The 46,774-nt window shown below is 69.7% G+C and carries 42 protein-coding genes; 10 read left to right on the forward strand and 32 right to left on the reverse strand.

Features of this window, described 5'->3' with window-relative positions:
* A partial coding sequence (locus tag MHY20_RS08015; protein WP_239376095.1) for a fused MFS/spermidine synthase occupies positions 1 to 859 on the forward strand: 859 nt, incomplete at its 5' end.
* Here MHY20_RS08015 and MHY20_RS08020 read toward each other — a convergent pair.
* Both MHY20_RS08020 and MHY20_RS08025 read right to left on the reverse strand, forming a co-directional pair.
* Complete coding sequence (locus MHY20_RS08020; protein ID WP_239376096.1) at positions 804 to 1,013, reverse strand: cold-shock protein; 210 nt, start codon at positions 1,011 to 1,013, stop codon at positions 804 to 806. The two genes, MHY20_RS08015 and MHY20_RS08020, sit on opposite strands and share 56 nt — an antisense overlap.
* A 14-nt stretch (positions 1,014 to 1,027) precedes the next feature.
* Positions 1,028 to 2,095: a PAC2 family protein gene (locus MHY20_RS08025; protein WP_239376097.1), complete on the reverse strand. Its 1,068-nt coding sequence runs from the start codon at positions 2,093 to 2,095 to the stop codon at positions 1,028 to 1,030.
* Positions 2,096 to 2,349: 254 nt separating this feature from the next.
* Here MHY20_RS08025 and MHY20_RS08030 point away from each other — a divergent pair, with 254 nt between their 5' ends.
* A complete protein-coding gene (locus MHY20_RS08030; RefSeq protein WP_343217741.1) occupies positions 2,350 to 4,638 on the forward strand; it encodes a DNA helicase in 2,289 nt (762 codons plus the stop codon).
* 219 nt (positions 4,639 to 4,857) lie between these two features.
* A complete protein-coding gene (locus tag MHY20_RS08035) occupies positions 4,858 to 6,891 on the forward strand; it encodes an oligopeptide transporter, OPT family (RefSeq protein ID WP_239376098.1) in 2,034 nt (677 codons plus the stop codon).
* 226 nt (positions 6,892 to 7,117) lie between these two features.
* On the opposite strand, the gene nrdR is transcribed toward MHY20_RS08035, so the two are convergent.
* Positions 7,118 to 7,570 carry a transcriptional regulator NrdR gene (gene nrdR / locus MHY20_RS08040; protein WP_183373499.1) on the reverse strand — a complete coding sequence of 151 codons (453 nt, stop codon included), beginning with the start codon at positions 7,568 to 7,570 and terminating at the stop codon, positions 7,118 to 7,120.
* 127 nt (positions 7,571 to 7,697) lie between these two features.
* Positions 7,698 to 8,045 (reverse strand): LysM peptidoglycan-binding domain-containing protein, encoded by a 348-nt coding sequence (locus MHY20_RS08045; RefSeq protein ID WP_183373498.1) that lies wholly within the window; start codon positions 8,043 to 8,045, stop codon positions 7,698 to 7,700.
* Between the two features lie 179 nt (positions 8,046 to 8,224).
* Between MHY20_RS08045 and lexA the strand changes: the two genes are divergently transcribed.
* Positions 8,225 to 8,899: a transcriptional repressor LexA gene (lexA, locus tag MHY20_RS08050; protein WP_183373497.1), complete on the forward strand. Its 675-nt coding sequence runs from the start codon at positions 8,225 to 8,227 to the stop codon at positions 8,897 to 8,899.
* Between the two features lie 114 nt (positions 8,900 to 9,013).
* Here lexA and MHY20_RS08055 read toward each other — a convergent pair whose 3' ends face one another.
* Together MHY20_RS08055 and hflX are read right to left on the reverse strand one after the other, a co-directional pair.
* Positions 9,014 to 11,041 carry an ATP-dependent DNA helicase gene (locus MHY20_RS08055; protein ID WP_343217742.1) on the reverse strand — a complete coding sequence of 676 codons (2,028 nt, stop codon included), beginning with the start codon at positions 11,039 to 11,041 and terminating at the stop codon, positions 9,014 to 9,016.
* 30 nt (positions 11,042 to 11,071) lie between these two features.
* Positions 11,072 to 12,505: a GTPase HflX gene (gene hflX, locus MHY20_RS08060; protein ID WP_239376119.1), complete on the reverse strand. Its 1,434-nt coding sequence runs from the start codon at positions 12,503 to 12,505 to the stop codon at positions 11,072 to 11,074.
* A gap of 231 nt (positions 12,506 to 12,736) precedes the next feature.
* Here hflX and MHY20_RS08065 point away from each other — a divergent pair, with 231 nt between their 5' ends.
* Positions 12,737 to 13,378, forward strand: coding sequence for a methyltransferase (locus MHY20_RS08065; protein ID WP_239376100.1), 642 nt, complete (start codon positions 12,737 to 12,739; stop codon positions 13,376 to 13,378).
* Here MHY20_RS08065 and dapF read toward each other — a convergent pair.
* Positions 13,362 to 14,228 carry a diaminopimelate epimerase gene (gene dapF / locus MHY20_RS08070; RefSeq protein WP_183373494.1) on the reverse strand — a complete coding sequence of 289 codons (867 nt, stop codon included), beginning with the start codon at positions 14,226 to 14,228 and terminating at the stop codon, positions 13,362 to 13,364. The genes MHY20_RS08065 and dapF overlap by 17 nt on opposite strands.
* Before the next feature lie 10 nt (positions 14,229 to 14,238).
* Positions 14,239 to 15,156: a tRNA (adenosine(37)-N6)-dimethylallyltransferase MiaA gene (gene miaA, locus MHY20_RS08075; RefSeq protein ID WP_183373493.1), complete on the reverse strand. Its 918-nt coding sequence runs from the start codon at positions 15,154 to 15,156 to the stop codon at positions 14,239 to 14,241.
* 121 nt (positions 15,157 to 15,277) lie between these two features.
* Here miaA and MHY20_RS08080 point away from each other — a divergent pair, with 121 nt between their 5' ends.
* Positions 15,278 to 15,757 (forward strand): YbjN domain-containing protein, encoded by a 480-nt coding sequence (locus MHY20_RS08080; RefSeq protein ID WP_183373492.1) that lies wholly within the window; start codon positions 15,278 to 15,280, stop codon positions 15,755 to 15,757.
* 9 nt (positions 15,758 to 15,766) lie between these two features.
* Here MHY20_RS08080 and miaB read toward each other — a convergent pair whose 3' ends face one another.
* The 11 genes from miaB to thyX form a co-directional block, all read right to left on the reverse strand.
* Positions 15,767 to 17,386, reverse strand: a complete 1,620-nt coding sequence (gene miaB, locus MHY20_RS08085; RefSeq protein ID WP_183373491.1) for a tRNA (N6-isopentenyl adenosine(37)-C2)-methylthiotransferase MiaB — start codon at positions 17,384 to 17,386, stop codon at positions 15,767 to 15,769.
* A gap of 73 nt (positions 17,387 to 17,459) precedes the next feature.
* Positions 17,460 to 18,110, reverse strand: coding sequence for a regulatory protein RecX (locus MHY20_RS08090; RefSeq protein WP_239376102.1), 651 nt, complete (start codon positions 18,108 to 18,110; stop codon positions 17,460 to 17,462).
* A gap of 56 nt (positions 18,111 to 18,166) precedes the next feature.
* Positions 18,167 to 19,249, reverse strand: coding sequence for a recombinase RecA (gene recA, locus MHY20_RS08095; RefSeq protein WP_183373489.1), 1,083 nt, complete (start codon positions 19,247 to 19,249; stop codon positions 18,167 to 18,169).
* Between the two features lie 225 nt (positions 19,250 to 19,474).
* The gene (locus MHY20_RS08100; RefSeq protein ID WP_183373488.1) at positions 19,475 to 19,702 is read right to left on the reverse strand and encodes a DUF3046 domain-containing protein; all 228 of its coding nucleotides are present in this window, start codon (positions 19,700 to 19,702) and stop codon (positions 19,475 to 19,477) included.
* A 3-nt stretch (positions 19,703 to 19,705) separates the two neighbouring features.
* Positions 19,706 to 20,026 (reverse strand): helix-turn-helix transcriptional regulator, encoded by a 321-nt coding sequence (locus tag MHY20_RS08105; RefSeq protein ID WP_183373487.1) that lies wholly within the window; start codon positions 20,024 to 20,026, stop codon positions 19,706 to 19,708.
* Between the two features lie 262 nt (positions 20,027 to 20,288).
* Positions 20,289 to 20,801, reverse strand: coding sequence for a CinA family protein (locus tag MHY20_RS08110; protein ID WP_239376104.1), 513 nt, complete (start codon positions 20,799 to 20,801; stop codon positions 20,289 to 20,291).
* A gap of 4 nt (positions 20,802 to 20,805) precedes the next feature.
* Positions 20,806 to 21,438: a CDP-diacylglycerol--glycerol-3-phosphate 3-phosphatidyltransferase gene (gene pgsA / locus MHY20_RS08115; protein ID WP_343217743.1), complete on the reverse strand. Its 633-nt coding sequence runs from the start codon at positions 21,436 to 21,438 to the stop codon at positions 20,806 to 20,808.
* Positions 21,439 to 21,447: 9 nt separating this feature from the next.
* Positions 21,448 to 24,321, reverse strand: a complete 2,874-nt coding sequence (locus tag MHY20_RS08120) for a DNA translocase FtsK (protein ID WP_239376105.1) — start codon at positions 24,319 to 24,321, stop codon at positions 21,448 to 21,450.
* 81 nt (positions 24,322 to 24,402) lie between these two features.
* Positions 24,403 to 26,097: a ribonuclease J gene (locus MHY20_RS08125; protein WP_239376106.1), complete on the reverse strand. Its 1,695-nt coding sequence runs from the start codon at positions 26,095 to 26,097 to the stop codon at positions 24,403 to 24,405.
* Positions 26,094 to 27,032, reverse strand: coding sequence for a 4-hydroxy-tetrahydrodipicolinate synthase (dapA, locus tag MHY20_RS08130; protein WP_239376107.1), 939 nt, complete (start codon positions 27,030 to 27,032; stop codon positions 26,094 to 26,096). The genes MHY20_RS08125 and dapA overlap by 4 nt, the downstream gene beginning before the upstream one ends.
* Before the next feature lie 100 nt (positions 27,033 to 27,132).
* A complete protein-coding gene (gene thyX, locus MHY20_RS08135; protein ID WP_183373482.1) occupies positions 27,133 to 27,852 on the reverse strand; it encodes an FAD-dependent thymidylate synthase in 720 nt (239 codons plus the stop codon).
* Positions 27,853 to 27,997: 145 nt separating this feature from the next.
* Here thyX and MHY20_RS08140 point away from each other — a divergent pair, with 145 nt between their 5' ends.
* Together MHY20_RS08140 and MHY20_RS08145 are read left to right on the forward strand one after the other, a co-directional pair.
* A complete protein-coding gene (locus MHY20_RS08140) occupies positions 27,998 to 28,735 on the forward strand; it encodes an AzlC family ABC transporter permease (protein ID WP_239376108.1) in 738 nt (245 codons plus the stop codon).
* Entirely contained in the window at positions 28,732 to 29,052 is a 321-nt protein-coding gene (locus MHY20_RS08145; protein ID WP_239376109.1) for an AzlD domain-containing protein, read from the forward strand. Before MHY20_RS08140 ends, MHY20_RS08145 begins: the two co-directional genes overlap by 4 nt.
* 56 nt (positions 29,053 to 29,108) lie before the next feature.
* On the opposite strand, the gene MHY20_RS08150 is transcribed toward MHY20_RS08145, so the two are convergent.
* The 6 genes from MHY20_RS08150 to MHY20_RS08175 form a co-directional block, all read right to left on the reverse strand.
* Entirely contained in the window at positions 29,109 to 29,513 is a 405-nt protein-coding gene (locus tag MHY20_RS08150) for a hypothetical protein (RefSeq protein ID WP_183373479.1), read from the reverse strand.
* A gap of 8 nt (positions 29,514 to 29,521) precedes the next feature.
* Positions 29,522 to 30,286, reverse strand: coding sequence for a 4-hydroxy-tetrahydrodipicolinate reductase (gene dapB / locus MHY20_RS08155; RefSeq protein ID WP_183373478.1), 765 nt, complete (start codon positions 30,284 to 30,286; stop codon positions 29,522 to 29,524).
* Positions 30,283 to 31,650, reverse strand: a complete 1,368-nt coding sequence (locus MHY20_RS08160; RefSeq protein WP_239376110.1) for a pitrilysin family protein — start codon at positions 31,648 to 31,650, stop codon at positions 30,283 to 30,285. The genes dapB and MHY20_RS08160 overlap by 4 nt, the downstream gene beginning before the upstream one ends.
* 140 nt (positions 31,651 to 31,790) lie before the next feature.
* The gene (locus MHY20_RS08165; RefSeq protein ID WP_183373476.1) at positions 31,791 to 34,022 is read right to left on the reverse strand and encodes a polyribonucleotide nucleotidyltransferase; all 2,232 of its coding nucleotides are present in this window, start codon (positions 34,020 to 34,022) and stop codon (positions 31,791 to 31,793) included.
* A gap of 200 nt (positions 34,023 to 34,222) precedes the next feature.
* The gene (rpsO, locus tag MHY20_RS08170; protein ID WP_183373475.1) at positions 34,223 to 34,492 is read right to left on the reverse strand and encodes a 30S ribosomal protein S15; all 270 of its coding nucleotides are present in this window, start codon (positions 34,490 to 34,492) and stop codon (positions 34,223 to 34,225) included.
* Between the two features lie 107 nt (positions 34,493 to 34,599).
* The gene (locus MHY20_RS08175) at positions 34,600 to 35,595 is read right to left on the reverse strand and encodes a bifunctional riboflavin kinase/FAD synthetase (protein WP_275436735.1); all 996 of its coding nucleotides are present in this window, start codon (positions 35,593 to 35,595) and stop codon (positions 34,600 to 34,602) included.
* Positions 35,596 to 35,808: 213 nt separating this feature from the next.
* Between MHY20_RS08175 and MHY20_RS08180 the strand changes: the two genes are divergently transcribed.
* The gene (locus MHY20_RS08180; RefSeq protein WP_183373473.1) at positions 35,809 to 37,407 is read left to right on the forward strand and encodes a L,D-transpeptidase family protein; all 1,599 of its coding nucleotides are present in this window, start codon (positions 35,809 to 35,811) and stop codon (positions 37,405 to 37,407) included.
* A gap of 97 nt (positions 37,408 to 37,504) precedes the next feature.
* Here MHY20_RS08180 and truB read toward each other — a convergent pair whose 3' ends face one another.
* From truB to MHY20_RS08215, 7 genes are all read right to left on the reverse strand, one after another.
* Positions 37,505 to 38,437: a tRNA pseudouridine(55) synthase TruB gene (gene truB, locus MHY20_RS08185; RefSeq protein WP_239376112.1), complete on the reverse strand. Its 933-nt coding sequence runs from the start codon at positions 38,435 to 38,437 to the stop codon at positions 37,505 to 37,507.
* On the reverse strand, positions 38,434 to 38,904 hold the full coding sequence (gene rbfA / locus MHY20_RS08190) for a 30S ribosome-binding factor RbfA (protein ID WP_239376114.1): 471 nt from the start codon (positions 38,902 to 38,904) through the stop codon (positions 38,434 to 38,436). Before rbfA ends, truB begins: the two co-directional genes overlap by 4 nt.
* Positions 38,901 to 40,190, reverse strand: a complete 1,290-nt coding sequence (locus tag MHY20_RS08195; protein WP_239376115.1) for a hypothetical protein — start codon at positions 40,188 to 40,190, stop codon at positions 38,901 to 38,903. Before MHY20_RS08195 ends, rbfA begins: the two co-directional genes overlap by 4 nt.
* 92 nt (positions 40,191 to 40,282) lie before the next feature.
* Positions 40,283 to 43,210, reverse strand: coding sequence for a translation initiation factor IF-2 (infB, locus tag MHY20_RS08200; RefSeq protein ID WP_239376116.1), 2,928 nt, complete (start codon positions 43,208 to 43,210; stop codon positions 40,283 to 40,285).
* 79 nt (positions 43,211 to 43,289) lie between these two features.
* Positions 43,290 to 43,631: a YlxR family protein gene (locus MHY20_RS08205; RefSeq protein ID WP_239376117.1), complete on the reverse strand. Its 342-nt coding sequence runs from the start codon at positions 43,629 to 43,631 to the stop codon at positions 43,290 to 43,292.
* A 133-nt stretch (positions 43,632 to 43,764) separates the two neighbouring features.
* Entirely contained in the window at positions 43,765 to 44,838 is a 1,074-nt protein-coding gene (gene nusA / locus MHY20_RS08210; RefSeq protein ID WP_183373468.1) for a transcription termination factor NusA, read from the reverse strand.
* A gap of 42 nt (positions 44,839 to 44,880) precedes the next feature.
* Positions 44,881 to 45,423, reverse strand: a complete 543-nt coding sequence (locus tag MHY20_RS08215; RefSeq protein WP_183373467.1) for a ribosome assembly cofactor RimP — start codon at positions 45,421 to 45,423, stop codon at positions 44,881 to 44,883.
* Positions 45,424 to 45,580: 157 nt separating this feature from the next.
* Between MHY20_RS08215 and MHY20_RS08220 the strand changes: the two genes are divergently transcribed.
* Entirely contained in the window at positions 45,581 to 46,630 is a 1,050-nt protein-coding gene (locus MHY20_RS08220; protein WP_183373466.1) for a DUF4439 domain-containing protein, read from the forward strand.
* Positions 46,631 to 46,774: the final 144 nt, after the last annotated feature.

Raw genomic sequence — 46,774 nt, forward strand, 5'->3', positions numbered from 1 at the left:
CCCCCCATCCCTCCCCCTCGGGCGGGAGATCCCCACCGACACCGGCACGGTGCGGCTCGACCAGGAGACCGACGGGTCCGTGCTGGTGACCCTCAACGGGATGCCGTCCTCGATGATCCACCCGGATGCGCAGGTGCTGTCCTTCGAGTACATGCGCTGGATCCTCAGCGCGATCCGCGCCCTCCACCCGCAGAGCAGCGCCGAGGCGGGACGGCTCGCGATCGCCCACCTCGGCGGCGGCGCGGCGGCGCTCCCCCGCGCACTCGCCGATGCGTACCCGCAGTCCACCAACAGCGTGGTGGAGATCGACGGAGCCCTCCTGGACCTGGTGCGCACCTGGTTCGACCTGCCGCGCTCCCCGCGGATATCCCTGCGCGCCGACGACGCCCTCGTCGCACTCGACGGCTGGCGGGAGGACCGGTTCGACCTCGTCATCCGGGATGTGTTCGCCGGCGGCACGATCCCCCGCGCCCTCCAGGACCTCACGGCGGCAACCTCTGTCCGACGGGTGCTGCGCCCCGGCGGGTTCTACTTCGCGAACTCCGTGATGCGCCCTGCCAGCTCCGTCATCTCCGACGAGCTCGCCACGCTCTCGCGCGTCTTCGAGCACGTGTCACTGATCGCGGAGCCGTCGGCGCTGAAGAAGAGGAGGACCGCCAACTGCATCCTGATCGGCAGTGATGATGAGCTGCCGCCGGAGGTGGAGCGGGCGATCCGCTCCGATGCGGTCAGCGTCCGCCTGATGCCGAACGCGGAGGTGCAGCGGATGATCCGGCACGGCCATGTGCTGCGCCGCGAAGCCGTCAGTTCGGCAGCGGACGAACCCGCTGAGCGCTCGGGCCCTTTTCGCTTCGGATGAGCTCGAACTCCACGCGCTGGCCTTCGGCGAGGGTGCGGAAGCCGTCCATGTCGATCTGGGAGTGGTGCACGAACACGTCCGCGCCGCCGCCGTCGAGGTCGATGAATCCGAAGCCCTTCTCGGCGTTGAACCACTTCACTTCGCCCAGTGCCACGGCGCTCCTCCCTGTCAGCTGCTGATGGGGCCGCTCGGCGGACCGCTGGTGCCGTCGTCGTCGGTGTTCTCGGCGAGGAACCGTTCGAAGCGGTCACCGAGCTCATCCGCGGTCGGCATGTCCGGCACGTATCCGGTGCCGTCGTTGTCCCGAGCCATCTGATCGTAGCCGCCCTCGAGGGTCTTCACCATCGCCTGCAGCTCCGGCGAGTCCTCCACCTCGTCCTCCAGCATCCGCTGGCTCGCCTCGACGATGTCCCCCAGCTCCATCAGCGGGATCTCCAGGGCAGCCGTCTCACTGACGCGGCGCAGCAGCGCGAGCGTGCCCGCCGGGTAGGGCGAACGGGTCAGATAGTGAGGGATCTGCGCAACGAAGCCCTGGCAGCGGATGCCGCCGCGCTGCAGCTCCTTCTCCAGCACGGGGATGAAGCTGCCGGGCATCTCGAACACCTGCTCGGGGCCCGCCCCGGTGGCGGCGATGCCCTCCTGTGCGTCCGCGCTGTCGCCGCTGGCGGGATGCTCACTGGTGTCGCACTGCTCGCCCGGCCCATCGGTGTCTGCACCGGTGGTGTCGGCGGATCCGTCGGCTGGGGGCTCCTCCCCCAGCGCCAGCTGGTTGGCGTGGGTGAGCATGGTGATGGTGCGGGTGTGCGGGGTCTCCGACGGGATCGCGCGCAGCGTCACCACCTGGTCGATGCCGAACGTGTCCGCGAGCGCGACCACCGCGCCCGCCAGCAGGTTCCAGCGCAGGTCCGGCTCGGGGCCCTCGAGGAGGAGGAAGGGGCGGGAGCCGTCGTCGTAGACGAGGTGCAGAGCGATCTCCGGCATCTCCACGGTGCGGTAGCGGCGGCCGTCGTACACGACGCGGGGCCGGGAGGAGCGGTAGTCCAGCAGCTCATCGGAGTCGAACCGGGCGATGCGGATGCTGCGAAGGTTCTCCTGGAAGTAGGTGGCGGCGGTCCGGCAGGTCTGGCCGGCATCGATCATGCCGGGGATGCACACCACCAGCGGGAGGGGCCCGGAGGGGACGGCGGCGATGACCTCGTGGTCCTCCAGCTGGTACAGCTCGCGGGGGTCGCGCATCGTCTCTCCTCGTGTGCTCTGCAGTTCTCGTCGGGCCCCTGGCGGGACCGGCAGCGGGGCGGCCGACGGGTGCCGCCGCCTGAGTCGGTCCTGAGCGCGGCCCGCTGCGCATCGACCATAATGGTATGTCGCCTGCGCGGCATTGAGGCTTGGAGCTGAGACGCCGCCGGCGCGCCGAGGGGCCGCGCACCGGCCGTGTCGGCGCAGCACTGTGGTCAACCGGTCGAAGAGCCGGCAACGCTGAAAGGCACGTCGTGGGACGAACCAGCACGCAGCTCGAACTCGAACAGGCAGCGGTGGACACCATGTACCGCCGGATCGATGAGCTGATCGAGCATCTGACGGACCAGATGGAGAGGACGGCCGGCTCGCAGAGCGCCTCCACCCACCAGAACCGCAGCGAACGCGACGCCTTCACTGCGTTCTACGAGGACCGCATCTCCCTGCTGCGCACCGTCAGCCACTCCGCCGTGTTCGGCCGACTCGACATGGTCGACGGCGCCCGCCGCTACATCGGCCGCATCGGCCTGTTCACCGCGAACCGCGACCAGCTGCTGATGGACTGGCGCGCCCCTGCAGCCGCCGCGTTCTACCAGGCGACCGCGCACAGCCCCCAGGGGGTGCGTCTGCGCCGCCACCTCATCACCAACGGCCGCACCGTCACCGGTGTGGACGACGACGTCCTGGACCGCGACCTGCTGCACGAGGCCTCCGACGACTCCTCCGACCTGCAGGGCGAAGGCGCGCTCCTCGCCGCTGTCAGTGCGAGCCGAACTGGCCGGATGGGGGACATCGTCGCCACTATCCAGGGCGAACAGGACCGCATCATCCGCTCCGAGAACCGCGGCGTGCTCGTGGTGCAGGGCGGCCCCGGCACCGGCAAGACCGCGGTCGCGCTGCACCGCGCCGCCTACCAGCTGTACACGCACCGCGCCCGGCTGGAGCAGGCGGGCGTGCTGATCGTGGCCCCCACCCGCGGTTTCCTCACCTACATCGAACGCGTGCTGCCGAGCCTTGGCGAATCCGGCGCCGTCATGGCGACCCCGGGCGAACTGTTCCCCGGCGTCACCGCCACCGAGACGGACCAGGCGCGCATCGCAGAGATCAAGGGCCGCCCGGTGATGGCGAACCTGCTGAAGCGCGCCCTGCGCCACCGCCAGCTCGTGCCCGCCGCCGACATCCACCTGCGGATCGACGGCGTTCCCCTGACGATCACACCGGCGGACATCAAAGCCGCCCGCTCCGAGGCCCGCTCCTCCGGCCGCCCGCACAACCGCGCCCGCACCACGTTCGTGCGCGCCGCGCTGGATCGCCTGGTGGACAGGTACGCCGACGAGATCCGCCGACAGGGCCGCACCATCACCGAGGAGGACCACCCGGACCTCATCAACGATCTGCGCACCGACGACGGGGTGAAGGTCGCCCTCAACCGCGCCTGGCTGCCGTACACGCCCGAATCGTTCCTCCGCTCCTTCTTCGCCTCCGAGCAGCGGGTGCGCCGCGCTGCGCACGGCCTCATGCCGATGAAGGACGCCGCCGCCCTCGTGCGGTCCAAGGACTCCGCGTGGACCATCGACGATGTGCCCCTGCTGGATGAGATCGCCGAACTGCTCGGGGAGGACGACGCCGCGGCTCGTCAGGAGGAGAAGCGGCAGAAGGCCGCGCAGCAGGACCAGATCGGCTATGCCGAGAAGGTGCTGGAGATGATGGACTCCGACGGCATGATCAGCGCGCAGGACCTCGCCGCGCAGGTGTCGCACATGCATGCCCGCCGCACCGTGGCGGAGCGCGCCGCCGGTGACCGCACCTGGACGTACGGCCATGTGGTGGTCGATGAGGCGCAGGAGCTGTCGGCGATGATGTGGCGTCTGCTCATGCGCCGCAACCCCACGAAGTCGTTCACGGTGGTGGGCGACGTCGCACAGACGTCCTCCCCTGCCGGCACCACGTCCTGGACCGCCGTGCTCGAGCCGTTCGTGGAGGACCGCGCCCAGATCGAAGAGCTCACCGTCAACTACCGCACCCCCGCCCGCATCATGGCGGCGGCGAACCGCGTGGCGCGCGCCCACGACCTCCTCGCCACCGAGGTGCAGTCCGTCCGCGAGGGCGAGCACGACATGCACCTCGCCCTCCTGCCCGGTCAGGCGGGCAGCGTGGGCGAGGGGGCCCCGTCCGCTGAGCAGATGGACGCGATCGCCGCCGAGGTCCGACGGGTGCGCGCCCTGATCGGCGACGGCCGGCTCGCCGTGGTCGCACCCGACGCGGCTGTTGCACCCCTGGTCGAAGCGCTCGGCGCGCAGTTCGATCCGGGAGAGGTCGGCGCCGGATCCGCCGGCATCGACTCCCCCGTCTCCGTGATGAACGCCCGCGACTCCAAGGGCCTGGAGTTCGACGCCGTGGTCCTCACCGACCCCGCCACCATCTGCGAGGCGCACGCCCGCGGCGCGAACGACGTGTTCGTGGCGATGACGCGCCCCACCCAGGTGCTGTCGGTGCTGCACCACGGAAACCTGCCCGACGGGTTCGAGGACCCGTCGGCATGAGGCCCCCGCGGCACACCCCGCACCCGGTCGACCAGCGCTCCCCTCTCCCGCGGCAGCGCTGACCTCCGCGGACCCTCGGTGTGTTGCCGATCAGCGGCCGGTCGGGCGTAGCATGATCTGCGTCGTCCGCACGGACGATGGGCGCACTCGCGCTCCCTGACCCCCAGCGGCCGCCGCCCGATCGCTCATCCTGACGCGGCGGCCCCGACAAGGAGAGGTATGTCCTCCACCCCAACAACGGCCGCTTCCGGGCGCCGACAGGCCAGCGTGCGCGAGCTGACGCTGCGAGGCGTCGTCCTCGGCGGTCTCATCACGCTGATCTTCACCGCCGCCAACGTCTACCTCGGTCTCAAGGTCGGCCTGACGTTCGCCACTTCGATCCCCGCTGCCGTGATCTCCATGGCGGTGCTGCGCTTCTTCAGCCACACCATCCAGGAGAACAACATCGTCCAGACGATCGCCTCAGCAGCCGGCACGCTGTCCGCGATCATCTTCGTGCTGCCCGGCCTGGTCATCGTCGGCTGGTGGGCGGGCTTCCCGTACTGGACCACCGCACTGGTGTGCGCCGTCGGCGGCATCCTCGGCGTCACCTACTCCATCCCGCTGCGCCGCACCCTCGTCACCGGCAGCGACCTGCCGTACCCCGAGGGTGTGGCCGCCGCTGAGGTGCTGAAGGTCGGCGACAGCGCCGGCTCCTCCGAGGAGAACAAGCGCGGACTGCACGTCATCATCGCCGGCGCCCTCGGCGCCGCCGCCTTCTCCCTGTTCGCCAACCTCAAGGTCTTCGCCAGCTCCGTGGGCACCGCCCTGCGCCTCGGCTCCGGCGGCACCATGGTGGGCGGCAGCCTCTCCCTCGCCCTCATCGGCGTGGGCCACCTGGTCGGCATCACGGTCGGCATCGCCATGATCATCGGCATGATCATCTCCTACGGCATCCTCCTGCCGACCCTCACCCAGGGGCAGATTCCGGCCGACGCCGACCTGATGGAGACCGTCGGCGGCATCTTCGGCAGCGACGTCCGCTTCATCGGCGCCGGCACCATCGCCGTGGCCGCTGTGTGGACCCTGCTGAAGCTGATCGTCCCCATCGTCCGCGGCATCTCCGAGGCGCTCGCCTCCAACCGTCGCCGCCGCGGTGGCGGCGAGGTCGACATCACCGAACGCGACATTCCGATGTCGCTGGTCCTGGGCATCACCCTGCTGTCCATGATCCCGATCGGCCTGCTGCTGTGGTCCTTCCTCAAGGACACCGCGATCTCCCACCACACCGGCAGCCTGATCGCCGTCGCCGTGGTCTTCACCCTGCTGATCGGCCTCGTCGTCGCCTCCGTGTGCGGCTACATGGCCGGCCTCATCGGCGCCTCCAACTCGCCGATCTCCGGCGTGGGCATCCTGGTGGCGATCGCCGCAGCCCTCGTGGTGAAGCTGGTGCACGGCACCTCCGGTGCTGACACCGCGTCCCTGGTCGCCTTCACCCTGTTCACCGCGGCGATCGTGTTCGGCATCGGCACGATCTCCAACGACAACCTTCAGGACCTCAAGACCGGCCAGCTCGTGGGCGCGACCCCGTGGAAGCAGCAGGTCGCTCTGATCATCGGCGTCATCTTCGGCTCGATCATCATCCCGCCGGTGCTGCAGCTGATGCACACCGCCTTCGGCTTCGCCGGTGACCCGAACGCGGGCCCGGACGCCCTGGCGGCACCGCAGGCGTCGCTGATCTCCTCCCTGGTGAAGGGCGTGCTCGGCGGCGACCTCAACTGGGGCCTCATCGGCATCGGCGCCCTCATCGGCGCCGTGGTGATCGTCATCGACGAGGCACTCCGGGCCGCGTCGAAGGGTAAGAAGCGCGCCCTGGCCCTGCCGCCGCTCGCAGTCGGCATGGGCATGTACCTGCCGATGGAGCTGACCCTGATCATCCCGATCGGCGCCCTCATCGGCCTGGTCTACAACCGTTGGGCCTCCACGTCGAAGCGCCCGGAGGTCATGAAGCGCCTCGGCATTCTGCTGGCCACCGGTCTCATCGTGGGCGAGTCGCTCTTCGGTGTCGTGTTCGCCGGTGTGGTGGCGGCCTCCGGTGAAGCGGAACCGCTCGCGATCGTGGGTGAGGGCTTCCAGTCCGTCGCCATGATCCTCGGCGTCCTCGCATTCGCCGGCATCATCGCGGTGCTGTACCGCTGGGTGATGGGTCTGCAGAAGACCCTGCCGGCAGCCGACGAGACCGCTGAGCCCACCGGTCGCCGCGCCGCACGCTGATGTGCTGCTGAAGGCCAGCTGACGCGCCGACGGCGCTGATGCGCACGCGCCCTCCGCTTCCCGTTTCGGGAGGTGGAGGGCGCTTCTCGTTGGGGACCGCGATCGCCGCGCTTCGGGCATGAAGAAACCGGCGAGTCTGGCTTCCCCTCCAGACTCGCCGGTCAGCATTCATCATACACACTCTGCGGCGCGAGGTGTAATCGAGTGCGCATATCCGCTGCGCGGCTCAGGCGTCGGACTGCTCCCGCAGCTCGGCGATCGCCTTCTCGAAGTCCTCGAGTGAGTCGAAGTTCCGGTAGACGGACGCGAAGCGCAGGTACGCCACGAGGTCCAGGTCCTTCAGTGGCTGCAGGATCGCAAGGCCCACATCGTGCGCCTCGATCTCACTGACTCCGGTGAGGCGAATGCTCTCCTCCACCTTCTGTGCGAGCACCGCGAGCTGATCATCGGTGACGGGCCGGCCCTGGCAGGCCTTGCGGACGCCGGAGATGACCTTGGAACGGCTGAAGGGTTCGCCCACACCGGAGCGCTTCACCACGGACAGCGACGCTGATTCGATCGTGGAGAAGCGGCGCGAGCAGCTCGGGCACTGGCGGCGCCGGCGGATGACGGTGCCGTCATCCGCGGTCCGTGAATCGACGACGCGGGAGTCAGTGTGGCGACAGAAAGGACAATGCACAGCGCCATCCTACTAAACGGCCTGACAGTCCCACCGTCACGCTGGGTGGAGGAACAGCTCCGCCCCGTCACCGGCGGCGATGAGGTGGTTCGCGGGTGACGGGGCGGGCTGGATCCGGTGGTGCCGGTCAGGACACGGGAAGGTGCAGGCTCTGACCGCGCTGCACGACGCCGTTCTGCAGGTCGTTGAGGTCCTCCACCATGAGGATGTAGTCGCGGACATCGGTGCCCTCCGGGGCGTACTGCGAGGCGATGCCCCACAGGGTGTCCCCCTCGTGCACGGTCACGGTGACGTACTCGGTGGTGGCGGTGGAGCCCGCTTCAGCGGCGGGCGTGAAGGAGGCCATGCCCATCAGGAACGCCAGGCTGAGCGCGACCGAGGCGATCAGCAGGCCGAGGACCACACGACCACGACGGGTGATGCGCAGGCGAACATCTGGTCGAAGAGCGACGGGACGAACGGTGGTGGCAGTCATGATTGGAATCCTTGTTCGATGTGCGAATGACTTGACCCTACGATCACTTGTTCGACGAAGTCAAGACTCTTTCGAACGATCGTTTGAATATGCGGCTTGGGCCACGTACTCTTGAGTCGAGACAGACTCAAACAGAGGGGTGCGACATTTAAAGTCGCCCCATCGCGGAAAGGGCGCTGATGACCGAGACGAACGAGACCACCGACGGCGCTGCTCGCCCCCGTCTGACCGCCCGTCAGCGCCGCATCCTGGACGTCATCGAGGATGCGATCCGCGAGCACGGCTACCCGCCGTCCATGCGCGAGATCGCCTCGAAGGCGGGCCTGGCCTCCCCCTCCTCCGTGCTGCACCAGCTGACCGTCCTGGAGACCAAGGGCTATGTGCGCCGCGACCCGAACCGACCGCGCGCCCTCGAGCTCGTCCAGGGGGATGATGCTCCCGCTCCGACCAGCGGCGACTTCAACGGCATCCAGCCGGCCGCCACCACGAACGTGCCGCTGGTCGGCCGCATCGCCGCCGGTTCGCCGATCACCGCCGAAGAGCAGATCGAGGACGTGTTCACACTGCCGTCCCAGCTGGTCGGTGACGGCAACCTGTTCCTGCTGAAGGTCGTGGGCGATTCGATGATCGATGCCGCGATCTGCGACGGCGACTGGGTCGTCGTCCGCGCGCAGCGGGTGGCTGAGCAGGGAGAGATCGTCGCCGCGATGATCGACGGCGAAGCCACCGTGAAGTCGCTGCACATGCGGGACGGCCACGTGTGGCTGATGCCGCACAACCCCGCCTACACGCCGATCCTCGGCGACCTCAGCGAAATCCTCGGCAAGGTCGTGGCGGTGCTCCGCTCCGTCTGACCAGCCGCTGGCCCGCCCGGCCCACCCGGTCGTCTCCGTCCCATGCGCCTCCGGTGCGCCGCCGGGGGCGCATGTGCGTCTCCCGGCTGGTTCCGCCCCGGACGGGCGCGGCTCTCAGGACCTGCGCGGCGCCGCGGCGAGGCGCTCCAGCGCTCCCAGCGCCACGGACGCGCGCTGCGTGTACCACAGCGGCGGCATCGCCTGCCGCAGATACGAACCGTACCGCCGGGTCGCGAGCCGTGAATCCAGCACCGCCACCATTCCCCGGTCGCTGCGGGTGCGGATCAGCCGCCCCGCGCCCTGCGCCATCAGCAGTGCCGCGTGCCGCGCAGACACCGCCATGAACCCGTTCTTTCCGGACTCGCTGAGCCGCTCCTGCAGAGCCGCCTTCAGCGGGTCATCCGGCCGCGGGAACGGGATCCGGTCGATCACCACCAGCCGGCACGCATCTCCCGGTACGTCCACGCCCTGCCACAGTGACAGCGTCCCGAACAGGCACATCGACCAGTCCTCACGGAACTGGCGCACCAGGTTCGTCAGAGAGTCCTCGCCCTGCAGCCCCACCGTCAGGCCCGTGTGGGCGCGGACGTAGTCCGCCGCCGTCTCCGCTGCGCGGCGGGAGGAGAACAGTCCCAGGACACCGCCCTCGCTCGCCTCCGCGAGCTCCACCAGATGCTCCAGCAGCTGCTGGGACAGACCCTCGCGTCCGGGCGGCGGCAGCTGCGATGCGCAGTAGAGGATGCCCTGCTTCGGGTAGTCGAACGGGCTGCCGACGTCGATGCCCGCCCACTGCTCCCGCTCCGCGGACGACGACTCCCGCATGAACCCGCTCATCGGGGCGCCCAGATCCACTCGCGACCGGGGGAACAGGCCGACGGATCCCGCCGCCTGATCGAACCTGCCCGCGAGCGCCAGGGTCGCGGAGGTGAAGACCGTGGTGCGCTGATCGAGGATGGCGCGGCGCATCGCCGAGGCGACGCTCAGCGGCGCCACCTCGATGATGGAGCGTCCCGTCATCTCCGAGTGGGAGATGTAGCGGACATCGTCCTCATCCGGGCTGATGAGGCGGGCGCACACATCCATGATCTCCTGGAGCTTGGTGCGGGCCGCTTTGCGCGCCCCGGCCGTGGAGGCGGCAGTCGAGTCACCGGCGTCCTTGGCATCGGAGTGGGCTTGGCGCGCTTCGATCTCCAGCAGTGTGATGGCGTCGCTGAGGACAGGCGGCATGTCGCCGGTGATGCGTCCGTCGGGCTGCAGGCCGAGGGCGTCCCCGAGGGCGTGGCCGGCGTCGTCGAGGGCGGTGGAGACCACGCCGAGACCTCGCAGGTCCCGAACCGCAGAGCGGACGTGGCCGGCGCTGAGCGTTTCGGTGACGGCGCCGGTGACACGGGCGGCGAGCTCGTGGGCCTCGTCGATGATGACGACGTCGTGCTCGGGGATGATGCCGTGCCCGTCGAACGCGTCGATCGCCAGCAGGGCATGGTTGGTGACGATGATGTCGGATTCCTTCGCGATGGCGCGGTTGCGCTCCGCGAAGCAGGAGTCCTTCATCGGGCACTGCGCGCCGAGGCATTGGGCGCCGGTGACGGACACCTGCCGCCAGGCACGGTCCGAGACGGGGGTGCGCAGGTCGTCGCGGTTGCCGGTGTCGGTGTCCTCCGCCCATTCGCGCAGCCGCTTCACCTGGTCACCGAGGCGTTCGGACGCGGCCGGCTCGCCTGTGACGGACGCTTCGCTGAACAGGGCGCCGGGGTCGAGGTCGTCCGGGTAGCCGCCGGCGATCTTGTGCAGGCACAGGTAGTTGGAGCGGCCCTTCAGCAGGCTGAACGACGGGGTGCGCTCCAGCATCGGGGCGAGCGCGTCCACCAGTCGGGGCAGGTCCTTCTCCACGATCTGGTTCTGCAGCGCGATGGTGGCGGTGGAGATCACCACCGGGGCGTCGTTCTCGACGGCGTAGGCGAGTGCGGGCACGAGGTAGGCGAGGGACTTGCCGGTCCCGGTACCGGCCTGCACCAGCAGGTGCCGCTTGTCCTCCAGGGACTGGGCGATGCCCTCCGCCATGGTGCGCTGACCGGTGCGGACTTCACCGCCGACCGCGTCGACAGCGGCTTCCAGGAGCTGAGGGATCGGTGCGGTGGCCATTGGTCGATCCTACCCGCGCCTGACCGCTCGTCAGCGGACCCGCGCTTCGTCGAGTTCAGCGGCGAGACGGCCGTCCACACGGGCGTGCACGTGGGTGCCGTTCTCCTCGAACTCCTCGCTGATCATCTCGCCCGTGGTGTGGATGCGGGAGACGAGGTCGCCGCGGGTGTACGGCACCACGAGGTCCACCTCTTCGGTGGGCTGCGGGAGGCGCTCCGCGATCATCTCGCGCAGCTCCTCGATGCCCTCACCGGTGATGGCGGACACCGCGACGGAGTCCTGGACCTGGGAGCGCAGCCGCGCCAGGGTCTCAGGGGCGGCGAGGTCCGCCTTGTTGAAGACGACGAGTTCGGGGACGTCGAAGTCCTCGATGTCTGAGAGGACTTCCCGCACCGCCTGGATCTGGCCCTCCGGGTCGGGGTGGCCGGCGTCGACCACATGCAGCAGCAGGTCCGCGTCGGCGACTTCTTCGAGGGTGGAGCGGAACGCTTCGACCAGTTCGTGCGGGAGGTGGCGCACGAAGCCGACGGTGTCCGCGAACGTGAACTCGCGGCCGTCGGGGGTCTGCGCGCGCCGCACCGTCGGGTCGAGGGTGGCGAACAGGGCGTTCTCCACGAGGACCCCGGCGCGGGTGAGGCGGTTGAGCAGCGAGGACTTCCCGGCGTTGGTGTAGCCGGCGATGGCCACCGCGGGCACGTCGCGGCGGTACCGGTCGGCGCGTTTGGCGGCACGACTGGGCGCCATCTCCTTGATCTCCCGGCGCAGCTTCGCCATGCGGGTGCGGATGCGGCGGCGGTCCAGTTCGATCTTCGTCTCACCGGGGCCTCGGGAGCCGATGCCGGCGCCGCCGGCGACTCGGCCACCGGCCTGACGGGACATCGATTCGCCCCAGCCGCGCAGACGCGGCAGCAGGTACTCGAGCTGTGCGAGCTCCACCTGCGCCTTGCCTTCGCGGCTCTTCGCGTGCTGGGCGAAGATGTCGAGGATGAGGACGGTGCGGTCGATGACCTTCACCTTCACGATGTCCTCGAGGGCGCGGCGCTGGGAGGGGCCGAGCTGGCCGTCGGCGATGACGGTGTCGGCACCGACCTCCGCCACGAGGTCCGCGAGTTCGAGCGCCTTTCCCTTGCCGAGGAAGGTGGCGGGGTCCGGGTGGGCGCGGCGCTGCATGACGCCGTCGAGGACGGTGGAGCCGGCGGTTTCGGCGAGGGCGGCGAGTTCCCGCATGGAGTTCTCGGCGTCGGTGACGTTGCCGGTGGTGAACAGGCCCGCGAGGACCACGTTCTCGAGCCGCAGTTCGCGGTATTCGACCTCGGTGACGTCGTCGAGCTCGGTGGAGAGGCCGTCGACGCGGCGCAGGGCGTGGCGGTCGGCGAGGTCGAACTGGTCGCCGTCGGAGTCGCTGCTGGAGTAGGTGACGGCGGAGATGGAGGCGTCACCGCGGGACAGGACGCGGTCCATCATCGAGCTGCCGCGGCCCCGTGCGGTGTCCGCTGCCCCGTCGGCCGCGCCCGCCTGCCCGGTTCCGTCATGCTCCCCGCGGGCGGGGGCGTCGGAGTCGAGGCTGAACTCGGGGTCGGGGGTGAAGGAGGTGGGCAAGTCGGGGGCCTTCTCTCGGTCGGCGGTGGTGGTGATGCTCCAGCATGGCACGCCCGGGGCGCGGGGTCGATCGATTTATGGCCTACACTCCCCCATGTGACACGCGAAGCAGACACTCCCGGCACGCCCGCCCACTACTTCTCGCCCGCCGCGGGTGCGGATCTGCGCACTCGGGAGCTGCGGGTGCCGCTGGCCGGTGAGGAGCGCACCGTCCTCTCGGCCGACGGGATCTTCTCCTCCGACGGTCTGGACAAGGCGACGGCGCTGCTGCTCGCACAGACGGATCAGATGCCGCCGCTGGAGCCGGACAGCACCGTGCTGGACCTCGGCTGCGGCTGGGGACCGATCGCGCTCACGATGGCGCTGCTGCAGCCGCAGGCGCGGGTCCTCGCCGTGGACGTCAACGAGCATGCGCGCGCGGTGTGCGCCCTGAACGCCCAGCGCCTGGGCCTGACGAACATCGAGGTCATCGCCCCCGAGGAATTCCGGGAGGGCGACCGGATCGACGCGATCTGGTCGAACCCGCCGATCCGGATCGGGAAGCAGGCGCTGCACGAACTGCTGCGGCTGTGGCTGGACCGCCTCACCCCGGAGGGGACGGCGTCGATGATCGTCGGCAAGAACCTGGGGGCGGACTCCCTCGCCGCCTGGATCGGCCGGGAATGGCCGGACCGCCGGGTCGAGCGGCTGAACAGCTCGAAGGGGTTCCGCCTGCTGCAGGTCAGTCGGCGCGGCTGAGCACTGCGGGCCCGGCGAGGGTCATGTGGGCGTCGCTGTCCCACCCGATGCGCAGCTGGCCGCCGCGCACGTCCACCAGCCACTGCTCACCCCAGCCCTCGCCGAGGGCGTCAGCGGTCGCGGCGACCGCAGCGGTGGCGCCGGTGCCGCAGGACAGGGTCTCCCCCACTCCACGTTCGAACACGCGCATGCGGATGTGGCGGTCGCCGAGGACCTGCACGAATTCGATGTTGGCGCCGTCGGCCGGTTCGGGTGTGAGGTCGGGCCGGTCAGCGAGGTTGAGACAGTCGTAGTCGACGCCGTCGGGCAGCTGCACCACGCAGTGCGGGTTGCCGAGGTCGACATCGCGGCCTTCGAACGAGTCGGAGTCGACCGTCACCATGCGGACGGCGTCATTGGTGCGGGCAGGGCCCATGCCCACCTTCACCTGCCATTGCTCGTCGCCGCCGCTGGGCGCCTGCTCAATGGTGACGGAGCGTTCGCCGGCGCGGGTCATGATGGGGAACTCGTCGGCCTCCACCCAGCCGCGGTCGCGGAGGTGGGCGGCGAACACACGCACGCCGTTGCCGCACATCTGGGCGATGGAGCCATCGGCGTTGCGGTAGTCCATGAACCATTCGTGGCCGGTGCCGTCGGGCCGGTCACCGGAGGCGATGAACCCTTCGCCGCTGGCGGCGGTGCGCACCACCCGGATGACGCCGTCGGCGCTGTCCTCACCCCAGAGGGCGGCGAGGTCGCGGACGTCCTGCTCGGTCAGCGCGAGTTCGCCGTCGGGATCGTCGACGAGCACGAACGTGTTCTTGGTGCCGTGCCCGAAGCTGATGCGGGGGTCGGTGCTGCGAAGTCCCATGGGGCGCAGTCTACGCCGGGCTCCCGGACGCAACCAGGGTCTGGATCCGGGCGACGGGGTCGGGGCCGGCGGCGTCGATCCAGGTGATCCGCGGGTCGCGGCGGAACCACGTGTCCTGTTTGCGCACGAGGCGGCGCGTCCCGGTGATGGTCTGGTCGATCGCCTCGGCCCAGGTGAGGTCGCCGCGCAGGTGGGCGAGCATCTGGGCGTACCCGATGGCCTGTCGGGCGGTCCTCCCCTCGGTGATGCCGCTGTCGATGAGGTCGCGCACTTCGTCCAGGAGCCCCTGCTCCGCCATGAGGTGCACGCGGCGCTCCACCCGCTGGTGAAGGTCGTCGCGGTCGCGGCGGATCGCGGTGTGGATGACCCACGGGTCGGCGTAGGTGTAGCTGGGCAGGAACGCGGTGAACGGCTCCCCGGTGAGCTCGATGACTTCGAGGGCGCGGACGATGCGGCGGGCGTCGCCGACCTGGATCCGCTGGGCGGCCGACGGGTCCTTCTCGGCGAGGGTGCGGTGCGCTGCGGCGCTGCCGACCTCCCGGGCCCAGAGTTCGAGGCGGCGCCGGACGGCGGGATCCGTCGGCGGGAAGCGGATCTCATCGGTGAGGGCCCGCAGGTACAGTCCGGAGCCGCCGACTGCGATCGGCACCCGTCCGCGGGAGCGGATCTCGTGGACGCGGGCGCGGGCGTCCCGCTGGTACTGGGCGACGCTCGCTTCGTCGGTGACGTCGAGGACGTCCAGCAGGTGGTGGGGGATGCCGCGGCGCTCAGCGGGCGGGGTCTTCGCTGTGCCGATGTCCATGCCGCGGTAGAACTGGAGGGCGTCCGCGTTGATGATCTCCCCGCCGATGCGGTCGGCAAGCGCGATGGCGATGTCGCTCTTGCCGGTGGCGGTGGCGCCGGCGATGACGATCAAGGGGATGTCCATGGATCGATTCTTCCATCTTCGGCAGCGATGTGGTGGCGCCTGCCGGGGTGGGTTAGCGTTGGTTGCCGACAGTCCGCGGCCCCTGAAGGGCCGCGTGGGCGCCCGAGACGAAGGATGAGCGATGCCTACACGACCTGAGCGCGACCAGCTGCCTGCATCGACGCGGCCGCGCCTGACCCTGGGACGGATCACTGACGCCCTGCAGCGCCACGGCTACTCGTTCGTCCCTGACGATGAGCATGAGAACTCGGTGCGGGCGCGGTTCGATTCGTACCCGTTCACGTTCATGGTGACCGGTGAGCACGATTCGCTGCTGCTGATCCGCGGCCGGTGGGACACCATGCCGGGGGCGGATCAGAAGCTGGACTGTGTGCGCGTCTGCAATCACTGGAACATGGAGCGCATGTGGCCGAAGGTGTACGTGCGGCGCGAGAACGATGAGGCGCTCGGCGTGTACGGCGAGACGGTGATGGACTTCCGCTTCGGTGTTGATGACGCGGAGCTGGACCACACGATCACCACGGCCCTGTCCACCATCATCACCTTCTTCCACAACGTGGAGGAGGAGATCTCCGAAGGCGACGGCCCCGCCACCCGCTGATCGCGCCCCCTACTTGACCCCCTGCTCGCGCCCCTGCTGCGGGGCGCGCACGCTCGGCATGCCGAGGCCGACGGGCCCCGCGGGTGCCGGCCCGGTGCCGCAGCCACCGGTGGAGCACGAGTCGTCCGCTGCGGTGAGGCGAGCCTGCCAGGCGTCACCGGAGCGGGTGCGGCGGATGCGGAACTCCCCTGCCGGCTCACCGCTGCTCGCGCCCGTCGGCGCCGAGGCGTGACCTGCATCGGCGGGCGTCACGCCGGAGTCCGCGACGAGGTAGAACGGCGCCGCGGCCGTGACCCGCGCCGTGACCGCATCGCCGGGGCGGGGCATATCGGCCTCGCTGAGGCCTGCGGGGATGCCGACGTGGACGAGACGGTTGTCGCGTGAGCGCCCGGACAGGCGATGGGTCTGCTGATCCCGGGTGCCCTCACCGTCGCCGATGATGACTTCCACTTCGGTGCCGATGAGCCGCTGGTTCTCTTCGGCGCTGATGCGGTCCTGCAGTGCGGTGAGGCGTTCGTACCGGTCCTGCACCACCTCCTTGGGCACCTGGTCCTCCATGTCGGCGGCGGGGGTGCCGGGACGCGGTGAGTACTGGAAGGTGAAGGCGCTGGAGAAGCGGGATGCCTCCACCACGTCGAGGGTGCGCTGGAAGTCGTCCTCGGTTTCGCCGGGGAAGCCGACGATGATGTCGGTGGTGATGGCAGCGTGCGGGATCCTTTCCCGCACGCTGTCGAGGATGCGGAGGAACTTCGCGGACCGGTAGGAGCGGCGCATCGCTTTCAGGATGCGGTCGGAGCCGGACTGCAGCGGCATGTGCAGCTGCGGCATCACGGTGGGGGTCTCCGCCATGGCGTCGATGACGTCATCGGTGAACATGGCGGGGTGCGGTGAGGTGAAGCGGATGCGCTCCAGGCCGTCGATCTCGCCGCAGGCGCGCAGCAGTTTCGCGAAGGCACCGCGGTCGCCGAACTCGACGCCATAGGAGTTGACGTTCTGGCCGAGCAGCGTCACTTCGATCGCGCCGGTGTCCACGAGGTGCTGCACTTCGGCGAGGATGTCGCCGGGGCGGCGATCCTTCTCCTTGCCGCGCAGGGAGGGGACGATGCAGAAGGTGCAGGTGTTGTTGCAGCCCACGGAGATGGACACCCAGCCGGCGGCGGCGCTTTCGCGCTTCGTGGGGAGGGTGGAGGGGAACACTTCGAGGGATTCGAGGATCTCCACTTGGGCGTCGCGCTCGTGGCGGGCGCGGTCCAGCAGCACCGGCAGGGAGTGGATGTTGTGGGTGCCGAACACGACGTCCACCCAGGGAGCGCGGTCGGTGATGGTGGAGCGGTCCTTCTGGGCGAGGCACCCGCCGACGGCGATCTGCAGGTTGGGGTTGCGGCGCTTGGCGGGGCGGAGCATCCCGAGGTGGCCGTAGAGGCGCCGGTCGGCGTTCTCGCGGACCGCGCAGGTGTTGAACACGATGACGTCGACGTCGCCGCGTTCGACGTCGGCACTCTCCGGCGCGGGCGTGTACCCGGCGGTCTCCAGGAGGCCGGCGAGGCGCTCGGAGTCGTGGACGTTCATCTGGCAGCCGAAGGTGCGGACCTGGTAGGTGCCGCGGCCGGTGGTGGGGGTGCTCGTCATAGTGGGTTCAGCCTAGAAGAGTCGGCGGCAGCGGCGGTGCTCAGGCGCGGCCTGCTCCATCGCGAGCGGGCTGTCACGCCTGCCAGGGGACGCGGGCGATGTCCAGTTCCTGGTTGACGATCCGCAGGGCGAGGTTCTGCGAGTAGCCGCGGCGCTGCACGGCGGCGCACAGCCGACGCGCCATGGAGCGGCGATCGCGGCTCAGGGCGCGGGTGGAGCGCAGTTCTCTGTCGAGGCGGTCGCGGACGAGGGCGATGCACCGTTCGGTTTCGCTGCCGTCCTCCGTGTCGTCGATCGCGATGTTGATGATCGACTCGTCCACGCCTTTGGCTTCGAGTTCGCTGCGCAGGGCGCCGGTGCCGAGCTGCTTCGCGGCGCGGCGCTGCGTGATCCATTCGGTGGCGAACTGGAAGTCGTTGATGAGGTCGGCTCGGTCCAGGCGGGCGATCACTTCGTCCACGAGCGCGGTGTCGACACGGTCGTTCTCGTCCCGGCAGCGTTCGGCCAGGCGGGTGCGCAGTTCGAATTCGGAGCGCAGGCGGCGGCCGATCAGGCCCATGCAGTAGCGCGCTTCCTTCACGACCCGCTTCTCATCCTCCGGGCTGCGGAATTCCCGCACCACACGGTTGCGGGGCGTCTCGCCGCGTTCGTAGGCGGCGAGGTTCTGCTGGAAGCCGCGGACCACAGGGTCAGGATGCGCGGAGCGGGCGTGCCGTGAGGTCACGCCCGCCCGCTCCGCCTGCTGGTCCCGCGGCCGCTCATCAGGCGGCTGCGCGGGCATCAGATCTTGACGGGGATCTCGTCATCGACGAACTCGCCTTCGGCACCCGCAGCGCCCTCGGCCTCCTCGGGCTTCTCGGCGTGGTCGCCGATGCCGAGCTTCGCGAGGATCTTGTGTTCGATGTCCACTGCGAGGTCCGGGTTGTCCTTGAGGAAGCGGCGGGCGTTCTCCTTGCCCTGGCCGAGCTGATCGCCCTCGTAGGTGAACCAGGCGCCGGACTTGCGGACGATGCCGTGCTCCACGCCCAGATCGATCAGGCCGCCTTCGCGGGAGATGCCTTCGCCGTAGAGAATGTCGAACTCGGCCTGCTTGAAGGGAGGGGCCATCTTGTTCTTCACGATCTTCACGCGGGTGCGGTTGCCGACCGAGTCGGTGCCCTGCTTCAGGGTCTCGATGCGGCGGATGTCCATGCGGACGGACGCGTAGAACTTCAGCGCCTTACCGCCGGTGGTGGTCTCGGGGCTGCCGAAGAACACGCCGATCTTCTCGCGCAGCTGGTTGATGAAGATGGCGGTGGTGCCGGTGGAGGACAGAGCACCGGCCAGCTTGCGCAGCGCCTGCGACATGAGGCGGGCCTGCAGACCCACGTGGGAGTCGCCCATTTCGCCTTCGATCTCGGCCTTCGGCACGAGTGCGGCGACGGAGTCGATCACGATGATGTCGATGGCACCGGAGCGCACCAGCATGTCCGTGATCTCCAGGGCCTGTTCACCGGTGTCCGGCTGGGAGACGAGGAGGGAGTCGGTGTCCACGCCGAGCTTCTTGGCGTACTCGGGGTCGAGGGCGTGCTCGGCGTCCACGAAAGCGGCGATGCCGCCGTTGCGTTGGGCGTTGGCGACGGCGTGGAGGGCAACGGTGGTCTTACCGCTGGACTCCGGGCCGTAGACCTCCACGATGCGGCCGCGGGGCAGACCACCGATGCCGAGCGCGACATCCAGAGCGACCGAGCCGGTGGGCACGACCTCGACCGGCGGACGGGTGTCATCGCCCAGGCGCATGACCGAGCCCTTGCCGAACTGGCGGTCGATCTGTGCGAGCGCTGCATCCAGCGACTTGTCTCGGTCCTTCGGGGCTGCTGCCATGACAGGTTCCTTTCCTCACGTCTCTTCGTGGTTCGGTCCCACTCTAGAGAGGGGGTGCGACATTTAAAGTCCGGCAGCCGTCCGGTGCGCAAGTGCAGGCGTGGACAACCGCTGGACCCAGCATAGACGAACAGGCGTTCGAGATCGAGTCGAACACCGAAGCGCTTCGAACAGGATGAGACGCGCGCCTCATCGGATGCCGCCAGTGCCCCGGCGCCGCCCATCTCAGCGGCGCGGCCGCGCTTCGATCGGCACTTCCCACCGGTCGCGGTCGGGCACATCCATCGCATCGCACAGCGAGGTCCAGACCTTGCGCACGGGTGCGCCCTGCTCGATCGCTTCACGGGCGGTGACGGAGCCGAGGTCCGGCAGCACCATCTCCTCGACATAGGTGCGGGCCAGAGCGGGCCCGAAGACATGCTCGGCGAGCTCGGTGAATTCGCTGAGCTTCACGGATCAGCGGGTGCCCACCAGGGCGCGGTCCTCGCGGCCGCCCTCGGAGCAGTCCAGATCGGCCGGGACGGTGTCCGGCACGAGGATCCCCTCCTGCAGGGCGACCCGTTCGGCCACTTCGCGCAGGATCAGGGACAGGGGGTAGCCCAGTGCCTGGGTGATGGATGCCAGGAGCTCCGACGAGGCCTCCTTCTGGCCGCGCTCGATCTCGCTGAGGTAGCCCAAGGAGACGCGTGCATCTGCGGAGACCTGGCGCAGAGTCCTCCTCTGGTGGAGCCGGGCAGCGCGCAGCACATCGCCCAGTTCGCGGCGGAAGAGCACCATGTCTCGTCGTCCTTTCCTCTCCTCGTCCGGCGACGTGCTCGGGGGGAGTGCAAGAAGGCTCCTGCGGCCGGCACCGGATGCGCTGAGGCGGCGCTCTTCGCGCTGCACGCCTGCGACATCGGCCCGACTGCGGTTCATGTGGGAGGTGTTCATGCCTCTCACAACGGATGGGGAGCCGGATTTGTTCCCATGATTCTACGGGTCACACTCTGGGAAAAGCGCCGTTGCGGACAACTGGCAGGACGCACGTCACCACAGTCCGTCACATCTCCACAACCCGCAGCGCCAGATCCAGCGCCCGCTGCGCCACAGCGGCCCGGACCGCGGGGCGGTCCCCGTCGGCCCGCACCTCCTTCACCACCAGCTCCTCCCCCGCGCTCACGGCGATGAACGCGGTGCCGGCGGGCACGCCGTAGTCGTCGGGGCCCGGGCCCGCGGCACCCGTGGTGGCGATCGCGATGTCGCAGTCGTAGAGGCGGCGGGCCGCGAGCGCCATCGCGCGCGCGACGGACCCGCGCACTGCCCCGTGCTCCTCGAGGTCGGCGAGGTCGAGGCCGAGCACGCGGTGCTTCGCCTCGAACGAATAGGTGCAGGCGCCGCCGGCCATGCAGGCGGAGGCGCCGGGAACGTCGATCAGGCGGGAGGCCAGCATCCCGCCGGTGAGGGACTCCGCAGTCGCGATCCACAGACCGCGCTGCTGGGCGGCGGCGAGGAGGCGGCCGGCGGCGCCGTGGCCGACGGGGTCGATCGCGCCGCCTGCTGCGGGCCCGGCCATCGGCTCAGGCTCCGGAGGCGAGGGCTTCGCGGCGCAGACGGATGCCGTCCTTCACGTTGAGCCAGCCCGACCACATCGTGAGGACGAACGCGATGGCGACCAGGACGATGCCCACCCACTTCAGCTGCGGCATCAGCAGTTCGAACGGGGCGAGGCAGAACGCGATGGCGATGGACTGCATCATGGTCTTCGCCTTGCCGGCGAAGTTCGCGGGCAGCGCGCCGTGCTTGAGGATCGTGAAGCGCATGATGGTGATGCCCCATTCGCGCAGCAGGATCAGCAGCGTCATCCACCACGGGATGTAGTCCCAGATGCTGAGGATGATGAAAGCGGCGCCGGTGATCAGCTTGTCCGCGATCGGGTCCATCAGCTTGCCGAAGTCCGTGATGAGGTTGCGCGAGCGCGCCAGGTGCCCGTCCACGAAGTCGGTGATCATGGCGAGGGCGAAGATCCCCAGCACCACCCACCGCATCGGGGCGTTCTCGTGGTAGACGACAGCGGCGATGACGAAGAGGGGCACCATGACGATCCGCAGCATCGTCAGGATGTTCGCGATGTTCCACAGCGGTGCCTGCGGCGCCGCCTGGTCCCCTGCCCCGGGTGCGCCCTCGGGGATGGGTGCGCTGCTGCTCATCATGGTCCTTCCTCAGCGTCCGGTCAGCTGCCAGGCGTCATCGGAGCCGCCCTCGTCGTCGTCATAGTAGTCCTCGGCGACCGGCACCGAGTCCATCATCTCCTCCGGTGACCCGGTTCCCATGGCGGCACCGGCCGGTTCGGCGGAGTCCTCGTACAGGTCGGTGTCCTCGCCCTTGATGCGGGCGATCGCACGGCCGAGGTCCTCCGGGCGCACCAGGACGTCGCGGGCCTTCGACCCCTCGGAGGGGCCGACGATCTCGCGGGACTCCAGCAGGTCCATCAGACGGCCCGCCTTCGCGAACCCGACCCGCAGCTTGCGCTGCAGCATCGAGGTGGAGCCGAACTGGGTGGTGACCACCAGCTCCGTGGCCTGCAGCAGCACCTCGAGGTCGTCGCCGATGTCATCGTCGATCTGCTTCTTCGCCGCGACCTGGGCGACGTCCTCGCGGTACGTCGGCTTCATCTGCGACTTCACATGGTCCACGACCTTGTGGATCTCCGACTCGTTCACCCACGCGCCCTGCACACGCATCGGCTTCGCCTTGCCCATCGGGTGGAACAGGGCATCGCCCTGCCCGATCAGCTTCTCCGCGCCCGGGCTGTCGAGGATCACGCGGGAGTCCTGCAGTGACGAGGTGGAGAACGCGAGCCTGCTGGGCACATTCGCCTTGATGATGCCGGTGACGACATCGACCGACGGACGCTGCGTGGCCAGCACCAGGTGGATGCCGGCGGCGCGCGCCAGCTGCGTGATCCGCTGGATGGAGCCCTCCACGTCGCGCGGCGCCACCATCATCAGGTCCGCGAGCTCATCCACGACCACCAGCAGGTACGGGTAGGGCGCGACCGTGCGCTCACTGCCCGGCGGCGGCGTCACCTGACCGGCGCGCACCGCCTTGTTGTAGTCGTCGATGTGCTTGAACCCGTAGTGGGCGAGGTCGTCGTACCGGTGGTCCATCTCCTTCACCACCCATTCGAGGGCCTCGGCGGCCTTCTTCGGGTTGGTGATGATCGGAGTGATGAGGTGCGGGATGCCCTCATAGATGGTGAGCTCCACACGCTTGGGGTCCACCAGCACCATGCGCACGTCCTCCGGGGTGGCGCGCATCAGCAGGGAGGTGATCAGCGAGTTGATGAAGCCGGACTTACCGGCACCGGTGGCGCCGGCGACCAGCAGGTGCGGCATCTTCGCGAGGTTCGCGACCACGTAGCCGCCCTCCACGTCCTTGCCGACGCCCATCACCATCGGGTGGGACTGGCCGCGCGCCACACCGGAGCGCAGCACGTCGCCGAGCGCGACGATCTCGCGGTCCGTGTTCGGGATCTCGATGCCGATCGCCTTCTTGCCCGGGATCGGCGAAAGGATCCGCACATCGGCGCTGGCGACGGCGTACGCGATGTTGTTGGACAGCGCCGTCACCTTCTCCACCTTCGTGCCCGCGCCGAGCTCCACTTCGTAGCGGGTGACGGTGGGGCCGCGGGAGAAGCCGACGACCTCCGCGTTCACCTTGAACTGCTCGAACACCTCGCCGAGCGCCTCGACCACGCGATCGTTGGCCTCGCTGCGGGACTTCGACGGCGGGCCCTCCGCGAGGAAGTCGGACTCGGGGAGCATATAGACGATGTCGCCGTCGAGCTCCAGCTGCTCCCCGGCGCGGGGCAGATCCCCGGCCGGCGGCGGGATCAGCTCCGCGTCCTTCTCCTCGGGGGCCGACGGATCCTGCCCGACGGCGGTGCTGCCGCCCTCAGCCGGCTGCTGGCCGGGGAACTGCTTCTGGCGGGCGGTCTCCTCGGCGAGGACGTCGTACACCTCGTCGCCGTCGTCCACGGGGGGCAGCTTCTCGGTCGCCCCGGACGCGTGGGACCCGGAGGCGCCGCCGGCGGGCAGAACAGCCGTGGCGCCCTGGGCATCGGCCTGTGTCACACCGGTCTCGTACGGAGTGTCGCCGCTGTAGCCGAACTCGTCGTGCCCCGCGCCGTCGGCCATCACCTCGGTATCGGGCTCCTGGCCGCGCTTGCGGCGGCGCAGCAGCGAGCTGGCGCGCTTGGACGGCTTCGGCTCGTCGTCATCGCGGTCCCCGTCGGCCCCTCCCCCGGCGCGGACAGCGCCGGTGCGACGAGCGATCCGCTCCTCCCGGGTGGGGCGGGCCTCCAGCCCGAACGCGGCGCGCTCATCGGCTTCGTTCTGGCCGTGGCCCACGAGCGCGAGGTACACCTCGTGCAGCTTCGGCACGATCGCATTCAGCGGGGTCGCCGTCATGATCAGGACCGCGAAGAACGCGGCGACGAGCGCGAGGATCACCACCACCCAGGTGGGGACCAGCGCAGCGAGCGGGGCCGCCACCAGGTACCCGAGCACACCGCCGCCGAGGCTGAGGGCGGTGACTCCGTCGGCGGGGGCGGGCAGGCGGGCGCTGACCGAGGCGATTGCGCAGAGGGAGCCGATGAGCACGGCGATGCCGATGCCGATGCGGGTGTTGGCGTGGACGAAGTCGGGGCGGCGGAACATGCGCACCGACCAGCCGCCCAGCAGCAGCGGCAGCACCACGCTCATGATGCCGAACGTGGACGCGGAGACGGTGTGCACGGCGCCGAACACGGGGCCGCGCGCCTGGAACCAGTCCGGGATCGCGATCAGCAGCGCCAGCAGCAGCAGGAACAGCGCGAAGCCGTCGCGCCGCTGCTCATAGGCGACGTCCCAGCGGGCGAAGCCGATGCCGCGGATGAAGCCGCCGACGGCGCGGGCCACGCCGAGGTAGCCCGCTCGGGCAGCCCGAATGGGAAGGGGGAGCGTCGAGGAACCGTCCTGCTTCGCGGTTCGCGATGAGCCCTTGCGTGCAGAGCCTTTCGACGCACGTGCGGGGGAAGACGTCCGTGCAGCCATGCCCCCAATCTACCCCGACGCCCCCGCCGCGCCTCGAAGCGGGGCGCCGGACGGGGGCGGGGATGTCGGGAAGTTCTCGGCTCAGGCCTTCACAACCACCGGGATGATCATGGGGCGGCGGCGCAGACGCTGCGAGGCGAAGCGGCCCACCACGCGGCGCATCGCCTGCTGCAGCTGCACGGTGTCGTGTCCCTTCTCCTCCTCGATGGCACGCACCAGCGCCTTCTTGATCTGCGGCTTGAGCTTCTCGAACACGTCGTCGTCCTCCGCGATGCCGCGGGCGTGGATCTCCGGGCCGGTCACCAGCTCCCCCGTTTCGGAGGACACCACGGCGAACAGGGAGATGAAGCCCTCTTCGGAGAGGATGCGGCGGTCCTTCAGATCGGACTCGCTGACCTCGCCGACGGAGGAGCCGTCCACGTACACGTAGCCGCATTCGACTTCGCCGACGACCTTCGCCACACCGTCCTTCAGGTCCACGACGCCGCCGTCGCGGGTGAGGATGATGTTCTCGCGCGGCACACCGGAGGAGTGCGCGATGTCGCCGTTGGCGATGAGGTGGCGGACCTCGCCGTGCACCGGCATCACGTTCTTCGGCTGGAGGATGTTGTAGCAGTAAAGCAGCTCACCGGCGCTGGCGTGACCGGACACGTGCACCCGCGCGTTCGCCTGGTGCACCACGTTCGCGCCGAGCGCGAGCAGGCCGTTGACCACCCGGAACACGTCGGTCTCGTTGCCGGGGATGAGGGAGGAGGCGAGGATGATGGTGTCGCCCTCCCCCACCTCGATGCGGTGGTTGCGGTTGGCGATGCGGCCCAGCGCCGCCATCGGCTCACCCTGGGAGCCGGTGCACATGAACACGACCTTGTCATCCGGCATGGAGTCGGTCTTCCGGACGTCGATGAGGGTGTTCTTGGGGATGTTCAGGTAGCCCATCTCCGCGGCGATGGTCATGTTGCGGACCATGGAGCGGCCCACGAACGCGACCTTGCGGCCGTGCTTCGCGGCGGCATCGAACACCTGCTGCACGCGGTGCACGTGGCTGGAGAAGGACGCCACCACGACCTTCTTCTCCGACTTCGCGAAGATGCCCTCGAGCACGGGGCCGATCTCCCGCTCCTGCACGGTGAAGCCAGGAACCTCAGCGTTGGTGGAGTCCACGAGGAACAGGTCCACGCCCTCCTCGCCGAGGCGGGCGAAGGCGCGCAGGTCGGTGAGGCGGCCGTCCAGCGGCAGCTGGTCCATCTTGAAGTCACCGGTGTGCAGCACGGTGCCGGCATCGGTGTGGATCGCGACGGCGAGCGCATCGGGGATGGAGTGGTTGACGGCGACGAATTCGCATTCGAACGGGCCGAGGTCCTGGAACTCGCCCTCCTTGACCGCCATGGTCAGCGGCTTGATGCGGTGCTCCTTCAGCTTCGCCTCGATGAAGGCGAGGGTGAGCTGGCTTCCCACGAGGGGGATGTCCGGCTTGAGGCGCAGCAGGTACGGCACGGCGCCGATGTGGTCCTCGTGGCCGTGGGTGAGGACGATCGCGACGATGTCGTCGAGGCGGTCCCGGATGGAGGTGAAGTCCGGGAGGATCAGGTCCACACCGGGCTGCGACTCCTCCGGGAAGAGGACGCCGCAGTCCACGATGAGGAGGCGACCGTCGATCTCGAAGACGGTCATGTTGCGGCCGACTTCGCCGAGGCCGCCCAGCGGGGTGACCCGCAGGGTGCCGGGCTTGAGCTTCGGCGGGGTGCCGAGCTTGGCGTGGAAGGGTGATTCGCTCACTTCTTGTCCCCTCGTTCGAACTGCTTGACGATGCCCGCGAGGGCGCTGCTGGAGGCGGTGATCCGCGCGATCTGCTGCGGGTCCGCGGGAGTCAGCGGCAGGCGCACCGTGGCGTGCGGCAGGATGCCGAAGTGCTCCATGGCGTGCTTCACGGCGACCGCTCCCGGCACCTGGTTCATCAGGGCGTTGACGAAGGGGATCCGGGAGGAGTGGATGCGCTGCGCGGTGATGAGGTCGCCGCGGTGGGCGGCGTCGATCTGCATGCGGTCGAGGCGCCCGGTGACATGGGAGCAGACCGAGATGATGCCGGAGGCGCCGACGGACAGCCACGGCAGGTTCAGCGCGTCCTCACCGGAGTAGATCTCCAGCTTCGTGATCCGCATGAGGTCGGATCCGTCGTGCAGGTCGCCGCGGGCGTCCTTGACGCCGCGGATCGTTGGGATCGCGGACAGTTCGATCGCGGTCTCCGGCGTGATCGGGATGCCGGCGCGGCCGGGGATGTCGTACAGCAGAATCGGGAGGTCGGACGCCTCCGCCACGGCGCGGAAGTGCGCCTTCACGCCCCCCTGGGACGGCTTGTTGTAGTACGGGGTGACCACCAGGAGGCTGTCGGCGCAGCCGGTGGCGGCGGTGGCACGGGCCAGGGCGGCCGTGTGGGCGGTGCTGTTGGAGCCGATGCCCGCCATCACCTGTGCGCGGTCCCCGGCGGTCTCCTTGACGGTGCGGAGGATCGCGAGCTTCTCCTCATCCGAGGTGGTGGGCGATTCGCCGGTGGTGCCGTTGACCACGAGCAGGTCGTGGCCGATGTCGAGCAGGTGCTCGGTGAGGACTCGCAGCGCGTCGTGGTCGACCGCGCTGGCGTCCTCGGTGAACGGTGTGACCATCGCGACGCCGAGCGTCCCGAGGTCCAGAGAACTGTTTTCTGCGGTGGTCATCTCATCTCCGATGATCGGGGGCCGACGGGCTCTGCGCGACCGGCGGCGCCGGGGCGGTGACGGCCGGGCAGGTGGAACGAAGGGGCCGGTGCCGCCGTGCTCACGGGGCGACGCGCCCGGCGTCGTTGAACGCTTCGTAGGTGATCGGCATCTTCTCGGCGAACAGCTGCTCGATCTTCTCGGCGACCATTTCGATCTCCCGCTGCGGGAACGACGGGAAGTGCGAGTCGTCGCTGGTGGTGCGCAGGCTGATGAAGTTCATCATGGAGCGGGCGTTCATCGTCACATACATCGAGCTGAACAGGCTCAGCGGCAGCACGCCGCGGGCGACCTCGCGGGCCACACCGGCATCGAGCATCCGGCGGTAGGACTCGTAGGCGGCCTCCGCCTGTCGGCGGTGCTCGGCCTGGACGAGTTCGCGCTGCTCATCGGTGCCCTCGTAGAAGTCGTACGCGCCGGGTTTGCCCTTCTGGATGAGGCGGCGGTCATCACCGGGGACGTAGAACACGGGCCGCATCTCCCGGTAGCGGCCGGACTCTTCGTTGTAGGAAGCGATGCGGTGGCGCATGAATTCGCGGAACACGAAGATCGGCGCTTCGACGAAGAAGGTGAAGCTGTTGTGCTCGAACGGGGAGCCGTGGCGGTCGCGCATCAGGTAGCGGATGAGGCCGCGATCGCGCCCCGCATCCTCCTGACCCACGACATCCTTGGACTGCTCTCCCACGGTCGAGACTCGGGCGGCGAACACAACGTCCGAATCGGCGGCGGAGCAGCGGACGAGCTCCACGGTCACATCGGAACGGAACACAATCTCACTCATGCCCTCAGCCTACGGGATGAGCCCGGGCCCGAGGGTCCCGGCGCGTCCTCGCCGGCACGTCCGATGCGTCTCGGATCGCGGCGCATGCGCGCACGGGCCCCCGCCGTCCCTAAGGTGGGTCCATCATGACGACAGGTTCCCTCCGATGACCGCCGAGGCTGCGCGCACGGTCCGCTCCCGAGGCCGCTCCATCGGCTTCGCGACGGGGCTGTACGCAATCTCCTTCAGTGCGCTCGCAACCTCGTCGGGTCTGAGCGTGCTGCAGGCGGTTGTGCTCAGCGCGGTGCTGTTCTCCGGCGGCAGCCAGTTCGCGTTCGTCGGCGTAGTCGCCTCCGGCGGCTCGGCGGTGTCGGCGATCTCCACCTCCACCCTGCTGGGCATCCGCAACACGGTGTACGGCATCTCCCTTACACCGGTGCTCCCCCGCGGGGGCCTGCGCGGGCTGGCCCGCTCCGTTCTGACGATCGACGAGTCCGCGGCGAACGCGCTGGCCGCCCCGACTCCGGAGCTGCAGCGTGTGGGGTTCTGGTCCGCCGGGATCTGGGTGTACGTGTGGTGGAACGCGTTCACGGTGCTGGGGGCGTTCCTCGGCTCCTGGATGTCGGACCCGGGCGCGTGGGGGCTCGACGGTGCGGCGGCGGCCGCGTTCATCGCCCTGCTGTGGCCGCGCCTGGTGCGCCGGGAAGCGGTGGCGCTGGCGGTCGCGGCGGCGTTTCTGGCGCTGATCCTGGTCCCGCTGATGCCGCCGGGGCTGCCGGTGATCTGTGCGGCGCTGGTGGCGGTGCTGTTCGCGTTCCTGCCCGAGGGGCCGACGGGTGCCGCGCCTGCTGAGGGCTCCTCCGCGGCTGCATCCGTGTCCTCCGACGAGAAGGAGCGGGCATGAGCGGCGGGATGCTGTGGGCGGCGGTGATCGCGGCGTCACTGCTGTCCCTGGGGCAGAAATGGCTGGGCTATCAGATCCCCGCCTCGTTCCTGAACCGTCCGCGGATCTCGCGGATCCTGTCGCTTATGCCGATCGCCCTGCTGGCGGCGCTGGTGGCGACCCAGACGCTGACGTCCGGCACGTCCGTGGCGGTGGATGCCCGCATCGTCGGTGCGGCGGTCGCGGTGGTGCTGCTGTGGCGGCGCGCCCCGTTCCTGCTGGTGATCATCGCAGCGGCAGCGGCGACGGCGCTGACGCGCCTGCTCGGCTGGGGCTGAGCGCGCCGGCGAGCCGAGTCCCCGCGCCGGCTCCGGCCGGACCTGCGCGGCCGGGCTCAGTCGCGGTGGCGCTTCGCCGCTTCCCGCATCGCCATGCGGGCATTGCGGCGGTCCCGCTTCGCCTCGTACGCGAGCGACAGCCGCAGCCACGGCTGCCACGCCTCCGGGTCCGCCTCCACGTCCCGCTTCGCCGCGGGGAAGCTCTTGAGCTCGTCCTCGGTGACGCGGTCGAAGAATCCGTCGGCCCGGGCGGCGCGGGCGAGGCGCTGGGTGTCGAGGCCGAAGCGGACCTCCCGCCACAGCACCCACAGGCTGAGGCCGATCAGCACGATGAGCGCGAGGCCGAGCCCGATGCCCACCGGGGTGTCGGAGGTGAGGAAGCCGTACGCGATCCAGCCCATGCCCCACACGTAGATGAGGCACAGCAGCACCATGACGGCGGCGAAGATCTTCTGTCCCACAGTGCGTCTCAGTCGAGGTCGAGGATGTTCTCCAGGCCCACGGTGAGGCCCGGACGGTCCACGACTTCGCGCACGCTCAGCACGATGCCGGGCATGAAGCTGATGCGGTCGAAGGAGTCGTGGCGGATGGTGAACTGCTCACCGGTGTTGCCGAACAGGATCTCTTCGTGCGCGGTAAGGCCGCGCAGCCGCACCGCGTGCACGGGAATGCCGTCGATGCGGGCGCCGCGGGCGCCGTGCGGGTCCTTCTCGGTGGCATCGGGGGCCTGGCCCCTGCCGGCCGCCTCGCGGCCGCGGGCGATGGCCTCAGCGGTGTGGATGGCGGTGCCGGACGGGGCGTCCACTTTGTTCGGGTGGTGCAGTTCGATGATCTCGGCGGATTCGTAGAAGCGGGCGGCCTTCTGGGCGAACGTCATCGCGAGGACGGCGCCGATCGCGAAGTTCGGGGCGATGATGACACCGGTGCCGGGGCTCTTCTCCAGTGCGGCGGTGACGTCGGCGCGGGACTCGTCGGTCCAGCCGGTGACGCCGACGACCACGTGGATGCCGTGCTCCACGGCCCACAGCACGTTCTGCTTCGTGGCATCGGGGACGGTGAGATCCACCAGGACGTCCACGCGCTTCTGCCCGTTCTCGTCGAGGAGGTCCTCGATGCTGTCCTCGCGGGTGATGCCGGCGACGAACTCGATGCCGTCGGCCTCCTCCAGGGCCCTGACGGCTTCGCTGCCCATGCGCCCGTTGGCGCCGATCACTGCTGCGCGGATGGTGCTCATCGCTGGTTCTCCTCGGAGGTGGTGGTGGGGATGGCCTGGGTGGGGGTGCGTTCGGGACCGACGTCCACGCGGGTGCCGACGGCGTCCGCCATCTCGGCGGCGAGCTGCTGCACCTGGGGGCGCTCGACCGCATTGAAAGCGTCGAGCGCTTCGTCGACGCTGCGGAACTGGCCCTGGAGCAGTTCAGAGGTGGCCAGGCGCGCCATCCGCGACTGGGTGTCCTCCAGCCCGAGCGCCATCGAGCCGGTGATCTGGCCGAGGGCGCGGCGCAGCTCGTCGTCGGTGATGCCGTGCTCGGCCATGCGTTCCACTTCGGCGACGAGGAGGTCGGCGACGGCGTCTGCGCTCTTGGCGCGGCACGCTGCGTACATTCCGGCCATGCCGGCGTCGCGGAACGCCGAATGGTACGAGTACACGGAATAGGCGAGGCCGCGGCGTTCGCGCACTTCCTGGAACAGGCGGGAGCTCATGCCGCCGCCGAGGATGCTCATCAGCACGGTCATCGCCTGCCGGCGGTCGTCGACCGCGGTGATGGACGGCCCGCCGATGAAGACGTGGGTCTGTTCGGTGTCGCGGCGCAGCTCCCGCATCGACCGCTTCTCGGGCGGCATGCGGTGCGCGGTGGTGGAGCGCATCGGGGTGGGCAGGGCCCCGTCGGCCAGCGACCAGCCGCCGGCGGAGACGGCGGCGAGGACGAGCTCGCGCACCTGCACGTGGTCGACGTCGCCGACCGCGGTGACCAGCAGGCGCTCGGGGGCGTAGTGCTCGCGGTAGTGGTCGCGGACGTTTTCCAGGCCGACGGCCATGACGGTCTCGGGGGTGCCGCCGACAGGGCGGCCCAGGGCCGTGTCCGGTCCGAGGACATCAGCCATCACGGCTTCGAAGCCGACGTCAGTGGGATCGTCCTCCGCCATGGCGAGCTCTTCGAGGATCACTTCGCGCTCGGTGAGGAAGGCGTCCTCGTCCAGCAGCGGGGAGGTGACCATATCAGCGAGGACGCTGATGGCCATGGGGAGATCGGCGGAGCGCACGCGAGCGTAGTAGCAGGTGTGCTCCTTCGCGGTGGCGGCATTGGTCTCCCCGCCGACCTCATCGAACGCGGTGGCGATCTCCAGGGCGGTGCGGCTCGGCGTTCCCTTGAACAGGAGGTGTTCGAGGACGTGGGTGGAGCCGGCGTGCTCGGGGGTCTCGTCGCGGGAGCCGACGGGCAGCCAGAAGCCGACGGAGGCGGAGCGGACCGACGGGTCGCGTTCGGTGATGAGGCGGATGCCGCCGGGAAGGATGGAGCGGCTGATCAGGGAACCGGTGGAGTCCTCGAGGGTCTGCTCCAGCCCGGGCTCGGTCAGTGAGAGTGGAATCGGCACCCATCCACTCTAGCGGGGCGCTGACCACCGCGATGCCCAGGCGCCTCTGCCCACGAGCAGCGCGGAAACGGGGCAGCCCCGCTGGCCGAGCGGTGGGCTCGATCAGCGGGGCTGCTCATGCTGTCCTCAGCAGGCGGGGATCAGTTCTCCTCGCCGCTGTCCTCAGCGGAGTCCTCGCCCTCGTCGTCCTTGACGACGTCGAGGGAGATCTTGCCGCGGGCATCGATCTCGCGGATCTCCACTTCGATCTTCTGGCCGACGGAGACGACGTCCTCCACGTTGTTCACGCGCTGGCCGCCGTTGAGGTCGCGCAGCTTGCTGACGTGCAGCAGGCCGTCCTTGCCCGGGGTCAGCGACACGAACGCGCCGAAGTCGACCACGCGGACCACGGTGCCGAGGTAGCGCTCACCGGTCTCGGGGACCATCGGGTTGGCGATGGCGTTGACGGCGGCGCGGGCCGCTTCGGCGGAGGGGCCGTCGGTGGCGCCGATGTAGACGGTGCCGTCGTCCTCGATGGTGATGTCGGCGCCGGTGTCGTCCTGGATCTGGTTGATCATCTGACCCTTCGGGCCGATGACCGCACCGATCTTGTCCACCGGGATGGTGACGGCGAGGACGCGCGGAGCGTACGGGCTCATCTCGTCCGGCTGGTCGATGGCCTCGTTCAGCACGTTCAGGATGTGCAGGCGGGCCTCGCGAGCCTGCGACAGTGCCGAGGCGAGGACGCTCGCGGGGATGCCGTCGAGCTTGGTGTCCAGCTGGATCGCGGTGATGAACTCGCTCGTGCCGGCGACCTTGAAGTCCATGTCACCGAAGGCGTCCTCGGCGCCGAGGATGTCGGTGAGGGCCGAGTACTTGGTCTCGCCGTCCACCTCAGCGGAGACGAGGCCCATGGCGATGCCGGCGACGGGTGCGCGCAGCGGCACACCGGCGTTCATCAGGGACAGGGTGGAGGCGCACACGGAGCCCATGGAGGTGGAGCCGTTGGAGCCGAGCGCCTCGGACACCTGGCGGATCGCGTACGGGAACTCCTCACGGCCCGGCAGCACCGGGGTGATGGCGCGCTCGGCGAGCATGCCGTGGCCGATCTCGCGGCGCTTCGGGGAGCCGACGCGGCCGGTCTCACCGGTGGAGTACGGCGGGAAGTTGTAGTGGTGGATGTAGCGCTTGCGGTCGACCGGCGAGAGGCCGTCGATCTGCTGCTCCATCTTCAGCATGTTCAGCGTGGTGACGCCGAGGATCTGGGTCTCGCCGCGCTCGAACAGGGCGGAGCCGTGGACGCGCGGCAGCACCTCGACCTCAGCGGAGAGCTGTCGGATGTCGCGGGGGCCGCGGCCGTCGATGCGGACGCCCTCGGTGAGGATCTTGGTGCGCACGACCTCCTTGGTGAGCGCACGGAAGGCACCGGTGACCTCCTTCTCGCGGTCCTCGAGCTGCTCGGCGAGCTCCTCCTGCACCTCGGCGAGGAGCTCTTCGGTCTTCTGCTCGCGCTCGAGCTTGTCGGCGATGCTCATGACCTCGGTGAGGCGGTCCTTCGCGGTGCGCTCGACGATCTCGTAGGCGTCGTCCTGGAAGTCCAGGAACAGCGGGAACTCGCGGACCGGCTTCGCGGCCTGCTCGGCGAGCGACTGCTGCGCCTCGCAGAGGGTGCGGATGAACACCTTGGCGGCGTCCAGGCCCTCGGTGACGACGGACTCCGTCGGCGCCACGGCGCCCTGGTCCTTGATGAGGGTCCAGGCGTTGTCGGTGGCTTCGGCCTCGACCATCATGATCGCGACGTCGTCACCGACGATGCGGCCGGCGACGACCATGGAGAACACGGCCTCGTCGAGCTGCTCGAAGGTCGGGAAGGCGATCCACTGACCGCCCTCGGCGTTCGGCATGAGCGCGATGCGCACGGCGCCGATCGGGCCGGAGAACGGCAGGCCGGAGATCTGGGTGGAAGCGGAGGCGCCGTTGATGCCGAGGACGTCGTAGGCGTCGTTCGGGTTGCAGGCCATGACGGTCAGCACGATCTGCACCTCGTTGCGCAGCCCCTTGACGAAGGCGGGGCGCAGCGGGCGGTCGGTGAGGCGGCAGGCGAGGATCGCGTCGGTGCCGGGGCGGCCTTCGCGGCGGAAGAACGAGCCGGGGATGCGGCCCGCTGCGTACATGCGCTCTTCGACGTCCACCGTCAGCGGGAAGAAGTCGAAGTGCTCCTTCGGCTGGTTGGAGACGGCGGTCGCCGAGAACACCATCGTGTCGTCGTCGAGGAACACCGAGACGGCGCCGGCGGCCTGCTTGGCGAGGCGGCCGGTCTCGAAGCGCACCTGGCGCTGGCCGTAGTCACCGTTGTCGATGACGGCGAGAGTGGACTTCACATCGTGGTCCATGGAACTTCTCCTTCATGGGCCCCGGTCCGGTCATCAACAATCACACGCGCGGTCTGCTCGGGCCGCCGCTGGGCGGTTCTGAACGCGGATGTCACTGCCGAAGACCGACTCCGTCGGGCCCCCTTCGTTGGTGTGTTTCGGGTGCGAGTATAGGGGAACAGAATCGCCGCCCACCTGGAGAGGTGAGCGGCGATCGGTGATCAGCGGCGGATGCCCAGGCGCTGGATCAGAGCACGGTAGCGCTCGATGTCCATGGCCTGAAGGTACTTCAGGAGGCGCTTGCGCTGGCCGACCAGCAGCATGAGGCCGCGGCGGCTGTGGTGATCGTGCTTATGGGTCTTCAGATGCTCCGTCATGTACTTGATGCGGTGCGTCAGCAGAGCGACCTGGACCTCGGGGGAACCGGTGTCACCCTCGGTGCGACCGAATTCCTTGACAATGGCTTGCTTGGTTGCAGAATCGAAGGCCACTGGCTCTCCTTCTATACGTGTTGCTGCACGGCGCTCCGAGGCATGTTCTCTCGGGCTCTACGATCCGTGGCCGATCTGACGGCCTTCCCACAGTACCAGCAGGGGGCTCAGCGGACCCCGGTCCACTCCCCCAGAGTGCGGCGAGTCACCTCGACGTCCTGCCGCATCTGCACCACCAGCTCATCGATGGAGGAGAAGGCCAGGGTGGGGCGGAGGCGTTCGATGAAGTCCACCCGCACCCGCTTGTCGTACAGGTCGAGGTCGTGGGAGCCGTGCACGTAGGTCTCCACGATGGTGTGCAGGGGCCCGTCCTCGAAGGTGGGGTTGGTGCCGATGGAGATGGTGGCCGGCGCCAGGCGCATCTGCGCGTCCGGGTGGTCCGCCCGGGTGGGCACCTCGACGCTCAGGAGGCCGGCGTAGACCCCGTCGGCGGGGACGAGGCCGTCGGGCCGCGCGCTGAAGTTCGCGGTGGGGAAGCCGAGTTCGCGTCCCCGCTTGAAGCCGTGCTGGATGACGTCGGCCACCGCGTGGGGGCGGCCGAGCATGCCGGCGGCGCTGCCGACGTCACCGGAGGTGATGGCGGCGCGGATCACGGAGGAGGAGACGCGGCTGCAGGAAGCGGAGATGCCGAGCTCATCGACGACCAGAACCTCGAAGCCGAGCTTCTCCCCCAGCTCCTGCATGGTGCCGAGGTCGCCTTCGTTGGCGCGACCGAAGCGGGAATCGCGCCCGATCACCACCGCCTTCGCGTTCAGCAGCTCCACGAGGAAGATCCGCACGAAGTCCTCCGCGCTGTGCTGGGCGAAGCCGCGGGTGAACTCGAGGTCGAGCACGCTGATGCCGAGGTCGCGGATGAGGTCGTCGCGCCGGGCGTAGCCGGTGATGAGCGGCGGCACCACCGAGCCGGTCATGACATGCCGGGGGTGCGGGTTGAAGGTCATGGCGATGGGGCGCAGGCCGCGTGCGGCGGCGGCGTCCTGGAGCTGGCGGAGCACCGCTTGGTGGCCGAGGTGGACGCCGTCGAAGTTGCCGATGGTGACGGCGCTGGGCTCGACGGATGCGGGCACGTCAGCTGCGCTGGCCCACAGCTCTCCTCTGCTCAACCATCTGCCTTCCTGCCGCGGTCCGAAGTTCTGCCTCCCCCACCCTAAACCCTGTGCACCGGCCCCCGGCGCGCCGCGCGCACCGTCTCCGGCTGTGAGGGCACCGATGATGTAACACGCGCATCAATAGCACCTCCGCCTGGCAGGCGGGTACGATAGCGCCCATGTGCGCGGACACGCCCGCGCATCGAAGAGAACGTAAGGACGATAGACATGTCGACTGCGACGCAGACCAGGTCACGCCGCATCATCCTCTGGGTGATCGCTGCTCTGGCCGTGCTCGCTCTCGTAGCTACCGGCGGTTCCATGGCGTACGCCAAGCAGTTCGAGGGGAAGGCCCTTCCCGGCACGACCGTGATGGGCAAGGACGTCTCCGGGATGACCCAGGCGGAGATCACGAAGCTCCTCTCCGGCCAGGACACCGGCGTCAAGGCCACCATCGTGGCCGAGGGTGAGAGCACTGCCGTTCCGATCGAGGACCTCGGCGTCACCCTGGATCCGCAGGCCACCGCGGCCGCTGCTGTGCAGCGCGACGCTTCGGTGGGCAATGTGGTCTTCGGCGGCGACCACGCCGTCAAGCCGGTCCTGACGATGGACCGCAAGGTCACCACCGACTACGCCTCCGGCCTGGTTCCCGAGGGCCGCGAGAGCGCGAAGAACGCCGAGGTCACCTACGACCCCGAGAACGGCTCCTTCTCCGTGACCGAGGCCCAGGCGGGCCTCGGTGTGGATCCGGAGCAGTTCGTGCAGACGGTCCGCAAGGGCGCCTCCGGCATGAAGGACTTCACCATCACGCAGGAGTTCACCCGCATGGAGCCGGCTCTGAGCACCGAGAAGGCCGAGGCCGCGGTGAAGCGGACCGAGGCGATGCTGGACAAGCCGATGACGGTCACCGGCCCGAACGGCCGCACCTTCGAGATCTCCAAGCAGGACCGCCTCCACTTCGTGACCGTTGCACCGAATGCTGATGGCACCGACTTCGAGACGCAGGTCAACGCCGACGAGGCCGCCGCCTACGTCCAGACCATGGCGAACGAGATCGAGGTGTCGCCGAAGAACGGTGTGACCGGTGTGGACGGTGACGGCAAGGTCATCAAGGTCCTCAACGAGAAGGTGGACGGCACCTCCGTCACCAACGTGGATGAGGTCAGCTCCGAGTTCGTCACCGCGATGCAGAAGGGCACGGAGTTCTCCGCGACCTTCACCACGAAGAAGGTGCCGGCGAAGGACACCACCACCGTGATCGAGGCGGAGAAGAAGGACGAGAAGAAGTCCGACGACGCTGAGAAGAAGAAGGCCGACGAGAAGAAGAAGGCCGACGAGAAGAAGGCTGCGGACAAGAAGTCCGACGACGCGAAGCCGGAGGACAAGGAGTCCACGGACGACAAGCCCGCTCTGCCGGCGCACGCGCCGAAGGAGGCGACCAGCGGTGACAAGTGGATCGACATCAACCTGTCGAACAAGACCATCACCGCGTACCAGGGCACCCAGAAGGTGTACGGTCCGATCTCCATGGTGGACGGCAAGCCCGGCAATGAGACCGCCACCGGCGAGTTCACCACCTACCTGCGCTACGACAAGCAGGACATGACCAACGAGTACAAGTATCCGAAGGGCCACCCGAAGTACTACTACACGAAGGACGTCCCCTACGTGCAGTACTTCAAGGGCGGCTACGCGATCCACGGCGCACCGTGGCGCTCCAGCTTCGGCTACGCCGGCTCACATGGCTGCATCAACCTGCCCGTGCAGGACGCGAAGTGGTTCTACGACTGGGCCCCGATGGGCACCAAGGTGGTGTCCCACCGCTGATGCACGACTGCGTGCCGCGCTGATCGGCACCGAGCACCCAGCATGACGAAGCGGGCTGGCCCTGATCAGGGGCCAGCCCGCTTCGCTGTTCTCAGCCTCAGGCGGGGAACACGGTGGCCGGTCTGAGGCGCCCGCGGTGCGGCTCCACGATCGCCACGAGGTCCTCCCCGGGACCGACCGCAGCGCTGAGCTCCCCCGCATCCTCAGGGCTGCTCGCCTCTGGTGCGTGGATCATCTGCCCGAACCGGAGGGAGCGCGCATCCGCCTCCCCCACCGGCACCACCGGCAGCAGGCCGCCGGCGACCTCACCGAGGCCGCGCAGCACCACTGGGGAGGCCGACGGGTCCTCCGCCGCCTTGGGCGCGTCCCGCTTCGGCACCGTGCCGGCGTCCTGCACGCTCCACTTGCCGACGTGGGTGCGGCGCAGAGCCGTCAGGTGCCCGCCCACCCCGAGGGCCTCGCCGAGGTCGCGGGCCAGTGCACGGATGTAAGTGCCGGAGGAGCAGTCGATGACGGCGTCGATGTCGCAGAACCCGTCGGCCTGCCGACGGGTCCCCGTCACCTCGAAGCGGGCCACGCGGATGGGGCGGGCCTCCAGCTGGACGTCGTCGCCGGCGCGGACGCGGGCGTAGGACCGCTGCCCGTTCACCTTGATGGCGGACACGGCGCTGGGGACCTGGAGGATGTCTCCGGTCAGGTCCTCGACGGCAGCGGCGATCTGGTCGTCGCTGATGCCGTCGGCCGGGCGGCGCGGACCCGTTTCGTCGCCCTCGGCGTCGTCGGTGATGGTGGCGACGCCGAGGCGGATGGTCGCCTCATACGTCTTGTCGAGGCCGACGGCGTAGGTGAGCAGTTTGGTGCCCTGGCCGACGCCGATCACCAGCAGCCCGGTCGCCATCGGGTCCAGCGTGCCGGCGTGGCCCACCTTGCGGGTGCCGAGGTGGTAGCGCAGGCGCGCGACCACGTCATGGCTGGTGAGGCCGGTGGGTTTGTCGACCAGCGCGATGCCGACGGGGCCGGGGGCGTTCACGCGCGCTCGCCGTCCTCGCCTTCGCTGACCGCAGCGCCACTGTCCGCTGCGGCGTCGTCACGGTACGGGTTCTCCCCACCCGCGTACTCCTTGCCCTCCTTGTAGCGGGCCAGTTCGGCGTCGCGGGAGCGCGCCTCCACCAGGAGGTCGTCGATGGTCTTCGCGGTCTCCGGGATGGCGTCCTCGAAGAACTTCAGCGACGGTGTGAGGCGGATGCCGAGGCCCTTGCCGACCTCGGTGCGGAGCATGCCGGTGGAGGACTTCAGCGCCGCGGCGGTGGCCCGGCGCTCCTCCTCCCCACCGAACACCGTGTAGAACACGGAGGCCTGCTGGCCGTCACCGGACACGCGGACGTCGGTGATGGTGACCCAGCCGAGGCGGGGGTCCTTCACCTTGGAGTCCAGGGCGGTGGCGACGATCTTCTTGATGCTGTCGGCGATGCGCCGGGAGCGAGGGTTGCCGGTCATGATGGGGTCCCTTTCGTCGAGGAAGCGGGGTGGCTGCGCTTCACAGCCACGATGATGTCACGGTCGATGGAGCGGTCCACGCGGTGGCGGAACTGGCCGTCCTCCGTCAGCAGGCGCAGACCGCCCTGCTGGAGCACTTCCGCCATCGCGGGGTACGGCGCGGTGCGGCGGTTGACGGCGAGGACGAGGCTGGCGCCGTCGGTCATGGCGCGGCTCCACGCGGGCAGGGCGGATTCCACGAGCTGCAGCGGGGAGCGGGACAGGGCGGCGTTCTTCGTCTGCTTGCCCGCCTTCGGCGTCCGGGTCTGCTTCCCCGCCTGCGCGCGGGCGCCATGCTGGACCCCGTACGGGAGGTCGGCGACGATCGCGTTGGCGCTGCGGGGGCGGATGAATGCGCCGAGCCCGGTGGTGTCCGCGGTGAACAGGGTGAGCGACTGGCCGCGGCCGGCCCTCTGCTCCTCCTTGCTGCGGGCGAGGTCGGCGCGGAACACGGACCCGAGCTGCTGGCCGTTGACGGTGAGCCGCTCCGCGGATGTGGTGTGCTTCAGGCGGTTCTCCCGCATCCACGTGGTGAGGAACGCGCGGAACAGTTCGGCGTCCTTCTTGTCGAGGTCGACGCCGACGGCGTCCAGCCCCCACATGAGTGCCTGGTTGAGGGTGGTGCCGCGCCCGGCGACGGGGTCGAGGACGGTGAACGGGCGGGAGGTGTCCTCGATCAGGTGCGCGTCGGCACTGGCGGCGATGGCGCAGCTGAGCATGAGCGCAGTGAACTGCTCGTTGGTCTTCCCCTGATACTTCAGGGTGGTGAGCAGGGTGGAGTCGAACCGGTCGACAGCTGGTGTCCGCACCGGCAGCAGCAGCGGCAGCTCGGGCATCTCGTCGACGTAGAGGCGCTCCTCGCCAGCTGCGCCGTCTGCCGGGCCCACCGCGGGGCCGGCGGCCTCCCGGTCGGGGCCGACGGGTTCCGGGGCCGGCATGGTGCCGACTTCGTCGAACACGCCGAAGATGTGGGGGGATCGGGCGAGAGCGGTGAGGACCCGGGCGCGCGCTGCCGCGTCGATCCCCTCCCCCGCGGCGCCGCCGATGTCGGCATCGAGCGCCCAGTCGGCGAGCTCGATCCGCAGGGTCGGCATGCCGGCGATGGACTCCTCGCGGACATCCTCAAGGGCTCCGGGCACGGTGTGCGCCAGAACGAAGCGGAGCTCGGCGGCGGCAAGAGCCGCAGCCTGCTGGCCGTAGACGCGGTTGGCGGATGGGGCGAGCAGTCCGTGCAGAACGGTGGTCATGGTGTCCTCACTGCCGATGGGTGGGAAGCGACGAGGCCCCGCCCGCGCCCATTCGGACGCGGTCGGGGCCTCATCATCTCAGCGTGCGCTGATCAGTCCTTCTTGTTGGTCTTGGGCACTTCGCGGGGCTTCTCCACCATCTCGTACGTGGTGATGATGTCGCCCTCCTGGATGTCGTTGAACGACCCCAGGTTGATGCCGCACTCGAAGCCCTCGCGGACCTCAGTGACGTCATCCTTGAAGCGGCGCAGGCCGGCGATCTCGAGGCTCTCGGTGACCACAACGCCCTTGCGGGTGATGCGGGCCTTGGAGCCGCGGTTGATCGTGCCGGAGGTGACCATCGAGCCGGCGATATTGCCGAACTTGGAGGAGCGGAAGATCTCGCGGATCTCGGCGGATCCGCGGTCCTTCTCCTCGTACTCCGGCTTGAGCATGCCCAGCAGGGCGCTCTCCACCTCTTCGATGGCGCGGTAGATGACCGAGTAGTACTTGATCTCCACGCCCTCGCGGTCAGCGTATTCGGCGTTCTGGCCCTCGGCGCGGACGTTGAAGCCGATGATCACGGCATCGGACGCCATGGCGAGGTTGATGTTGTTCATCGTGATCGCGCCGACGCCGCGGTCGATGACGCGCAGCTGGACGTCGTCGCCGACCTCGATGCCGAGCAGTGCCTCTTCCAGCGCCTCCACGGAACCGGAGGCGTCGCCCTTGAGGATGAGGTTGAGGGTCTCGACCTTGCCCTGCTCCATGGCCTCCTTGATGTCCTCGAGGGACATGCGCTTGCGGGCCTTGGACAGCTGGGCGGCGCGCTTGGCCGCTTCGCGCTTCTCAGCGATCTGGCGGGCCTGACGCTCGTCCGCGGGCACGATGAACGTGTCACCGGCGCCGGGCACGGAGCTGAGGCCCAGCACCTGCACCGGACGGGACGGCAGGGCCTCCTCGACCGCGTCGCCGTTCTCATCGAGCATGGCGCGGACACGGCCGTGGCCGGTGCCGCAGACGATCGCATCGCCGACGCGCAGCGTGCCCTGCTCCACCAGGACGGTGGCGACGGGGCCGCGGCCGCGGTCGAGGTTCGCCTCGATGGCGACACCGCGAGCGTCCTTGTCCGGGTTGGCGCGCAGATCCAGGGCAGCATCGGCGGTCAGCAGGACGGCCTCCAGCAGCTCGTCGATGTGCAGGCCCTCGCGAGCGGAGACGTCCACGAACATGGTGTCGCCGCCGTACTCCTCAGCCACGAGGTTGTACTCGGTGAGCTGGGCGCGGATCTTGTCCGGGTTCGCCTCCGGCTTGTCGATCTTGTTGACCGCGACCACGATCGGCACATCCGCAGCCTGGGCGTGGTTGAGCGCCTCGATGGTCTGCGGCATGACGCCGTCATCGGCCGCGACCACAAGGATCGCGATGTCGGTGACCTTCGCACCGCGGGCTCGCATGGCGGTGAACGCCTCGTGGCCCGGGGTGTCGACGAACGTGATGGGGCGGTCCTCGCCCTCGTGGTCCACGTGCACCTGGTACGCACCGATGTGCTGGGTGATGCCGCCGGCCTCGCCGGATCCGACGTTCGCACGGCGGATCGAGTCGAGCAGGCGGGTCTTGCCGTGGTCCACGTGGCCCATGACGGTGACGACCGGCGGGCGGGGCAGACGATCCTCGTCGTCCTCCTCGTCCAGCTCACCCTCAAGGTCGATGTCGAACTGCTCGAGCAGTTCGCGCTCCTCGTCCTCCGGGGAGACGATCTCGATCTTGTAGCCGAGCTCCTCACCGAGCAGCTGGAACGTGTCCTCATCCAGGGACTGGGTGGCCGTGGCCATCTCGCCCATGGCGAAGAGGACGGTGATCAGCGATGCCGGGTTGACGTCGATGCGGTCGGCGAAGTCGGTCAGCGAGGCGCCGCGGCGCAGACGGATCGGCGTGGAGCCGTCACCGCGCGGAATCTGCACGCCGCCCGGTGCCGGAGCCTGCATCTGCTCGTACTCGCGGCGCTTGGCGCGCTTCGACTTGCGGGAGCGGGCGGGCTTGCCGCCGCGTCCGAACGCGCCCTGCGTGCCGCCACGGCGGCCGCGGCCGGGACCGCCGCCACCGGGACGGGGACCGAAGCCGCCGCCACCGGGGCCTGCGCCGGGTGCGCCGCCCTGACCGCCGCGACCACGGCCGCGACCGCCGCCGCCACCGCCGGAGCGGGGCTTCTCAGCAGCAGCGGACCGTGCCGGCATCATGGTCGGCGACGGACGGGGACCGCCCGGGCGCGGACCGCCGGGACGGGGACCACCCTGGCCGGCGCCCTGCGGTGCGCCCTGGCCTGCGCCCTGGCCGTCACGGCGCGGGGGACGCGGGCCACCGGGGCGGGGCATGCCCTGCGAGGACGCGAACGGATTGTTGCCGGGACGGCCTCCGCCGTCGCGGCGCGGGGGACGCGGGCCGCCCGGGCGGGGCATGCCCTGCGAGGACGCGAACGGGTTGTTGCCGGGGCGACCGCCACCGGCGGCGCCGCCGCGCTGCGGGCGCTGGCCGCCGCCCGGCTTCGGGCCGGGGCGGGATGCCGCGCCGGGCTTCGGAGCGGACGCCGGGGTCGGGGGCTTCGGGCCGCCGGGCTTCGGCGCGCTGGCCGGGCTGGCGTCAGCGGCCGGCTTCGCAGCGGGCTTCTGGCCGGGCTTCGGGGCGCTGGACGGCGCGGCCGACGGGGTCGGCTTGTCGCCAGCGGGCTTCTGGTCAGCGACCGGGGCGCCATCGGCCTTCGCCGGTGCTGCCTTCTGGCCGGGCTTGGGTGCGCCGGGCTTGGGGGCACCGGGCTTCTGGCCGGGCTTCGGGGCGCCGGGCTTCTGGCCGGGCTTGGGGGTGCCGCCGGCGGTGGCGCCGTCGGACTTCGGGAATGCGCCGCGAACGCGGCGCGCGACCGGGGGTTCAACGGTCGACGAGGCGGAGCGAACGAATTCGCCGAGGTCCTCAAGCTTCTTGAGGACGTCCTTGCTCGTCACACCAAGCTCTTTGGCGAGCTCGTGAACGCGAACTTTAGCCACAATTCTCCTGTCTCGGTCCGGCCGGCCGAGTCAGGGCGGCGCGGACCACTAGCTCCTGTGGGTGCTCATTGGTGAGTACTCATCGGATGTCCATTGGTGTTCTACCCGCTTCCAAAGGTGGTTCGGTTCCTTGCGAAGGGTTCACTCGGGCGCGCAGCTGCGCTTCGAGTCCGGTGATGTCCACCCGGCCCTTGAAGGCCCGGCTGAAACCACCGCGCTTGAGCGCCGCGGCGATGCACTGCTCGTCCGGATGGATCCACGCGCCCCGTCCGGGGGCGGTGCGGGTCTCATCGAGGCGGACCGCAGGCGGCTCCCCCTCAGCGGAGGGGCCGCGTACAACGCGCACGAGCTGATCTCGGATGTCCTGGGTGCGACATCCGACGCAGGTGCGGATCGGCCGATTCGATGCCTCATCGGTCATTGAATTCCGCTCCGTTCCCACGTCCAGCCTGTCCAGTCTACCCGAGTGGCCCCGGGAACGGGGTGCGGTGAGCGCCCGGGTGAGGGATCACACCCGCACCCGGCCGCCCCCGCGGGGTGCGCGTTGGCCGAGATCAGGCGCCCAGGTCGCCCTCATCCTCGGGGCCGACGGAGGCCTCCGGAGCGATGGTCTCGGCGGGATCCGTCGGCTCCCCCGCAGCGCCGCCGGCGCGCTCAGCGGCCAGCTGCTCCTCGGTGCGGATGTCGATCCGCCAGCCGGTGAGCTTCGCGGCGAGGCGAGCGTTCTGCCCGGCCTTGCCGATCGCGAGCGACAGCTGCCCCTCGGACACGACCGCGAGCACCTGCTTCGCGGCCTCATCGGTGACGACCACGCTGCTGACGCGGGCCGGGGAGAGGGCGTTGCCGACGAACACCGCCGGGTCCTCATCGAACTCGACGATGTCGATCTTCTCGCCCTCGAGCTCCGCCATCACGGAGCGGACGCGCTGACCCATCGGTCCGATCGCGGCGCCCTTCGGATTCACACCGTCCACATCGGAGGACACGGCGATCTTCGTGCGGTGCCCGGCTTCGCGGGCGAGGGCGCGGATCTCCACAGTGCCGTCGCCGATCTCGGGCACCTCCAGTTCGAAGAGGCGGCGCACCAGGTTCGGGTGGGTGCGGCTCAGCGTGATGGCGGGGCCCTTCGCGCCGCGGCGGATGTCCGAGACGTAGGCGCGGATCCGCTTGCCGTGCGGATAGTGCTCGCCCGGCACCTGCTCGTGCGGGGGCAGGATGCCCTCCACGGTCTGCAGGTCCACGTACACCAGGCGCGGGTCGCGCCCCTGCTGGATCACACCGGAGACGATCTCCTCGGCGCGGCCGGCGAAGTCGCCGAGCACGGCCTCGTCCTCGAGCTCGCGGATGCGCTGCAGGATCACCTGACGGGCGGTGGCGGCGGCCACTCGACCGAAGCCCTCGGGGGTGTCGTCCCACTCTTCGATGATCTCGCCGGTCTGGTCGCGGTCCTCAGCGATGACCGTCACGGCGCCGGAGGACTCGTCGATCTCGATGCGGGCGTTCGGCGCCGGGTGCGGGGTGTGCTGGTAGGCCACCTGGAGGGCCTGTGCGATTGCGTCCAGCAGAACGGGCATGGGGATTTCGCGTTCGCGCTCCAGAGCGCGCAGTGCTCCCAGATCGATGTCCATGGTGGCCTCCTCAGGCGGTGCGGATGGATGGTGGCGGTGTGCTCAGCGGAATTCGAGCTGGATCTCGGCGGTCTCGACCTCGGTGATCGGCACGCGGTGCTCACCGGGCTTCAGCTTCTCGGCGGCGGGGGCCGCCGCTCCCTTCTTCTTCCGCTTCGGGTCGTGCGGCGGCTTCTGCACGTCGAGGACGAGCTCGTCGTCGACCACGTCGGTGAGGCGGCCGTAGAAGGTGCGTCCGTCGGTGAGGGAGCCGGAGAGCAGGCGGCTGCGGGAGCGCTTGAAGGCGCGCACGCTGTCCAGGGGGCGGAACACGCCGGGGGTGGTGACGTCGAGCGTCGAGGGGACGTCGCCGATGAGGCTGAGGTCGTCGTCCAGCAGCTGCGAGATCTCTTCGGAGACGTCGGTGACGGTGTCGAGGTCGGCGCTGCCGATCTCGTCCTCCGGCAGGTCCACGGTGACGACCAGGCGGACCGTGCCGCCGACGCGCTGCGCGAGGACGGATTCGCAGACGAGGCCGTGCCTGTGGATGATCGGAGTGAACGCGTCCATGAGGACTGAATCGTCCGGCTTCGGTGGAATGGCCACGGGTCCGCGTCCTCCTCGTATTCGTCTGACAATCCCCGCACTGCGTGAGCGCAGGAGCTCGACACTACTCTATTACTGTTGGAGGGCGCCCGCCCCAGCCGGGGCCCAGTGGCGCACCCCTCCCCCGCACCGCCGACCCGGACAAGGACCACCACCGATGAGCGCTGCCACGCCCTCCCCCGGCCCCATCAGCCGACGGATGCTGGCCCTGCGAGCACTCACCCTCACCGGGGCCGTCGCCGCCGGCGTCACGCTCAGCGGCTGCGCCAACGGCGCCCGCCTGCGCCTGGGGCAGCCCGCCCAGTACACCCCGCCGCCTCCGGGCATCGACGAACAGTACCGCACCGACATCCTCACCGCGCTCGTCACCGCCGCCCCCGTCACCGACTCCTTCGCCGCCGCGGCCACGGGCGATGCCCAGAAGCTCAGCGCGCTCATCGCCGCAGCGATGCAGGACCAGCAGCGGGCGTTCGCCACGGCAGCGGAACTGGAGGACGGCACCTACCCGTCGGCCGCCTCCCCCGCCGATGCCGCAGCGGGCGCCGCCGAGGTGGCCGAGCAGCTGCGCGCCCTGCGCGACCTCATGCTGGAGGCCACCGTGCAGGTCTCCGCATCACTCGCGCGCATCACCGCATCCGCGGGCGTGTTCTCGATCTGGGCGCTGAGCCGTCTCGCCGCCGTCACCGGAGATTCGGCGCTCGCGCCCCCGGCACCGCCCTCCGCCGCCGACCTCGCGCCGACGCGTCCGGTCCCCACCGAGGACCCCGCCTACATCGACCCGCAGGACGGGCTCGCCCAGCTGATGCAGGACGCGCAGCGCGACGAATGGTTCGGCGCGTACGCCCTCGAAGTGGTGGCAGCGCGCGCGCCGAAGGACCAGCGCGCAGCCCACGCGAAGCGCGCCGCCGTCCACCGGAGCCGCGCCGAGTCGTACACACCGGCGATCACCGCGCTGAAGGCGGAGCCGGCCCGCCGCGAAGCCGCCTACCCGCTAACCGCCGAGCAGCGGACCGATGAGGGCCTGGCCGCGCTCGCGCAGGAGATCTCCACGACCTCGATCGCCCACGCGGTGCGGCTCAGCTCCGCCGCCACGTTCGATCAGCGCGCCGCGTTCATCGCCGCGTGGGCGGAGGAGACACCGGTGTTCGCGCAGCGGGCCGCCTCGGTCGACTCCCTGCCGTGGCTGGAGGAGCCGGCCGAGGGCTGATGCCCGCCGCGCGGGGCCGCCTGCTGGGGGGTGTCCCTATGTTTCGAGTCAAGCCGCGAGAGCGGTCGGCTCGGGGGTAGGGGCGGTTGTCGGTGGCTGGTAGTAGGTGCCGTCGCGGAGCATGGCGTAGATGACGTTGCAGCG

This window comes from Helcobacillus sp. ACRRO (genome assembly GCF_022347125.1).
Taxonomy (GTDB): domain Bacteria; phylum Actinomycetota; class Actinomycetes; order Actinomycetales; family Dermabacteraceae; genus Helcobacillus; species Helcobacillus massiliensis.

Bases quoted from the DNA above. Each gene is read 5' to 3' on its own strand.
- MHY20_RS08025 (WP_239376097.1), bottom strand. From the start codon at position 2,095: ATGCGCGACCCCCGCGAGCTGTACCAGCTGGAGGACCACGAGGTCATC.
- MHY20_RS08035 (WP_239376098.1), top strand. From the start codon at position 4,858: ATGTCCTCCACCCCAACAACGGCCGCTTCCGGGCGCCGACAGGCCAGC.
- MHY20_RS08045 (WP_183373498.1), bottom strand. From the start codon at position 8,045: ATGACTGCCACCACCGTTCGTCCCGTCGCTCTTCGACCAGATGTTCGC.
- lexA (WP_183373497.1), top strand. From the start codon at position 8,225: ATGACCGAGACGAACGAGACCACCGACGGCGCTGCTCGCCCCCGTCTG.
- MHY20_RS08055 (WP_343217742.1), bottom strand. From the start codon at position 11,041: ATGGCCACCGCACCGATCCCTCAGCTCCTGGAAGCCGCTGTCGACGCG.
- hflX (WP_239376119.1), bottom strand. From the start codon at position 12,505: ATGATGGACCGCGTCCTGTCCCGCGGTGACGCCTCCATCTCCGCCGTC.
- dapF (WP_183373494.1), bottom strand. From the start codon at position 14,228: ATGGGACTTCGCAGCACCGACCCCCGCATCAGCTTCGGGCACGGCACC.
- miaA (WP_183373493.1), bottom strand. From the start codon at position 15,156: ATGGACATCCCCTTGATCGTCATCGCCGGCGCCACCGCCACCGGCAAG.
- MHY20_RS08080 (WP_183373492.1), top strand. From the start codon at position 15,278: ATGCCTACACGACCTGAGCGCGACCAGCTGCCTGCATCGACGCGGCCG.
- miaB (WP_183373491.1), bottom strand. From the start codon at position 17,386: ATGACGAGCACCCCCACCACCGGCCGCGGCACCTACCAGGTCCGCACC.
- recA (WP_183373489.1), bottom strand. From the start codon at position 19,249: ATGGCAGCAGCCCCGAAGGACCGAGACAAGTCGCTGGATGCAGCGCTC.
- MHY20_RS08105 (WP_183373487.1), bottom strand. From the start codon at position 20,026: ATGGTGCTCTTCCGCCGCGAACTGGGCGATGTGCTGCGCGCTGCCCGG.
- MHY20_RS08110 (WP_239376104.1), bottom strand. From the start codon at position 20,801: ATGGCCGGGCCCGCAGCAGGCGGCGCGATCGACCCCGTCGGCCACGGC.
- pgsA (WP_343217743.1), bottom strand. From the start codon at position 21,438: ATGATGAGCAGCAGCGCACCCATCCCCGAGGGCGCACCCGGGGCAGGG.
- MHY20_RS08120 (WP_239376105.1), bottom strand. From the start codon at position 24,321: ATGGCTGCACGGACGTCTTCCCCCGCACGTGCGTCGAAAGGCTCTGCA.
- dapA (WP_239376107.1), bottom strand. From the start codon at position 27,032: ATGACCACCGCAGAAAACAGTTCTCTGGACCTCGGGACGCTCGGCGTC.
- thyX (WP_183373482.1), bottom strand. From the start codon at position 27,852: ATGAGTGAGATTGTGTTCCGTTCCGATGTGACCGTGGAGCTCGTCCGC.
- MHY20_RS08140 (WP_239376108.1), top strand. From the start codon at position 27,998: ATGACCGCCGAGGCTGCGCGCACGGTCCGCTCCCGAGGCCGCTCCATC.
- MHY20_RS08145 (WP_239376109.1), top strand. From the start codon at position 28,732: ATGAGCGGCGGGATGCTGTGGGCGGCGGTGATCGCGGCGTCACTGCTG.
- dapB (WP_183373478.1), bottom strand. From the start codon at position 30,286: ATGAGCACCATCCGCGCAGCAGTGATCGGCGCCAACGGGCGCATGGGC.
- MHY20_RS08165 (WP_183373476.1), bottom strand. From the start codon at position 34,022: ATGGACCACGATGTGAAGTCCACTCTCGCCGTCATCGACAACGGTGAC.
- MHY20_RS08180 (WP_183373473.1), top strand. From the start codon at position 35,809: ATGTCGACTGCGACGCAGACCAGGTCACGCCGCATCATCCTCTGGGTG.
- rbfA (WP_239376114.1), bottom strand. From the start codon at position 38,904: ATGACCGGCAACCCTCGCTCCCGGCGCATCGCCGACAGCATCAAGAAG.
- MHY20_RS08195 (WP_239376115.1), bottom strand. From the start codon at position 40,190: ATGACCACCGTTCTGCACGGACTGCTCGCCCCATCCGCCAACCGCGTC.
- MHY20_RS08205 (WP_239376117.1), bottom strand. From the start codon at position 43,631: ATGACCGATGAGGCATCGAATCGGCCGATCCGCACCTGCGTCGGATGT.
- nusA (WP_183373468.1), bottom strand. From the start codon at position 44,838: ATGGACATCGATCTGGGAGCACTGCGCGCTCTGGAGCGCGAACGCGAA.
- MHY20_RS08220 (WP_183373466.1), top strand. From the start codon at position 45,581: ATGAGCGCTGCCACGCCCTCCCCCGGCCCCATCAGCCGACGGATGCTG.